Origin of the sequence: Natrinema salsiterrestre (assembly GCF_029502005.1) — an archaeon.
Classification (GTDB): Archaea; Halobacteriota; Halobacteria; order Halobacteriales; family Natrialbaceae; genus Natrinema; species Natrinema salsiterrestre.
On record NZ_JAMQOT010000017.1, the window covers coordinates 1 to 50502 of the forward strand.

Annotated in this window: 47 protein-coding genes and 1 pseudogene; 26 read left to right on the forward strand and 22 right to left on the reverse strand. The window is 59.5% G+C overall.

All coding sequences use genetic code 11. The features are described 5' to 3' along the window. The first annotated feature begins 195 nt into the window (after positions 1 to 195). The 3 genes from dpsA (NDI89_RS23325) to dpsA (NDI89_RS23335) are packed head-to-tail and all read left to right on the forward strand — an operon-like array spanning position 196 to position 1905. Positions 196 to 744 carry a DNA starvation/stationary phase protection protein DpsA gene (gene dpsA, locus NDI89_RS23325; protein ID WP_277525246.1) on the forward strand — a complete coding sequence of 183 codons (549 nt, stop codon included), beginning with the start codon at positions 196 to 198 and terminating at the stop codon, positions 742 to 744. Between the two features lie 13 nt (positions 745 to 757). Then, positions 758 to 1339 carry a DNA starvation/stationary phase protection protein DpsA gene (gene dpsA / locus NDI89_RS23330; RefSeq protein ID WP_277525248.1) on the forward strand — a complete coding sequence of 194 codons (582 nt, stop codon included), beginning with the start codon at positions 758 to 760 and terminating at the stop codon, positions 1337 to 1339. Further along, entirely contained in the window at positions 1336 to 1905 is a 570-nt protein-coding gene (gene dpsA / locus NDI89_RS23335) for a DNA starvation/stationary phase protection protein DpsA (RefSeq protein ID WP_277525250.1), read from the forward strand. Before dpsA (NDI89_RS23330) ends, dpsA (NDI89_RS23335) begins: the two co-directional genes overlap by 4 nt. A gap of 616 nt (positions 1906 to 2521) precedes the next feature. On the opposite strand, the gene NDI89_RS23340 is transcribed toward dpsA (NDI89_RS23335), so the two are convergent. Then, positions 2522 to 2875, reverse strand: coding sequence for a winged helix-turn-helix transcriptional regulator (locus NDI89_RS23340; protein ID WP_277525252.1), 354 nt, complete (start codon positions 2873 to 2875; stop codon positions 2522 to 2524). A 62-nt stretch (positions 2876 to 2937) separates the two neighbouring features. Here NDI89_RS23340 and NDI89_RS23345 point away from each other — a divergent pair, with 62 nt between their 5' ends. Continuing rightward, positions 2938 to 3195, forward strand: coding sequence for an SDR family NAD(P)-dependent oxidoreductase (locus tag NDI89_RS23345; RefSeq protein WP_277525254.1), 258 nt, complete (start codon positions 2938 to 2940; stop codon positions 3193 to 3195). Further along, positions 3192 to 4052: a VOC family protein gene (locus NDI89_RS23350; protein WP_277525257.1), complete on the forward strand. Its 861-nt coding sequence runs from the start codon at positions 3192 to 3194 to the stop codon at positions 4050 to 4052. The genes NDI89_RS23345 and NDI89_RS23350 overlap by 4 nt, the downstream gene beginning before the upstream one ends. A 156-nt stretch (positions 4053 to 4208) precedes the next feature. Here the strand turns inward: NDI89_RS23350 and NDI89_RS23355 are convergent, their stop codons facing one another. The 5 genes from NDI89_RS23355 to NDI89_RS23375 all read right to left on the reverse strand — a co-directional run bounded on the left by NDI89_RS23355 (position 4209) and on the right by NDI89_RS23375 (position 11850). Continuing rightward, positions 4209 to 4907, reverse strand: a complete 699-nt coding sequence (locus tag NDI89_RS23355; RefSeq protein ID WP_277525259.1) for a helix-turn-helix domain-containing protein — start codon at positions 4905 to 4907, stop codon at positions 4209 to 4211. Between the two features lie 545 nt (positions 4908 to 5452). Then, positions 5453 to 7408: an archaea-specific SMC-related protein gene (locus tag NDI89_RS23360; RefSeq protein WP_277525261.1), complete on the reverse strand. Its 1956-nt coding sequence runs from the start codon at positions 7406 to 7408 to the stop codon at positions 5453 to 5455. 103 nt (positions 7409 to 7511) lie between these two features. After that, a complete protein-coding gene (rdfA, locus tag NDI89_RS23365; RefSeq protein ID WP_277525263.1) occupies positions 7512 to 8135 on the reverse strand; it encodes a rod-determining factor RdfA in 624 nt (207 codons plus the stop codon). 898 nt (positions 8136 to 9033) lie between these two features. Then, on the reverse strand, positions 9034 to 10188 hold the full coding sequence (locus NDI89_RS23370) for an acyl-CoA dehydrogenase family protein (protein ID WP_277525264.1): 1155 nt from the start codon (positions 10186 to 10188) through the stop codon (positions 9034 to 9036). Between the two features lie 210 nt (positions 10189 to 10398). After that, the gene (locus NDI89_RS23375) at positions 10399 to 11850 is read right to left on the reverse strand and encodes an aldehyde dehydrogenase family protein (protein ID WP_277525265.1); all 1452 of its coding nucleotides are present in this window, start codon (positions 11848 to 11850) and stop codon (positions 10399 to 10401) included. Positions 11851 to 11963: 113 nt separating this feature from the next. Between NDI89_RS23375 and NDI89_RS23380 the strand changes: the two genes are divergently transcribed. From NDI89_RS23380 to NDI89_RS23415, 7 genes are all read left to right on the forward strand, one after another. Beyond that, a complete protein-coding gene (locus tag NDI89_RS23380) occupies positions 11964 to 13142 on the forward strand; it encodes a thiolase domain-containing protein (protein WP_277525268.1) in 1179 nt (392 codons plus the stop codon). Continuing rightward, a complete protein-coding gene (locus tag NDI89_RS23385; RefSeq protein ID WP_277525270.1) occupies positions 13139 to 14548 on the forward strand; it encodes a zinc ribbon domain-containing protein in 1410 nt (469 codons plus the stop codon). Before NDI89_RS23380 ends, NDI89_RS23385 begins: the two co-directional genes overlap by 4 nt. 864 nt (positions 14549 to 15412) lie before the next feature. Beyond that, on the forward strand, positions 15413 to 16012 hold the full coding sequence (locus NDI89_RS23395; RefSeq protein ID WP_307729513.1) for an HTH domain-containing protein: 600 nt from the start codon (positions 15413 to 15415) through the stop codon (positions 16010 to 16012). Then, the gene (locus NDI89_RS23400; RefSeq protein ID WP_277525274.1) at positions 16009 to 16815 is read left to right on the forward strand and encodes a 3-oxoacyl-ACP reductase family protein; all 807 of its coding nucleotides are present in this window, start codon (positions 16009 to 16011) and stop codon (positions 16813 to 16815) included. Before NDI89_RS23395 ends, NDI89_RS23400 begins: the two co-directional genes overlap by 4 nt. Positions 16816 to 16819: 4 nt before the next feature. Then, positions 16820 to 17200 (forward strand): DUF7344 domain-containing protein, encoded by a 381-nt coding sequence (locus tag NDI89_RS23405; protein ID WP_277525276.1) that lies wholly within the window; start codon positions 16820 to 16822, stop codon positions 17198 to 17200. 157 nt (positions 17201 to 17357) lie between these two features. After that, the gene (locus NDI89_RS23410) at positions 17358 to 18236 is read left to right on the forward strand and encodes a 3-hydroxyacyl-CoA dehydrogenase family protein (protein WP_277525278.1); all 879 of its coding nucleotides are present in this window, start codon (positions 17358 to 17360) and stop codon (positions 18234 to 18236) included. A gap of 220 nt (positions 18237 to 18456) precedes the next feature. Continuing rightward, positions 18457 to 19062 (forward strand): GNAT family N-acetyltransferase, encoded by a 606-nt coding sequence (locus NDI89_RS23415; protein ID WP_277525281.1) that lies wholly within the window; start codon positions 18457 to 18459, stop codon positions 19060 to 19062. Positions 19063 to 19067: 5 nt separating this feature from the next. Here the strand turns inward: NDI89_RS23415 and NDI89_RS23420 are convergent, their stop codons facing one another. From NDI89_RS23420 to NDI89_RS23455, 8 genes and pseudogenes are all read right to left on the reverse strand, one after another. Next, on the reverse strand, positions 19068 to 19475 hold the full coding sequence (locus tag NDI89_RS23420) for a universal stress protein (protein ID WP_277525283.1): 408 nt from the start codon (positions 19473 to 19475) through the stop codon (positions 19068 to 19070). 418 nt (positions 19476 to 19893) lie between these two features. Further along, complete coding sequence (locus NDI89_RS23425; RefSeq protein ID WP_277525285.1) at positions 19894 to 20670, reverse strand: enoyl-CoA hydratase/isomerase family protein; 777 nt, start codon at positions 20668 to 20670, stop codon at positions 19894 to 19896. 617 nt (positions 20671 to 21287) lie between these two features. Continuing rightward, positions 21288 to 22097 (reverse strand): enoyl-CoA hydratase/isomerase family protein, encoded by an 810-nt coding sequence (locus NDI89_RS23430; RefSeq protein WP_277525287.1) that lies wholly within the window; start codon positions 22095 to 22097, stop codon positions 21288 to 21290. A 142-nt stretch (positions 22098 to 22239) separates the two neighbouring features. Next, complete coding sequence (locus tag NDI89_RS23435) at positions 22240 to 22971, reverse strand: ABC transporter ATP-binding protein (RefSeq protein WP_277525289.1); 732 nt, start codon at positions 22969 to 22971, stop codon at positions 22240 to 22242. A gap of 213 nt (positions 22972 to 23184) precedes the next feature. After that, positions 23185 to 23785 (reverse strand): annotated as a pseudogene (locus NDI89_RS23440) (ABC transporter ATP-binding protein); the annotation flags it as partial. After that, positions 23782 to 24777: a branched-chain amino acid ABC transporter permease gene (locus NDI89_RS23445; RefSeq protein WP_277525293.1), complete on the reverse strand. Its 996-nt coding sequence runs from the start codon at positions 24775 to 24777 to the stop codon at positions 23782 to 23784. The gene NDI89_RS23445 and the pseudogene NDI89_RS23440, both read right to left, overlap by 4 nt. A gap of 90 nt (positions 24778 to 24867) precedes the next feature. Further along, entirely contained in the window at positions 24868 to 25737 is an 870-nt protein-coding gene (locus tag NDI89_RS23450; protein ID WP_277525295.1) for a branched-chain amino acid ABC transporter permease, read from the reverse strand. 89 nt (positions 25738 to 25826) lie between these two features. Beyond that, a complete protein-coding gene (locus NDI89_RS23455) occupies positions 25827 to 27074 on the reverse strand; it encodes an ABC transporter substrate-binding protein (RefSeq protein ID WP_277525297.1) in 1248 nt (415 codons plus the stop codon). A gap of 132 nt (positions 27075 to 27206) precedes the next feature. Between NDI89_RS23455 and NDI89_RS23460 the strand changes: the two genes are divergently transcribed. The 3 genes from NDI89_RS23460 to NDI89_RS23470 all read left to right on the forward strand — a co-directional run bounded on the left by NDI89_RS23460 (position 27207) and on the right by NDI89_RS23470 (position 30975). Then, positions 27207 to 28100 carry a CoA transferase subunit A gene (locus NDI89_RS23460; RefSeq protein ID WP_277525299.1) on the forward strand — a complete coding sequence of 298 codons (894 nt, stop codon included), beginning with the start codon at positions 27207 to 27209 and terminating at the stop codon, positions 28098 to 28100. After that, positions 28090 to 28863, forward strand: a complete 774-nt coding sequence (locus tag NDI89_RS23465; protein ID WP_277525301.1) for a CoA-transferase subunit beta — start codon at positions 28090 to 28092, stop codon at positions 28861 to 28863. Before NDI89_RS23460 ends, NDI89_RS23465 begins: the two co-directional genes overlap by 11 nt. Positions 28864 to 29340: 477 nt before the next feature. Next, positions 29341 to 30975, forward strand: coding sequence for an acetate--CoA ligase (locus tag NDI89_RS23470; protein ID WP_277525304.1), 1635 nt, complete (start codon positions 29341 to 29343; stop codon positions 30973 to 30975). Between the two features lie 582 nt (positions 30976 to 31557). Here NDI89_RS23470 and NDI89_RS23475 read toward each other — a convergent pair. Together NDI89_RS23475 and NDI89_RS23480 are read right to left on the reverse strand one after the other, a co-directional pair. Next, positions 31558 to 31842 carry a 2Fe-2S iron-sulfur cluster-binding protein gene (locus NDI89_RS23475; RefSeq protein WP_277525305.1) on the reverse strand — a complete coding sequence of 95 codons (285 nt, stop codon included), beginning with the start codon at positions 31840 to 31842 and terminating at the stop codon, positions 31558 to 31560. 3 nt (positions 31843 to 31845) lie between these two features. Beyond that, positions 31846 to 32343, reverse strand: coding sequence for a GNAT family N-acetyltransferase (locus NDI89_RS23480; RefSeq protein WP_277525307.1), 498 nt, complete (start codon positions 32341 to 32343; stop codon positions 31846 to 31848). Positions 32344 to 32733: 390 nt separating this feature from the next. Here NDI89_RS23480 and NDI89_RS23485 point away from each other — a divergent pair, with 390 nt between their 5' ends. The 6 genes from NDI89_RS23485 to NDI89_RS23505 all read left to right on the forward strand — a co-directional run bounded on the left by NDI89_RS23485 (position 32734) and on the right by NDI89_RS23505 (position 36133). Beyond that, the gene (locus NDI89_RS23485) at positions 32734 to 33609 is read left to right on the forward strand and encodes a Phenylacetic acid catabolic protein (RefSeq protein WP_277525309.1); all 876 of its coding nucleotides are present in this window, start codon (positions 32734 to 32736) and stop codon (positions 33607 to 33609) included. 1 nt (position 33610) lies between these two features. Beyond that, a complete protein-coding gene (locus NDI89_RS23490) occupies positions 33611 to 34006 on the forward strand; it encodes a metal-sulfur cluster assembly factor (protein ID WP_277525312.1) in 396 nt (131 codons plus the stop codon). A gap of 96 nt (positions 34007 to 34102) precedes the next feature. Then, positions 34103 to 34225, forward strand: coding sequence for a hypothetical protein (locus tag NDI89_RS24140; protein WP_307729515.1), 123 nt, complete (start codon positions 34103 to 34105; stop codon positions 34223 to 34225). Continuing rightward, positions 34218 to 34982 carry a Phenylacetic acid catabolic protein gene (locus NDI89_RS23500; protein WP_277525314.1) on the forward strand — a complete coding sequence of 255 codons (765 nt, stop codon included), beginning with the start codon at positions 34218 to 34220 and terminating at the stop codon, positions 34980 to 34982. The genes NDI89_RS24140 and NDI89_RS23500 overlap by 8 nt, the downstream gene beginning before the upstream one ends. A gap of 5 nt (positions 34983 to 34987) precedes the next feature. Continuing rightward, positions 34988 to 35164 carry a PaaD-like zinc ribbon domain-containing protein gene (locus tag NDI89_RS24145; protein ID WP_425607779.1) on the forward strand — a complete coding sequence of 59 codons (177 nt, stop codon included), beginning with the start codon at positions 34988 to 34990 and terminating at the stop codon, positions 35162 to 35164. A 126-nt stretch (positions 35165 to 35290) separates the two neighbouring features. Continuing rightward, the gene (locus tag NDI89_RS23505) at positions 35291 to 36133 is read left to right on the forward strand and encodes an enoyl-CoA hydratase/isomerase family protein (protein ID WP_277525316.1); all 843 of its coding nucleotides are present in this window, start codon (positions 35291 to 35293) and stop codon (positions 36131 to 36133) included. Positions 36134 to 36271: 138 nt separating this feature from the next. On the opposite strand, the gene NDI89_RS23510 is transcribed toward NDI89_RS23505, so the two are convergent. From NDI89_RS23510 to NDI89_RS23525, 4 genes are read right to left on the reverse strand one after another with little or no spacing between them, the layout of a single operon-like run. Then, positions 36272 to 37234 (reverse strand): MBL fold metallo-hydrolase, encoded by a 963-nt coding sequence (locus NDI89_RS23510; protein WP_277525318.1) that lies wholly within the window; start codon positions 37232 to 37234, stop codon positions 36272 to 36274. Continuing rightward, positions 37221 to 38648 (reverse strand): UbiD family decarboxylase, encoded by a 1428-nt coding sequence (locus tag NDI89_RS23515; protein WP_277525320.1) that lies wholly within the window; start codon positions 38646 to 38648, stop codon positions 37221 to 37223. The genes NDI89_RS23510 and NDI89_RS23515 overlap by 14 nt, the downstream gene beginning before the upstream one ends. Then, entirely contained in the window at positions 38648 to 40141 is a 1494-nt protein-coding gene (locus tag NDI89_RS23520) for a UbiD family decarboxylase (RefSeq protein ID WP_277525322.1), read from the reverse strand. The genes NDI89_RS23515 and NDI89_RS23520 overlap by 1 nt, the downstream gene beginning before the upstream one ends. After that, a complete protein-coding gene (locus tag NDI89_RS23525) occupies positions 40138 to 40635 on the reverse strand; it encodes a hypothetical protein (RefSeq protein ID WP_277525325.1) in 498 nt (165 codons plus the stop codon). Before NDI89_RS23525 ends, NDI89_RS23520 begins: the two co-directional genes overlap by 4 nt. A 209-nt stretch (positions 40636 to 40844) precedes the next feature. On the opposite strand from NDI89_RS23525, the gene NDI89_RS23530 reads away from it, so the two are divergent. Then, positions 40845 to 41315: a MaoC/PaaZ C-terminal domain-containing protein gene (locus tag NDI89_RS23530; RefSeq protein WP_277525327.1), complete on the forward strand. Its 471-nt coding sequence runs from the start codon at positions 40845 to 40847 to the stop codon at positions 41313 to 41315. A 54-nt stretch (positions 41316 to 41369) separates the two neighbouring features. Here the strand turns inward: NDI89_RS23530 and NDI89_RS23535 are convergent, their stop codons facing one another. Beyond that, positions 41370 to 42116 (reverse strand): enoyl-CoA hydratase/isomerase family protein, encoded by a 747-nt coding sequence (locus NDI89_RS23535; protein ID WP_277525329.1) that lies wholly within the window; start codon positions 42114 to 42116, stop codon positions 41370 to 41372. Positions 42117 to 42256: 140 nt separating this feature from the next. Here NDI89_RS23535 and NDI89_RS23540 point away from each other — a divergent pair, with 140 nt between their 5' ends. Next, complete coding sequence (locus NDI89_RS23540) at positions 42257 to 44068, forward strand: aldehyde ferredoxin oxidoreductase family protein (RefSeq protein WP_277525331.1); 1812 nt, start codon at positions 42257 to 42259, stop codon at positions 44066 to 44068. Between the two features lie 21 nt (positions 44069 to 44089). Here the strand turns inward: NDI89_RS23540 and NDI89_RS23545 are convergent, their stop codons facing one another. Next, on the reverse strand, positions 44090 to 44359 hold the full coding sequence (locus NDI89_RS23545) for a DUF8113 family protein (RefSeq protein WP_277525332.1): 270 nt from the start codon (positions 44357 to 44359) through the stop codon (positions 44090 to 44092). Positions 44360 to 44632: 273 nt separating this feature from the next. Between NDI89_RS23545 and NDI89_RS23550 the strand changes: the two genes are divergently transcribed. The 3 genes from NDI89_RS23550 (at position 44633) to yqeC (ending at position 50279) form a co-directional block, all read left to right on the forward strand. Beyond that, entirely contained in the window at positions 44633 to 46156 is a 1524-nt protein-coding gene (locus NDI89_RS23550) for an NADH-ubiquinone oxidoreductase-F iron-sulfur binding region domain-containing protein (protein ID WP_277525333.1), read from the forward strand. Further along, on the forward strand, positions 46153 to 49479 hold the full coding sequence (gene fdhF / locus NDI89_RS23555) for a formate dehydrogenase subunit alpha (protein ID WP_277525335.1): 3327 nt from the start codon (positions 46153 to 46155) through the stop codon (positions 49477 to 49479). The genes NDI89_RS23550 and fdhF overlap by 4 nt, the downstream gene beginning before the upstream one ends. A 65-nt stretch (positions 49480 to 49544) precedes the next feature. Continuing rightward, complete coding sequence (gene yqeC, locus NDI89_RS23560; RefSeq protein ID WP_277525336.1) at positions 49545 to 50279, forward strand: selenium cofactor biosynthesis protein YqeC; 735 nt, start codon at positions 49545 to 49547, stop codon at positions 50277 to 50279. The last annotated feature ends 223 nt before the right edge of the window (positions 50280 to 50502 follow it).

Below are 50502 nucleotides of genomic sequence, written 5' to 3' on the forward strand. Positions count from 1 at the left end.
TCCGCTCACGCTCCCAACATTCATCAAATTCCGCCGCGTAGCTCTCGCTGAGCAGGTCTGCGAGCATCATTCCAAACCAACTCTACGACCTGCTCACTTCTCAAACCGCGCTAACTAGACGGTGCCAATTTAGGCCTCCCTAAAATGTGATGATCCTGAAAGGTATAAGGTGATCGAGCGACTACCCCTCATGTGATGAGTTCCCAAGAGACAACCGTCCGCCAACAGGCCGGCACCGTCGACGAAAACGCGCTCCGGCTCGGTCAGGACAAAGCCGAGCAGATCGTCGAGGCACTAAACTCCGAACTGGCGAACTCGTATGTCCTCTACCATCAGCTCAAGAAGCACCATTGGGTCGTCGAAGGTGCAGAGTTCCTGCCGCTTCACGAGTTCCTCGAGGACGCCTACGAGCACGTCGAAGAGGGTGCCGACGAGATCGCCGAGCGTGCGCAGGCACTGGGTGGTGTCCCCGTTTCAGGCCCGTCGAACCTCGAGGAGCGTGCGACTGTCGAGTTCGAGGGCGAAGACGTCTACGATGTCCGCACGATGTTCGAGAACGACCTCGAGATGTACGGCGAGATCATCGAGTCAATGCGCGGTAGCATCGAACTCGCTGAGAACCTCGGTGACCCCGCGACCGGCGAGATGCTGCGCGAGATTCTTGTCGACCTCGAAGAAGACGGTCACCACTTCGAACACTACCTCGAAGACGACACGCTCGTTCTCGAGAGTGCCACTCATTGAACGGGTAACCTGAATGGCACTCAAACAAGGCCAGCTCGTTCGGGAACCCGATACGGGCGAGCGCCGTCAAGAATGGGGCACCATCGCAGAGAACGCACTCCGGATCGACCGCGCCGATGCTGAGGCAATCATTGACGCCCTGAGCGTCGATCACGCGGGATCGTTCAACCTGTTCTACCTGCTTCGCAAGCATTACTGGACCGCTGCAGGTGCCGAACACGAAGAAGTCACTAACTTCCTCGAGGATGCGTACAAACGAGTGCGCGAGGTTAACGACGACCTCGCAATTCGTATCGTCGAACTGGGTGGGATTCCCCCAAACACACCGCCGAGACTTCAGGAGCGGGCCGAAGTCCCCCTCGAGGCCGAAGATCTCTACGACCTTCGTGCCTCCTTGAAGGGAGATCTCGAGGGATATGCAATCCTGATCGTCAGTGTGCGTGAACATATCGCTCTTGCAGAAGAGAAGGGGGACCTGGGAACGGCTGAACTACTCCGTGAGCACCTCGAAAACCTCGAAGATGACGCCCACGCCATCGAGCAATTACTCGAAGATGATACGCTCGTTCGAGCGGAGGTGCGAAAGGAACGATGATGAGTACACCACATCTCCGGAGCCATGACCAATCTCATGTCCGTCAGGAATGGGACGCGGTAGCCGACAATGAGCTCCATCTCGAACAGGATGTAGCTAAAGAGTTGGTCACGGCCTTGAACAGCGAAGTGTCGGGACTGTATATCCTCTTCAATCAGGTGCGCAAGCATTACTGGCTCGTCGAGGGAGCCGAATTGAAGCCGATCAGTGACTTCCTCGAGGATACTGCCGACCGGCTCACGGAGATGACTGACGACATCGCCATTCGGATCAGCGCGCTCGGCGGTGTTCCGGCCTGTGGGCCGATGGGTATCCGCCAACACGCGCCCATATTCATCGAAGAAGCCCATCACTACGATATCCGCTCGTCGCTCGAGCGTGACCTCGACGGGTACGCGACGCTCGCGGTGCAGTGGCGTGAACACATTGAACTGGCAGACCAGCTCGGCGATAAAGCGACGAGCGAACTTCTACGCCGCCATCTCAAGACACTCGAAGAAGACGCTCACGTCCTCAGTCAGTATCTTGCCGACGATACGCTCGTTCTTCACGACGCGACTAGGTGAATCGTCTCGGGGACAACCCCATGGAATTCGGATTGCCAACATTATACTATTTACACCGATACTCAGGACTGAAGTCACCGACAGTTGATTCAGCCTGCGAAAGAACACGTCCCGATTGAGACGTGTTATTGGAAGTCCACGCTGAATCCCACGACTTCAGTCGTGGGTAGCTCAAGTGGCCGCGAGTTCGACTCGATGAGCGTCTTTTCGATTGGAAGTGGTTTGTTGGTCATCACCTCAGTGGCGTTCAGTATCGGGATTGCTGTATCACGATATCTTCAGATATATTCACCGTATAGTATATTAGCGGAGTATCTTTCACAGTAAATGTACGTATGGGTCTCTACCAGAGAAACGAGTGTCGGCCTATTCGGCGATCGCGACGCTGCTCACACAATCCTTAGTGTGTCACATAATTTGCCCTAAACATTACAATGGCTTCTGTGCTATTTGATACCACAGTATCAACTATGGATAGGAGCCATAATGGTAATGAGCTGTCCCTTGACGCGTGCCTCGACCGTCTGGCAAATCGACAGCGGCGTGTACTTCTGGGGTTTTTTTGTGACTCGAATCGAGAGGCTGCATCGATTGACTACCGTAGAGTGCATACTCCTTACAGCCAGTCCTCGCCCCAGGCGTCGAGCGACTCGAACACGGGACAGAGGGCATTCCCCTTCTCAGTCAGCGTGTAATAACTCGCGACCGGCGATTCGAACTCCTTCCGGTTCTCGATGAACCCCTCCTCCTCTAAATCATCAAGCACTCGCGAGAGTGTGTAGGAACTCGCACCCGTTGACCGCTTAAGTTCGTTAAACCGCTTTTCACCGTCACGGAGGTCGTTGAGTATGATGAGCTTCCACTTCGCCCCCATCTCCTCGACCGCCCCGACGACGTTGCAGACGTCCGCATTTCGTTGTTCGACTTCGGTGCCTTCGTCAGTATCTGCCGAGGGGGGTTGGGTCACCATTACTTGGTCATACTATTGATGCCTGATCTATATATAGGTTTGGAACCAAACTAGGTAATGTAATGAAACTACAAAACACGACGATGCTCGTGACCGGTACGACCGGCAACACAGGCCCGTACATGACGGACCAGTTTGTGGACAGCGGAGCCAACGTCATCGGTAGCCATATCACCGAAACGGCGAGAAATGCCGTTGAGAACCGCGCTGAGCACGTCGACGCGGTATCGTACTACCAAATCGATCTGACTGACCAGGCAGCAGTCGAAACGTTCACCGAGACGGTCGTTAACGATCACGGTCTAAGACATCAACCATGACCACGCCATCAAATACAGACACGCTCCCACAGGGGACACGCATCGGTCGAACTGCACTCCACGTCAATGATCTCAACGAGCTGACCGAGTTCTACCGAACCGTCGTTGGCCTCAGTGTATTAGAAGAATCCGACACCCATTCGGTCCTCGGTGTTGCGGACACCCCGCTGCTCGTCTTGGAGGGTGACGTAGACGCACCCACACGGCACCAATCGGCTGCCGGGCTCTACCACACAGCCTTCAGGGTGCCTTCCCGGGCGGCGCTCGGTGACACACTGGCTCGGATACGGGACCACTGGCAACTCGGCGGCGCATCCGACCACTGGGTTAGCGAAGCGTTGTACCTCACTGATCCGGAAGGGAATGGGATCGAGATCTATCGCGACTTCCCACGCGAGGACTGGCCTCGCAGTGACGACGGCCGTGTTCGGATCAGCACAGAGCCGCTTGATCTCGACAGCATCGAAGCCGCAGCCACAGGTGATACCCAGGCCCCTCCTGGAACGGATATCGGGCATATTCATCTCGAGGTCTCTTCGCTGGACGCGTTCAGGAACTTCTACGTGGACACCCTCGGGTTCGAGGTTCAAACGACCGTGCCCGACGCAGCCTTCGTGTCCGCAGGGGGGTATCACCATCACATCGGCGCGAACACCTGGCATCACCGAACGGCCCCTGTCAATGGACGTGGGCTGTCATGGTTCGAGGTACTTGTCCCGAATCAGGGCGCGCTCAACGCTGTGCAGTTGCGATTGGACGGCCGTGATATTCCAGTGACCGAGACGGATGATGGTCTCGTCATCCACGTTCCCGACGAGATCGAGGTGCGAATTCGGACCGACCCATCGGCTCTGTAGTCTAGACGGAGCGGCATATTGTCGTGAAGTGAGGTTCGCATTCTCGCGTTAGAGGACTTGCAGTAGTCACAGTTCTCGTATCACGATTCAAAAGTGAAGCCGAGGCACGTTTGCGTAGACAGTACGAATTTAAGGAGTAGCCGACTCCACTGACGATTACTTATCGACACCTTCAGGCCCTGAACGCAATGCCTGGTCGATGAGCGCGTCCAACGCTCGCCGCATTCGGCGTCCGAGCGCTGACGAGGAAACCTCGAACTCCTCGGCCAACTCTTCAAGTGTGATATTTCGTGGTTGGTGGAAGTAACCTCGTTCGTGTGCTCGAATAAGCACCTCGTGCTGCGCGGGGGTCAATTCAAACGGTCTGGTTGGGTCGTCAGATGAACTTCGATCTTCCCGATAGAGACGCTGAAGATCAAACGGAATTTCGTGCTCTTGGCAGATCTCACGAAAGTCCTGTAACGCCTCTACAGTTGGAGCTCGGACACGGAAGTAAGACCCCTCACGTGTTGTTGTGATATCGAGAAACACGATGTCAGCCTCAGTCGCCTGCGAATAGAGTAGTTCCGCTACGGATTTTTCATGGTGCGTTATTCGGTATAAGCGCCGGCCGTCTATTTCGGTGAGACAGGTATACTCTTTGATGGTAGCATTGGCTTCGAGCGCCGATTCGAAGGCCTCGAAATCGTCACCCGAAGCCCACAAGACGCGAATGCCTTCCCCATCTTGTGTAAGATGTAACTCCTCATTGCGATACACCATCTCCGGAACTGCTTTGAACTCTTTTTGAACCAACGGTGCGACGATGTGGAACTCAGCAATATAACTCATATCCCACTTCTGAACGAATCGCATGCCGTTTGTACGGTTGTTGTGCCATGTAGAGCGAGCAGTCCCGCCAGTCCACTTCTACCTGTTTCCGATACGCAACCCTATTCCATCGCCGCTCATGAGTATACGGTCTCGATTCGGTCATTTGAGAACCACTGGGTGGCTAAGGAATTTAAATTATTTGGGTTTCTGCTACCAGTGTTGCAAGTTATTACAACGATTATATAGTTCGTATGTCTGTTATGGTGTTGTTTTCCGATTCCTTGTCATCGTCATCGTTGGTAGAGAGCAGTTCTATAAGATTGCGCGCCACCATACTGATGACCAATAGTCTATTCCCATAGAATTAATTTTTTATGATGGTTCTTCATAGTGGCGTTTTCCCACAGATATACAGTGTATTTTCATATTATTAGAAATGTAAATACAACATATTTTGTGTTCATCTGACTGTCGAAATTGGTCTTCAAAGAAGAAATCGGATGGATAACTGGAAAAGTTGAATCTTTTCTCGATCGCCCCCCAACGAACCATCAAATGGTGAAAATACCGATAGGAGAGAACTTTAATCAGATATCCGCAATGACGTCGTGGTCCCCTTCGATAGCCTGCGCGTCCTCTTCCAGTAGCGCTACGACGAGATACGGAACGTGCGTTTTGAAGTACTCGACGAGCGCTGCGATCCGTTCGGAATCGATCGCCTCGAGGGAATCCAGCAGCATGAACGGGACCGTCTCGTAGACATCGTGAACGAGATAGCCTGCCAATGCGAACACGAGTCCGGTTACCTCCCGTTCACTTTCGCTCAGATGATCGATCGTATCCTCGTAGGCTGCGCCCTCGTCAGTACTGCGGACGATCTTGAGGTCGAACGACGACTTCGAGACTTTCCGACGTCCTTCGCGGACCTCGCGGGTCGTCCGATCGATCCAGATCCGGTCAAGGTTGTCGTAGCCGAGGGTCTCGCGGAGGTTTTCCATGTGCTCGTTGAACGCCTCGACTGCATTCGCTTCGATCTGATCGATCCGCGTGCGGAGATCCGTCAGTTCGTCCGTCACGTCCTCACGACGGGCTTCGAGTTCGTCCTGTTCGCCGAGGCGCTCTTCAATCGAGGCGATCTCGTCCTTGATCTCGTCGCGCTCGCGCTCCTTGCGTTCGAGCTTGAACTCGAGTTGGTTGACTTCCTTGTGCTGGTCGAGGATTCCGCTGTACTCTTCGGTCTCAAGTTCGTCGACTTCGGCTTCGAGCTCGTCGACTTCGTTGGTAAGGGCTTCACGCTTGTCCGTTAGATCCTCGATCCGATCGTTCCGGCGTTCGATCTCGTTAGTCGTCGATTCGAGCCGTTGTTTGGTCTGACGGTATTCAGTCCGGTTTTCGTCGATCGTGGAGAGTGACTCCCGAAGATCGTCGAGCTCGGACGTGATTTCGGATCTCTCTTCGAGTTTTTCCTGGCGTGCGGCACGGAGTTGTTCAACCGTTGTCTCAATCTGTTCTCGGGCGACCGTCGAGCCACAGGTCCAACACGTGATTTTCTCGGAGTCAGCGAGTAACTGATCCGTCACTGGACCGTCGTTGGTCTGCTCGTCTGTGAGAACGGAGTCGGACTCGTCGAGGAGTTGCTCATTGAACTGGATCGTGCTCTGGAGCTGGGAGATCTCTTTCGAGAGATCCGCTTTCTCCTCTTGGATCGTCTCGATTTCGGCTTCGATACGGCCGATATCGGTCTCGTCGCCGGTAGAGAGTGATTCGAGTCGGTCTCGAATCTCATCTTCTTCTTCTTCCAGTGCCTCGATACTCTCTCGCTCAGTCTCGATCTGATCGCGAACGCGCTCGAGCTCAGATCGCGTCTCTCGGAGCTCTTCGAGTTTCGTTTCGAGCTTGGACTGCTCTTCTCGTCGCTGTTCGACGTCGACGTTCGCTTCTTCGAGTTCCGCTCGAGCCGTTTCGAGCTCATCCTGCAGCGTCTCTATCTCGTCGGTTATCTGCGTCCGCTTGGCCTCGAGGTCGGGGAGCCGCTGTTTGAGCGTCTCCAACTCCTCCAGCCGTTCGTCAAGTTCTCTTTTTTGCTGCTCATACTGTTCGATCTCGGTCTTGATCGCAGCGGTATCGACCGGACGCATGATCAACTCACGGAGGTCATCGCCGCGAGCAACAGCCTGCCGTGCCTCGTTGGACTCGAGCAGAAATGCAAACAGATCTGCGTGCTCGGGGTCTTCCAAGTATGGATCGCCATCGGTGGCGATCGTTTCCGCCCGCCGCTCGAGTCGCCGTCGATAGATCTTGTCGCCGAACTCGAGTGTCGCACTTCCTTCGTCGGCATCCGCTTTGAGACTTACCTGATCGCTGCCGAGTGCTACCATGATCCCCTGCAGCAGTGATGTACGGTTGGTCGCGTTTCTCCCGGAGAGGATTGTCACCCCCTCTTGAAAAGAGACTTCCGTCTCGTCGATACCGCCGATGTTCTTGATAGAAATCGTCGCCTCCCCCGGTATGTCGTGTATCTTCTGGTTTACGGTACTTGCCATGATATGCTTAGTACGCCCCCCTCTCACATAGGTATTATTGTTTCAGGCGCGTGTACAGAGGTATCTACAGCGGACCGTCGTCAATTACGTTTCACCACTGTTTCTACTGACAATCACAAGATCGTTGCTGGAACAGTTCTCTAACGGTATATTCCTGAAAGCAGTCCTCGCAGGTCACCTTCACGGAGACGTTCACGTTGAACTCCCCGATTTCGAGTATGCCACTTTGATCCAGACGATCGACTCTATCCGAGGTGACTGCCGCAGTTCTGTTCTGGAGAGCGCTCAGTTCCTGTGTGCTCTTCTCGAGTCGTTCCTCATCGCTGGGAGTCTCGATTGACGTGTCGAGACACTTCGTCAGATGATTGTAGACGGTCTGGTGAGAGACGAAATCCGACTCGACCTGATCGACCGGGACGCCATCGCGCTGTAATTCGTTTCGCGTCTGGACGCGCGTTCCGCTGGTAACGTCGTCGCTCGTGAGTAATCTGTACGTGTTCTCGATCTCACCTTCTCTAGGTGGAATATCCGCGTTTGTAAGCGCCGTTTCTAATATTTTCTGGTTCACGTACGTTGCAAGTTCGCGCGTGCTGCGTTGTTCGTCGTCGTCGCCGGTCCAAGACTTGATTAGCGTCTCGTCGAGATTAGTGAACCCGTATTTTTCCGAAACCCGGCCGAGCTTACATTCACACGCCGCTTCGGTTTTTTTGGTGTCGTTATCGGTCATTACCTATATGTAGGAGCGTGAGTGTAAAATGAGTTTCTATATTTGGTGTCATTTTGACAATAGGTATACTAATAAGAAAATCGATAGTGGCACCTTTTTCGTATAGATGTTTTACAAAACTCCCTGTATTGATATGTATATTCACAGTGTTATAGAGAAATGGAATTTTCTCCGTCTAATGTTATACGGACTGAAGAGCCCGAATTGACTAGTAGATAGTACCAATTCTTTATATATGGTTGTGTATCTGTCCTATATCTTGTATGGGATGTTCCGGCTGGTTGATTTCATATCGGCCAATAGGGGGTTTTCACATAGAAGATACCGGAATCGTCATATGAGCAAGTGGTACCACTCACCGCTACTTCTTTTACATCTGTACCATTGTAATTGATGTCCCGTTCGACATGGGTCTCGCTAGAGAGATGTAACCACATGTATTCGTGCCATGTATACGAGTTATTATACTAGGAGAGCGGTGACCCGAGACACGTCCCGAGATATGATCCTGGATGTGCAGCTTCGGTTCTCGATCAGCAAATGACGAGATCGGTGCTGGTAGTATACGGTTTGAGTATACGGATAGGGGTAGCAGACGTATCACCGTCGTATACGTGGATATTCGATAGGAGAGGTATCGAGATGGATACGATTAAAAATTTATAGAAATAATATAGGTATCTGTTTCGAGAGCGGATAGTGCGAAACACTGATCAAAATTTGTGCTGTTGGAATTGAGCGGACTTATCCGGTTGTTCTCGGAGAACCGCTAGTACCCTCATTTCTCTTCGTTCGGGTTCAGAAGCTGACTGTCGTCCGCAATTCCCTAGTACGCGCTGGTCTCAATCATCACGGCATAGAGTTCACCGCATGAGAGGGTGAACTCGTTCCTGTGCGTCTACAGACCGAGCGCTTCGCTCGCAACCGTCGTTTTCTGAATCTCCGTCGTACCGCCGATGATACTCAGAATTTTCGCGTCTCGATAATATCGCTCGAGCGGCAGATCCGTTCGGTAACCTTTGCCGCCGTGAACCTGCATCGCGTTTCGAGTAGCGAACTCGGCAGCGTCGCTCGCGACGTACTTCGCCTTGCTGGATTGGCGTGTACTTCCGTTGCCGGATGCGATCGCAGTAGCTGAGTCGTAGACCAGATGCCGCGCGCCGTCGAGTCGTGCGTCCATATCCGCGATGAGAACCTGAACCGCCTGATACTCACCAACCGGTTGCCCGCCTTGCTCGCGATCCCCAGCGTAGTCGACGGCCTCCTCGAAAGCGGCCGTCGCGATACCGGTTCCGATCGCACCTAATCCGGTTCTCGCCATGTCGATCGTTCCCATTGCGATGCGGAACCCGTGACCGACCTCGCCGAGCAGTGCAGATTCGTCAACCGGGACACTCTCAAGCGTTGTATCTCCTGTCACGTGACCTCGCATTCCCATGAACTCCGTCCGATCGAAAGTGAACCCCTCTCGGTCGTCGACGCCAGGTGTAATGAACACGCTTACACCGTGTCCGTCCTCGGGAGCGGGCCGCTTTCGTGCGACGACCAGATGGACGTCCGCAACGCCGGCGTTCGTCCCGAACGCTTTCTCACCGCTGAGCAGGTACTCGTCCCCGTTCGCTTCGGCGACCGTCGAGAGCTCGGTCGGCGAACTCCCTGCGTCGGGTTCCGTCAACAGCATCGAACCGACGGCGTCGCCCCGAGCCATGGGTTCGAGGTATTCCTCCTTCTGGGCCTCCGTTCCGAAGTTCGCGATCGGAAGCGCCGCGAACGTCTGCCCCTGTACCGTCTCGGCGACGGCACCGCTCGCCTGTGCGATCTGTTCGACTGCCAGACAGTAGGAGACGAAGTCCGACCCCTCGCCGCCGTACTCCTCGGGAAGTAAAATTCCCAACAGCCCCCGTTCACCTGCCGCTTCGATCACTTCTCGCGGAAATTCGTCGGTTCGTTCGATTCGGTCGACCGCCGGTTCAACGACTTCGTCTGCGAACGTCGCCGCTCGGTCGCGGAACTCGCGGTGCTCGTCGGAAAGCGCGTTCTCGATGAGGCTCATTACAGTACTACTGGCGAGACACACCATCATAAAAGTTCTCGACCAGTCAACGATCGGCTGGATCGATCACTTCCTGCCGTCATTAGCCGCTTCTCGAAATGACCGGGGATGGCTTGATTCCGGCCGTCGATCCGGTCTTCCGGCCAGCTGGCTCATTTCCGGCAATATCGACTCGAGCACAGTGACGCGCTACGTCAGACTCGGCGGTCGCTACTCGAGATTGACGTTGACGTTTTTTGTCTGTGTGTATTCGTGAAGCGCCTCGGTACCTTGCTCACGCCCGTAGCCGCTCTGTTTGAAGCCGCCGAAGGGCGTCTGCGGCTGAGTTACGGGGTACTCGTTGATGCTGACCATCCCGTAGTCGAGATATTCGGCAGTCTCGTGAGCCGTCTTCAGGTCGGACGTCCAGATCCCCGCCATGAGACCGTACGGGGAGTCGTTGGCGATTTCGATGGCCTCTTCTTGGCCGGCGAATTCGATGACCGAGAGCACGGGACCGAAGATTTCCTCCTGTGCGATCGTCATGTCGTTCGTCACGTCGGTGAAGACGGTCGGCTCGACGAAGTACCCGACGTCCTTATCGGCGGGAACGCCTCCGCCGGTCGCAACGGTCGCCCCTTCAGCCTTGCCGGTCTCGATGTAGTCGAGGACCTCCTGTTGGTGGCTCTCGCTGACCGTCGGTCCCATCTGTCCGTCGTCGTCGATGCCGCTCCCGAGCGGGATCGATTCTGCCCGTTCAACGACTTTATCGACGACCTCGTCGTGGACCGACTCGTGGACGAGCAGTCGCGATCCCGCCCAGCACATCTGTCCCGCGTTCATGAAGATACCGTAGTGGCAGCCGGCAGCGGCGGCGTCGAGGTCGGCGTCCGGGAAGACGAGGTTCGGGCCCTTTCCGCCGAGTTCGAGCGTGACGCCCGTGACGTTCTGCGAGGCCCGTTCCATGACGCCCTTGCCGACGCCCGTACTCCCAGTGAACGCGATGTGGTCGACGTCGGGGTGTTCGGTGAGTCTGTTCCCCGCAGTGCTCCCGCCGCCGGGGACGACGTTCACTACGCCGTCGGGCAGTCCCGCTTCTTCCGCGGCGATCGCGTAATACAGCGCCGAGAGCGGCGTCGTGCTCGAGGGCTTGAGGATCGCCGTGTTCCCGCAGGCCAGCGCCGGTGCAAGGCTGCGTCCGGCGAGCTGGAACGGATAGTTCCAGGGAATGATGTGTCCGGTGACGCCGACCGGTTCTCGGACGGTGTAATTCAGTCTGTCCCCGGGGACCGGCACTTCGTCGCCCTCGATTTTGTCGGTCCAGCCCGCGTAGTAGCGGAACGTGTCGATGACCATGTCCACGTCGATAGTCGCCTCGAACGGTGTCTTCCCGTTGTCTCGCGATTCGACGCGGACGATCTCGTCCTTCCGTTCCTCGATCGCGTCCGCCATGGCGTCGAGACGCGATCCCCGTTCTCGCGGATCGAGCGATCGCCATTCGCTGTCCCGATCGACCGCATCGCTCGCCGCCGCGACAGCGCGGTCAACGTCTTCTTCGGTGGCTTCTGCGACCTCCGCGTAGACCCCCTCCGTCGCGGGATCCTCGGTCGTGAACGTCTCTCCGCGTTCAGCACCAGTCCAGTCGCCGTCGATATACAGGTCTGTCGGACCGTTATAGCTCATGCGAGAGGACGTATCACCTGAACTGCTAAAAGCGATGCGGTACTCGAGCGTCGGAGAGACCGTCCCCACGGTATGAGTTAACTTATAATATCCGGGAGCGGAATGGCCGACGTATGCGAGACGCGTACGTACTCGGAGCCGGACAGTCATCATTTGGCTCGTTTCCCGAAGAAACGTATCTAACGCTGTTCGACGACGCCTTCGACGCGGCGATGGACAGTGTGGGCGTATCGATTGATCCCGAACAGATAGACGAGGCCTTCCTCGGGACGCTCGGCGTCGGCGGCCGACAGATCGGTCTCTCGGGGCCTGCGGTGACAGAACACCTCGGCCTCCACGGCGTCCCGACGACGCGGGTCGAAAACGCGTGCGCCGCGAGCGGCTACGCATTTCGGCAGGCGGTGACCGCTGTTCGGTCGGGACTCGTCGACGTCGCGCTGGCCGGCGGCTACGAGGTGATGACAGACGCAAGTTCGGATCACACGCGCTGGTGGCTCGGCGTCAGCGGCGAGACCGAGTGGGAGCGAACGAGCGGGACGACGTTCGCGGGCGTCTACGCCCAGATGGCGAGCGCCTACATGGACGAATACGATGCCACGGTCGAGGATCTCAGTCGCGTCGCAGTGAAGAACCACGGCAACGGCGCGCGAAATCCGAAGGCACACCTCGGCTTCGAGTGTTCGCTCGAGGACGCAGTCTCCGCGCCATCAGTCGCTGATCCGCTTAACCTCTACCACTGTTGTCCGACGACCGACGGCGCGAGCGCGGTTCTCGTCGCGAGCGAAGACGTCGCTCGCGAACACGCCGACGAGTTAATCCGGGTCGCGGGCAGCGGGGCCTCGAGCGGCCGCGTCGGACTGTTCCAGCGGGAATCGTTGACGTCCGTTCCGGCAACTGTCCGGGCGGGTGAAGACGCATACGAGGGCGCCGGTATCGACCCGTCGGATCTCGACTTCGCTGAGGTTCACGACTGTTTCGCGATCGCCGAACTCCTGGCCTACGAGGATCTCGGCTTCTGTGATCGCGGGGAGGCCGGCCGACTGCTCCGCGAGGGCGTGACTGATCCCGACGGCGACCTCCCGACGAACACCAGCGGCGGACTGAAGTCCAAGGGGCATCCCATCGGCGCGACCGGCACCGGACAGATCGTCGAAGCCTTCGACCAGTTGCGCGGCGAGGCCCACGTCCAGGTCGACGATCCCCAGTACGGACTCACGCACAACGTCGGTGGGAGCGGGGGCGGCGTCACCGTCCACATCTTCGAGCGGGAGGACGGGGGTGGTGTCGCATGAGAGGGATCGTCGCTGCCGGCGTCTACGTCCCGCGATTCCGCCTCGAGGCCGACGAGATCGAAACGGCGTGGGGGACGAGTCACGCGGCGGGCGTCGACCGGAAGGCCGTTCCGGCCGCCGACGAGGATTCACTGACGATCGCCGTCGAGGCGGTTCGTCGCGCGCTCGCAGACGCCGCCCTCGATCGATCGACGATCGGGACCGTGGCGGTCGCGACGACTACGCCGCCGCTCGAGGAGGGGGATTTCGTCCCGCGGCTCGTCCGAGCGCTCGATCTGCCGGCGGACGTGGCGACGACGACGGCGACTCAGCACACCGCGGCCGGTGCGGAAGTACTCGCACGCGCACTCGACGCCAACGGGCCCGCGATCGTCGTCACCGCCGACTGTCCTGAAGGGGAGCCGGCCGATGCGGACCATCCGTTCGGCGCCGCCGGTGCAGCGGTCGTCATCGACGACGACGCACCCGTCCCGATCGCCGACGTCGCGTGGTACAGCGACGAGACGCCGGGGATCCGGTTCCGCGAGCGCGGCGACCGAAACGTCGACTCGCTGGGGATCACGACGTACGAACGGGACGCCGTACGCGAAGCGGTGACGTCGGCGGTGTCGTCTCTTGCAGTCGACACGGTCGACGCCGCCGGTGTCGCGGTCCACCAGCGCGACGGCGGGTTCCCCTATCGGATCACGAGCGAGCTTCCGTTCTCGTCTGACGCCGTGGCGGCGGGCACCGTCGCCGACCGGATCGGTGACGCCGGCGCGGCGACCGTCCCTGTCGGACTGCTCTCGGCGCTTGACGGGGCCGGCAGCAACGACCTAACTGTCGCCGGCTTCTTCGGCGGCGGGAGCGCGGCCGCGATCGCCTGCGAGGGATCGCTCACCGCCCGCGGCATCGACGACCTCGAGTCGGCCGCGCCAATCGACTACGCGGCGTACCTCCGTGAGCGCGGCTACATCGTCGACGGCGAGGTCGCCGGCGGTGGCGCGAACGTGAGCGTGCCGAACTGGCAGCGGTCACTCGAGTACCGGTACCGTCTCGTCGCCGGCGCGTGTCCGAATTGCGGCGGCGTTACGTTCCCGCCCGAAGGAGCCTGTCAAGAGTGTCACGCTCGAGTCGAGTACGACGAGTTCGAAGCGCCGCGAACCGGGATGATCCGAGCGGTGACCGTCATCGGTCAGGGCGGCGCTCCGCCCGAATTTGCAAGCCTCCAGCAGCGAGATGGGGGCTACGCCGTGGCGATCGTCGCGCTCGAGACCGGGTGCGGAACAGTCACGATCCCTGCCCAACTCACGGACGTCGACCCAGAGTCGGTGTCTGTTGGCGACACCGTCGAGGCGACGGTTCGCCGAATATACGAACAGGAGGGCGTTCCACGGTACGGTGTCAAGTTCAGGCCGAGTGAGTGAGGTTAGATCTCGTCCGGTTCAAGCTCTTCGAGAAGTCGCCGTGTCTCGAACGGTTCGGTGTCCGGGACGGGGACGGCGCCCGAGCACAGTCGACAGTGGTCCATTCCGTCCGAAAGCTCCGACCGGGACCGTTCGAGAACGGTATACGCCTGTTGTAGACCTCGGCAGTTTCGATTCGTATGGTAGCACTTCCTGCGTGGAACGACGTATACCGGATCGGTCTGTGTCCTATGCATTCGGATCACCTCGTTCGAGTACGGTATTGGAATCGAGACGATCTGATCCGTCGACGACGGTACAGGGTACACGATGATATCTCATTCCGGTGTTCGTATAGAACGCTGATTTTCCAAATAAAGATACGGGACGTGAGTAATAATTGCGGTTTCACGGGTCATGATGAGCCGATGGTTCTGCGGAGACACTTGCCGGACGACCATCCCGGATCGTCGACTATCGATATCGCGAAGCGCGGAAATCGTCCTGAACCTCGCTGGACGGACTCTGTATCGGCAATTATCTTGGAGTGCGTCAGACTACAGAATTAACACTAGTACTGGCGGTACTACGATTTATTGTCATGCACCGACCGAGATCATGGTATGTGCATACATGGCTGAGTTATCTTTATACATCATCTCGTTGTCGCCAACAATGCGATGATGTCTACAAGTGCACACCAGCTAACGATACCGGATGATGTCGGATCGTCACAGGCCAAGCTCGTCTACCTGGCCCTTTTCGTTACGGAAGAGCCGACACTCTCCCAGCTCCAGCGCCAGTTGGGATTGTCCAAACTCACACTGCTCCCGATACTGCGATCACTGATCGCGAACGAATACGTTCAGCGAACGGAAGACGGGTATGTCTGTCAGTAAACCGAAACCAGCGACCGATTTGTCAGTCGACGTTGATCGGCTGGCGAATATTCGTGTCGACTGCTACGTCCGATCGACCGCTCCGGCAGCTGTCACGGAAACGATTACCGATATCGCCGATCGGCTACGACAACTCTGCGAGAACGGAGTCGTGGCCGACGTACAGGTTCTCAACTGGCCGCCGGCGTCTCGGTCGTTCGACGATCCGGTTGACAAACACCGACCGACGCGCGACGAACTCGTTACCGAATTCGAGCGCTGGGCCGATCAACATGATCACTCGCTCGAGCCGGCCTTTCACCGACGAGAGGTAGCGGTGTCGTCGTTCGAAGTCGGGGCCAACGACTCGATCGAACGCGTGCGGGTTCCGCTCGTCGCACTGGCGTTCTACGAGGCCGAGGATAGTTCAGCGGCAGAACCGAGATCGCTCCGCGGAGTCGTTCCGTATACCGAACGGTCCCAGACGGGCAACGAGCGAACACACACGGTCCACGAATGGCTCTCGGCGGTCGAGACGAGCGCCGATGACGGACGCGAACGGACGACTCGTCACGGGCGGCCGACGGGCCGGGAGGAAGTCAAATGAGTGCGGAATCCACCGACCGATCGATCGAACTGGACCGACCGTCCTGCCAACCGCTCGATGGCCGGACCTGTCTCGTCACCGGCGGCTCGCGCGGTATCGGCCGGGGTATCGCCCGCGAACTGGGCCAGTACGGTGCGACGGTCGTCGTCAACTACCGATCGTCGGAGAGCGCCGCATACGAGGTCGCCGACGCGATCACCGACGCAGACACGGCGGGGACGGGGCACGTGATTCACGCTGACGTCACCGATCGCGCCGAGGTCGACGCCATGCGCGACGGAGTCCGCGACACGCTCGGACCGATCGACGTTCTCGTCAATAACGCGGGAATCACGTGCGACCGCACGTTCGATGATATGACGGCCGACGACTGGCACCGAGCGATCGACGTCTCGTTGCACGGAACGTTCAACTGTACGCGAGCGTTCTACGACGATTTCACGGGTGCCGAATACGGCCGAATCATCAATATCTCGAGCGTGATCGGCAAGCAAGGCAACGTCGGGCAAGCGAATTACGCCGCGGCGAAGAGCGGACTCTTCGGCTTCACTCGCTCGCTCGCCCTCGAGTTGGCGTCCGCGAGTTCGGGGGTGACGGTCAACTGCGTCGCTCCGGGATTCACGGCGACGGAGATGGTCGAGGCGATTCCGGACGACGTTCAGAACGAGTTACGCGGGGAGATTCCGCTCGATCGATTCGCCAACGTGGACGAGGTCGCCGGACTCGTTCGGTACCTCGCCAGCGATGCGGCCGGCTATATCACCGGTGAGGTGATCGATATCAATGGAGGGTTCGATCTGTGAACGAATGACTACCGATTCCGACGACAGTGACCGATACGAACGGCGTTCTACGTACGGTCCAGACGGATCTCTCTCGGTTGACGCAGTGCTCGATCTACTTGCGCATCCGTTTCGGCGGGAGTTGCTACAGTACGTCGCAGACTCCACTACTGCGACGGCGACGCTCGACGATGTGACGACCCATCTCCACAACCAGGACGGCTGGCAGACCGACGACCGTCCGGACCGCGATCAAATCGAAGTCGCCCTCGAGCATACGCATCTGCCGAAGTTAACCGAGACGGGTATCCTCGAGTACGATCCCTGCTCTCGAGAGCTCCGCTACCGGGGAGATGAACGCCTCGAAGCGATGCTCGAGTGTCTTCGGTCGATGGAGCGCGTGTGAGTCGAGGCCGCACGGTTCTGGAGGACATCGGTACGATGCGACCGTGCTATGGGTCGGGACACCATCGAGCGGTAGTTCGATTGATCGGATCAGTCGCTTCGTGGTCGTTCAGTCGTCGATGGGAATCTTTTTGACTGGCACTCGAGTCATCCAGTCTATGCGAGTTACGGTTCTCGGAGCCGGGAGTATGGGTCACGGAATCGCACAGGTCTCCGCGACGGCGGGTCACGACGTCGTCCTGCGGGACATCGAGGCGGAGTTCGTCGAGGACGGCCTCGAGGGGATCCGCGAGAATCTCCAGGGCGGCGTCGATCGGGGCAAAATCAGCGAGTCGGAGATGGAGGAGACCCTCGAGCGCATCGAGGGACTGACGGATCTCGAGACGGCGGTCGAAGAGGCAGATCTCGTCGTCGAGGCGGTGCCCGAGGACATGGACCTCAAACAGGAAGTGTTCGCGGACATCGAGGACGCGGCGAGCGAGGACACGGTCATCGCGTCGAACACCTCCTCGCTGTCGGTGACCGAGATGGCGAGCGCTCTGGAACACCCCGAGCGGGCCGTCGGACTGCACTTCTTCAATCCGCCCCACATCATGGACCTCGTCGAGATCGTCATCGCCGAGCAGACCGACGACCGCACGGAGCAGTTTGCGGTCGACTACGTGCAGGGTCTCGAGAAAGAGGACGTCGTCGTCCGCGACACGGCCGGCTTCGCCACCTCGCGGCTCGGCCTCGCGCTGGGGCTCGAGGCGATCCGAATGGTCGAGCAGGGCGTCGCCAGCCCGGCCGACATCGACGAGGGGATGGAGATCGGCTACGGGCATCCGATGGGGCCGCTCGAGCTGACCGATCACGTCGGGCTGGACGTGCGCCTGCACATCGCCGAGCACCTCCGCGAGGAGCTGGGCGAGCGGTTCAAGCCGCCCCAGTCCCTGCGCCGGAAGGTCCGCGCCGGCAACCTCGGCAAGAAGACCGGCGAGGGCTACTACGTCTGGGAGGACGGCGAGCGCGTCGGCATGAGCGGCGAGTGGGACTAACCGCGAGGGATGGTGCGAACGGCGTCAAATGGGAGAAGTAAGCGGTAGCTGCGGAAAACGTAGCTGACCGACCGCTCGAGACCGACGGCTTCCGGATAACAGACTGTTTGTTGTCGATCATTTCTTGCATCCCACTGCTTTCTCGAGCCGAATTTCGATCGCGAGAGCGCGGAACATGTTCGCGCCGAAGGTTATGAGTCTGTCGAGAGAATCCATCGCTATGGGCACGAAAACCGATATGACGGGGACTTCCTGTAACATTTGGGACAACTCGGAGTGTCAGGGCACGCCTTATTGTCCGCCGCGCTGTCCGCGCTTTGAGGGGAAAGACGGCACGCCGCTGCTGGTCCGGCCATACGAGTCCGACGATCGTGATGCGCTCGTCTCGATGTACGCCGACCTCGACCTGTACAGCCGAGCGATGGGACTCCCACCGGCGACGGTACCGAAAATCGACGATTGGCTCGGTCGATTACTTTCGAACGGGTGGAGTCTAGTCGCGCTGGACGGATCTCGTGTAATCGGACACGTGGCGGTCGTTCCTGCCGACTCGAGCGCCCCCGAATTTCTGATATTCGTTCATCAGGACTACCAGAACAACGCTCTCGGGACCGAGCTGATCAAGCAACTCGTCGCCTACGCCGGCGATAAGGACCATAGCGGACTTACGCTGGAGGTATCGAAAGGCAACAAGCGCGCCATCACTGTGTACGAAAACATCGGCTTCGACGTGACAGAGCGGAAGTTATCCGAACTCGAGATGGAACTCGACCTCGAAACGTCGTTCGTCAAGCGCCTCCAGCGACCGCCCGCGGACCGTCACTGACGATATTACGCACCGTCCGTTTTGGCGCCGCCGGCGATGAGAACTGACCGATCGGTGCTCAAAAGCACGTCCTGGGTAACGCTGCCGAACAGCGCTTTCCCCGTCGGTGACCGCTTTCGGCCGGCGAGGCAGAGCACGTCTGCGTCGATTTCGTCCGCATACGCGAGGATCTCCGGTGCCGGGTCGCCGCTTCGTTCGTCCAGGTTGATATCTATCCCCGCGGCCTCGAGTCGCTCTTCGACGGAGCGCGCCGTCTGAAGTTGCGAAACCGATGCGCCGGTTGGGTTGTCCGAAAAAACGTGCAACACCGTCACGGAGACGGTTTCGGTCCTGATCGGCAGGTCCAGAATCGTTCGAATCTGCCGTTCGACGCGTGTCTCGTCGTCGTCGATGGCAAGCAGTATCTCGGTCACAAATCGTAGTTTGTGATCAACCGAAATAAATATTCGTGATTATCTCTCCGTGAATCCATATCCCGAATCAGCTGTGTGAACGAGAGACCGGTCACGCCGGGACAAAGCGAACGCTATGATACCCTCTGGCTGTCACCGCTCGTACGGATCCTGGCAGGCCATCAACGCCGACTGGCAATTCGGACCACCCTCCGTTGGCGACACTGGCGGTGAAAGACTTCGACGACTTGATAGATAGTACCCATCGGATACAGCGAAACCAAACGTGTGTCTCTCTCATACGTCAGCGGCACGTTCCCTGAGGGTTCCCCTCGAGAGTAGTTCGACGAACTGGGGTAACTGTGAGTACTGCTGCGAGAAGACCAATCGGACCGATTAACGCCCGTCGAAGAGTCGTACGAGATCCGGTCCCTTGGCGCTATTCTCCGGTGAACTCCGGATCGCGATCCTCGCGGAATGCACGGATCCCCTCCCGGTGATCGTCGGTTTCGAGGAGCGTGCTCTGGGCGAGCGACTCGAGGACGCCGGCGGTCTGCGTGTCAGTATCGCGGGCCGCGTTGACGACGCGTTTCGCCAGTCCGAGCGCTTGTGGCGGCTGACCGAGCAGCGACTCCGCATACTCACGAGCGGCGGTTTCTGGATCCGGTTCGACACGCTCGACGAGACCGATTTCGCGAGCGCGATCGCCGTCGATGAGCTCGCCGCTGAATATGAGATCCTTCGCCGTTCCGGGGCCGACGAGGTGGACGAAGCGAGAACAGCCCCCCAGCCCGGGAATCAATCCGATATTGTGTTCGGGGAAGCCGAGCGTCGCGTCGGGGCTCGCGATCCGAACGTCACAGGCTAACGCGAGTTCCAGACCACCGCCGACACAGGTCCCGTCGATGGCGGCGAGGACCGGCTTCTCCATCGTCTCGAGCGCGTCGAACGCTCCGCCCAGTATTCGCGAGTTCGATCGGAATTCGTCGGTCGTCCACTCCTGGGCTTCCTCGAAGAGACCGACGTCTGCACCGACCGAAAACACGTCGGACGAACCGGTGAAGAGTCCGACGCGGACTCGGTCTTCGCGAAGGATTTCGACTGCGTCGGCGAGCTCGTGGCGCATCTGCTGATCGATCGCGTTTACCGGCTCGTTCGCGAGGCGAACGGTTGCGATACCGTCGTCGACGGAAATTTCGAGCGTTTCGAACGTCATATGCGTACGACTACCGTGGAGGGTCTTGATACTATGGGCTTTCCATCGTCTCGCACGGTCGTGGCTGAACCGTAGCGAGCCGCTGCGATCGATAGAAGCGGAACGAATTAATGGATTTAATAACACTTATTTAGTCGAAGACCGACGTTGCAATTGGCAGGAAATCAGAATCTCCCACCCTCGAGAGTAGACCCAGATCACCAGATGTCCTGCCAGTGACAAGATAGCTGGAGCCGATCCGCCCAGAACGCAGCGACGAGGGAACACTGGGTATCGGCCTTCTCCATTTTCGGTCAGGGCGATGTGGTTCCGTGTCATTATACCGCTACACGAAGAGGCCGGAATGTCTGCCGATAATGGACGTGATCCGGGATCGGATTCGCGATAGATCCGCTGTCCACGGGAAATAGACATTCCGTTTAGAAATGTTTATAACAGCGAGAAACGACGATACGCGTGCAGGGGTACCAAATACGGTCTCTGCCTTTGACTGTCACGAGGTCACCCTGCTGGCATACATAGCCGGATGACAGCCTCATCCGGTTTCGTAGCGACGCTACCTCCTGCCTGGTCGCAATCTTTCATACTGACTCCAACAGGCCCGGATGGCACAATCGCTACTCCCACTCCGGTTCGCGTTTCTCGAAAAAGGCCGAGAGGCCCTCGTCGAAGGTATCGGAGTCGCTCATTCGCTTGATCGCCGATCGCTCCTCCTCGAGATGTCGGTCGAGTCGTTCGTCGAAGACCGTATCGACGAGCTTCTTCGTCTGTGCGTACGTTTCGGTCGGCCCGTTCGCGTACCGTATCGCGTCTTCGGTCACCGTCTCGACAAATTCCGATTCGGGCACATCGTATCGGTCATTCGCGATTCCGAGCTCGATCGCGTCTGCCGCAGAGATCGGTTCGGGGTCGAACAGAAGCTCTCTGGCTCGGTACGGGCCGACCGTTTTCACGAGGAAGAACGGCGTCGCGTTGTCCGGTGTAAGTCCGATCCGTGCGTAAGCCGTGTCGAATACCGCCTCTGCGTGCATACTGATCAGATCCGATGCAAGCGCGAACCCGAGTCCACCCCCCGCAGCGACGCCATTGACGGCCGAAATGACTGGTGCGGGGAACTCCCTGAGGGACCGGATGAATCGATTCGACGCGGCCGCGATGGTATCGATTTTCGCGGAGCGCATCTCCTGTGGCATCTGCCTGACCGACTCGAGGTCTGCGCCAGCGGAGAACACCGGATCACCGTATAGGACGAGACAGTCGACCTCGCCGATGAGCGATTCGACTGCCGTCGCCATGGCCTCGACCATCGACGGTCGGAACACGTTCATCGACGCCTCTCCCTGCTCCATGACGAGTCGGGTAACGGACTCGTCTTCCAGATGCTCGAGGCGTACCGAATCGTGGAGCCGTTCGGTGTCGACGTTCACTCCGACTCACCTCCTCCGGTTCGGCCAAATATTCTCCCCGAGATAACCGTGGACGGCAGCGTGCTTGACTGCCGAAGCCGTCTCGAAACGGTCATTGTGTCCCTCTCTTCTGCTATCGCAGTCGGTGAGACGAATGATCTGTTCATTTTACACCGAGGTATCCTTCCATCATTTCGCGGTCAGCGAGCAACTGGTCCGCGGTCGATTCGTGGACGATCTCCCCGGTCTCGAGAACGTACGCGCGATCCGCTAGCTCGAGTGCCATCTCGGCGTTCTGCTCGACGAGGAGAACAGTGACGTCGCGTTCGTTCAACTCCCGAATGATGTCGGCGACGTCGTCGACGATCTGCGGGGCGAGCCCTTCGCTCGGTTCGTCGAGCAAGAGCAGATCCGTTTCGGGCCCCAATAGCGCGCGGGCGATCGCCAGCATCTGCTGTTCACCGCCGCTCATCGTCCCCGCCTTCTGATCTCGTCGCTCGTCGAGGCGCGGGAACTGCGCGTATATCTCGTCGAATCGCTCCGTCTGGTCGTCCTCGCCGCTGTGGGCCGCTAACCGCAGGTTCTCTTCGACGGTCAGGCTCCCGAACACGCGCCGCTCTTCCGGGATCCACGAGATGCCCCGCTTCCGGATCTCGTGTGGCTCTAACCGATGGAGCTCGTCGCCGTCTTTCCGGATCGTTCCGTTCGTGACCGGTGTCAGTCCCATGATGCTCCGGAGGGTCGTCGTTTTCCCGGCACCGTTTCGCCCGACGAGCGCCACGATATCACCGCGACCGACGGTGAGCGAGAGATCGAACAGGACGTGACTCTCCCCGTAATGGGTGTCGATCGAATCGACTGTGAGCAGCGGATCGGTTGCGCGTCGGTCAGTCATAGCCACCACCTCGCAGGTACGCCTGTTGGACGCGTTCATCCGTCCGAATCTCCGCGGGACCTCCGACTGAGAGGAGCGTCCCTTCGTTCAGGACCGCGATCCGATCGGAGATGTCCATGACGATGTCCATGTCGTGTTCGATGAGAACGAGCGTAACGTCTGCTGCGATATCTTCGATCAGTCCGACCGTTTCTCTCGTCTCTTCGGGACTCATACCCGCCGTTGGCTCGTCCATCAACAGCAAGTCCGGATCCGAAGCGAGTGCAATCGCGATCTCGAGGTGGCGCCGTTGGCCGTACGAGAGGTTAGCGGCGGGCGTCTGCGCGACGTCGGCCAGCTGGACCCGCTCGAGGACGCGCTCGGCGTCGGCGATCGGTTCCTCGAGCGAATCGTGGTGCCTGAGGAAGTCCGTCGGTTTGAATCCGGTGTACCGGGCCTGAGACGCAAGCCGGACGTTTTCGATCGTCGTCAGTTCATCGAAGAAATTCGTTATCTGGAACGACCGAACGATTCCGTCTCGCACGATTTCGTGCGGCGGTTTTCCGTCGATTCGTTCACCCCGGAAACGGATCTGTCCGTCAGTCGGGTCGTACTTTCCGGTGAGGAGGTTGAACAACGTCGTCTTTCCGGCACCGTTCGGGCCGATGATCGAGGTGATCCCATCGGCGTGGATCTCGAGCGAGACGTCGTCGATCGCAGTCAGCGGCCCGAACTGCTTCGTGAGTGCGTCGGTCCGAAGCGCCACGTCGTCTGTCGATCGCTCCCCGGTCGCGTTTCGATCGGCGAGCTCGTCCGCGTTGCCTCGTATCGTCATCCTCTCACCTCTTGAAGGTAATTCCTGAGGGCTCGTTTCGCGTTGTCGAGCGCGGCACGGGGATCGTTACGCACGGCGATGATCATTCCGGCGAGTCCGCGCGGTGCGAAGATGACCACCGCGACGAATATGCTTCCGAGAATGATCTCCCAGCTCTCGACGCCGCCGAGTCGATCCTCGAGGAAGACGATGAGCCCGGCTCCGAGCATGGGTCCCCAGAGCGTTCCCATACCCCCGAGAAGCACCATGACGACGAGTTCACCGCTGACCGTCCAGTGGAGCAGTCCGGGTTCGGCGACGCTCTGAAACGGGACGTACAGCCCGCCGGCGAGGCCGGCGAATCCACCGCTGATCGAGAAGGCGATGATCTTGTACCGTCGGACGTTGTATCCGAGGAACTCGATGCGCTCCTCGTTCTCACGGATACCCTGGAGAACGCGCCCGAACGGCGAGTTGGCGAGCCGAACGAGGCCGGCGAGCGAGAGGGCCACGATGCCGAGGGTCAGGTAGTAATAATTCAGCCGGTTGCGGAAATCGATTCCGAAGAGTTCGTACAACTGAATTCCGATGAGACCGTTATCGCCGCCAGTGATCATCGCCGTATCGAGGATCATCGCCGGAAGGTCCGTGAACGTCGCTACGTATATCATCTGTGCGAACGCCAGCGTCAACATTGCGAAGTATATCCCGCGCGCTCTCACACTGAGCCATCCGATGAGCGCCGCGGTGAGTACGCCGACTAGCATCGCCGTCGGCAACACGACGAGCGCGCTCGCCGTCACCTCCCTAATCAATAACGCCGCGGCGTAGCCGCCGGCCCCGAACATCGCCGCGTGGCCGAACGAGAGCAGCCCCGCGTATCCGAAGATGAAGTCGAGGCTTAGTGCCAGGAGGGCGAACACCAGCATCTGAACCAGTAGGTACACCCAGAAGGGTTGGATCGAGTAGGCGATCGGCCCGGCCACGGCGAGGGTCCCGATTCCAAGTGCCACCGCGAGGCGTCCTCGTTTGGAGAGAATCTGATTTCCTGTCTGTGAAGTCGTGCGCTGACCGATAACGTCGAGTATTGTTTTTGCTTTCATTTAGGTCGCCTCCGTTGCACCGAAGAGTCCGTTCGGTCTGACCATCAGTACGCCTGCCATCAGCACGAAGAGGAATATCTCCGTCAGCGTCGACGCGACCAGTGCGCCGAACGAACTGACCAGCCCGATCAACAGTGCCGTGTAGATCGCGCCGCGGAAACTTCCCAGACCGCCGATGACGACGATCACGAACGCCTCGATGATGATACCGAACCCCATTCCCGGATTGACCGAGCGGGAGACACCGAGGAGTACACCCGCGAACCCGGCGAGGACGGCGCCGAACACGAAGACCCCGGTGAACACCTTCGAAACGTCGATCCCGAGCGCATCGACCATCTCCGAGTCGTGGGCACTGGCCCGCATGAGGATACCGAGATCGCTCCGCTCGACTGCGAGCCAGATGACGCCGATTAGAAGCGTACTGACGACGAGGACGAACAACCGGTACATCGGGTAATCGAACGAACCGATAGTCAGTGTTCCCGCCAACGATGCCGGTTCCGCGATCTGTTTGGTCTGGCCGCCCCAGAGCTCTACCACGGCACCCTGGATCATAATCGCGAACCCGAAGGTGAGCAGGATGTGATAGAGCGGATTTCGGTCGTAGAGCGGCCGCAGCGACAGGACTTCGATCGCGACGCCGACGACACCGACGAACAACGGGGCGAGCAGGAGGGCGAGCCAAAAGCTTCCCAATGTGCTCGCGACCACCCATCCGAAATACGCTCCGAGCATGTATAACGCGCCGTGTGCGAAGTTGATCACGTCCAGCATCCCGAAGATGAGCGTCAATCCGGTCGCGATCAGGGCGAGCGTCATACCGTACTGGATCCCCAGCAACGCCGTCCGGACGATCGTCTCAACCATGGTATTTTCGTTTCGCTTTCGGTGAGTTCTCGGTTCCACGTTCCAGCCGGACTGGATCGCGAACCCTCTGGTAGTTTCGAGGGATCATATTAGTTGAGGCTACATCCCCACGACGGGCTCTCGACCTGTTCGATCGTGTTGACGACCTTGTTTTCGACGGGGACTTCCCCATCGCTTTCGACGACCTCTCGGACGTGGAGATCCTGAATCGGTTCGTGGGTCTCGGGATCGAACCGGAATTTCCCGCGCGGACTCTCGAGTTCCATCCCGCTGAGCGCGTTCGCCATCTCGTCCGGGTCCGAGCCGCCGGCTTCCTCGACGGCGGCAGCGAACGCCTGTGCGGAGTCGTACCCCTGGCAGGCGTAGACGTTGGCCGAGCTATCGTACGCGTCGGTGTAGGCCGAGACGAACTGCTGGTTTCGTTCGGCTTCCCGAGTCGGGGTGTAATGAAGGAGTGAATACATCCCCATCGCCGCTTCACCCTGTGCGGGAAGCGTATCCTCCGACAGCAGGAATCCGCTTCCGGTCTGGGTCATTTCTTCGTTGAGGCCGTAGTCGGTGAAAGCCGTGACGTAATTGACGGCATCGCTCCCCGCGAAGAACGAAAACACCGCATCCGCACCGCTGTTTTCGATCTCCGTGAGATACGACGAGTAATCGTCGGTTCCCAACGGTGCGCCGACTTCCCCGACGACCTCGCCGCCCGCCTCCTCGAACGCCTCCGAGAAGAAATTCTTCGAATTCTGCCCGAACGCGTAATCCGCGTACGCCAGACAGACGTTGTCTGCGACGTTGTTGTAAACCCACTCCGCCAGCGGCGCGCTCGTCTGCCAGTCGTTGAACGACGTTCTGAAGTGATAGTTCAGGCAGCCCTGCTCCGTCACGCGATAGTCGCCGGCGTTCGCGTTCAGCCAGATCGCGCTCGATTCGTTCTTGATGGTATCCATCATCGCCATCGCGACGGCGCTCGAGACCGGCCCGACGATCGCGTCCGCCTGCTCTTCGACCAGCAACTCGCGCGTTACGGAGACGCCGCGATTGGTGTCCGCCTCCGTGTCGCGCTCGACGGTCTCGACTTCCTCGCCGTTTATTTCGCCGTCGTTTTGCTCGAGGTACATATCGAACCCGTTGACGATGCTCTCGCCGAGCATGGCGTACGTGCCGCTAAACGGAAGTGCGAATCCGACTGTCAATCCGCTGCCACCGCCGCTGCCACCGACACAGCCGCCCAGTGCAGTCGCCGCACCCACCGCTGCACCGCTTGCCAGATATTGTCGTCTCGATACCGTCTCTATCGCGGAGCGGTCGCTTTCGCTCCGATTGCTACGCTTACCCATGGCTCTGAGAACCATACACTTCCGTGTGATCGTATCATATATATAAATTCCGGTCATATGAACGGGAGACGTATCGGGTTCTCCACTACCGCAACCACTATTTATATATTAGCTGTCAGTATTCGGTAACACATGGCAGCGAGCAGAGAACCACTAGACGTTGCAGTCTCCCGTATCGACGCTGGAAGTACGGTCGCCGCCGGACTCGCGCTGGAGCACTCAATCCCGTTTGCCGTGGGGCACGAATTGCTTCGCCAAGGCGTCAACGATCTGTCCGTGATCGGCCCGATCAGCGATTTGCTCTTCGATCAACTGATCGGCGATGGGGCGGTGTCCGAAGTCCGTGCGGCATGGGTCGGAAACGTCAGCGCCGGAACCGGGTATCGGTTCAGAGACGCGGTCGAATCCGGGGAGGTAACAGTCGAAAATCACTCCAATTTCAGTATCGCGCTCGCACTCGAGGCCGGCGCGATGGGCGTCCCGTACCTACCCACGCGCTCTCTCCTCGGGAGCGATATCTTCGAGCAGAGCGACCAGTTCGTCGAGACCGCCGATCCGTTCGAAGGGGAACAAATTGCACTCGTCCCCGCCATCGAACCGGATTGGGCGATCGTACACGCCCAGCGGGCTAGCCCGCACGGCGACGTCCACCTGTGGGGCAATACCGGGATCGTCGAGCCGGCGGTCGGTGCGGCCGAGAACGTCCTAGTCACCGCCGAGGAGATCGTCGATCCGGATGTGATCAAGAGCGACCCGAGCAGAGTCGCGATCACTCGCGAGCAGGTCACGAGCGTCGTCGAATGCCCGTTCGGTGCACATCCGTCACCGGTTGCCGGCCACTACAATCGAGACAACGAATATTATCTCCGGTACAACCGACAAACGGAGACCGAGAGCGGGTTCGAGGACTGGGCCAGCAAGTGGGTGTACGGCGTCGCCGACCGCGACGAGTACGCGACGCTCGTCGACGCGGACCTCGAGATAACCAGCCCGACCGTCGCTGCGGAGGTCCAGTATGGCCAGTGATCGATACACGGACCGCGAGCTGATGGTCACCACCGCCGCACGGGAGATCGAAGACGGTGATACCGCGTTCGTCGGAATGCGGCTCCCGCTGATCGCGTTTCAGGTCGCGGTCAGTACGCATGCCCCAGATGCGATGGCGGTCTACGAGAGCGGTGTCGTTCGGGACTCCCCCGCCGACGGATTCATTCACACGATGTGTGACCTCCCGAACCTGGATCGAGCGGTCGCGACGACCGACATGATAGACATCATGTCCAGACTCCAGCGCGGCGACATCGATGTCGGCTTCCTCGGCGGCGCCGAGGTCGATCGCTACGGAAACCTGAACACAACTCGGGTGAACGGCGAAGGCGAAGACATCCGCCTACCCGGTAGCGGCGGTGCCTGCGATATCGCGTGTATGGCCGAACGGACCGTCTTGCTTATGCCACACGAACCGCGCCGGTTCGCCGAGGAAGTCACGTACGTGACGAGCCCCGGATACGCCGACGACGGCAACGGCCGCAACAACCATCCCGCGCCCGGCGGCGGACCGAGCGCGCTCGTCACCTCGAAGGCGACGTTCGGGTTCGACGAGCGCGGCGAACTCTACCTGCGTAGCGTACACCCCGGTGCGGACGTCACGGACGTACTCGCGGCCTTCCCGTGGGAGGTGCGGACGGCCGAGGACGTCGGCGAGGGGGTTGTAGAGACGACTCCTGAGCCGACCGACGAGGAACTCGAGTTGGTCCGAACGTTCGATCCGGACGGGTTCTGGACGTAACGTAGCAGCGTCACCCGTCCAATTACACTCGAAATTGCCGTTGTACGGAACATAGCCGATCGAAACGAGCCGACTGCATCCGAATCGTTTGCGACGAACGTTCTCCTGACGGATGTCTTCGGAACGCATCCGAAGACGCTACTCGTCAGCGCACTACTCGCCAAGCCAGCGGATCCGACGATCCATTTCACAGTAAACGAACTCACGTGTCACCGGACTCGAGGAATCGACCGTCGAAACTCACGTCACGGACCTCGAATCGATTGGCGTCGTCACTGAGAGAGGCGAACTCGAGGGCGTGACGCCGGTATCGACGCCATTCGACGTCCAGCCGACGTACGCTTTGAGGATGAGTCGAAACGAGACGACGGCGACTAGTCGCCGAAACGTCCCACCTCGAAACGGCATGATTTTTATAATACCGTCAAACGAAGGAACCGATAAGTATATGATTTAAAGCTATGATGGAGTACCCGTATGCAGGATACTATCACGGAAGAGTATCTGCCGAACGAAGAGATCGCTCCGGAGTACGTCCATTCGCTTCCGGAGCTCCATTACCCGAACCAGATCAACGTGGTCGATGAACTGGTCGACCGCCACATCCGCGAGGGCCGCGGCGACAACGTCGCAATCTACTTCGAGGATCGGGAGATCACGTACGAAGAGTTACAGGAGAAAGTAAACCGGATGGGGAACGCGCTTCGCGACCTCGGCGTCGAGGCCGGCGATCGAGTCGTCGTCCGGTTCCCGAACCGTCCCGAGGCGATCGTCTCGTGTCTGGCCGTCCAGAAGATCGGCGGGGTCGCCCTCCCGTCGATGAAACTCCTTCGGGCGAAGGAACTCGAGTACATTATCAACAACGCCGAAGCGTCGGCCGTCGTCGTCTACGACGACCTCCTCGACGAAGTCGAGAACGCGCTGCCCGAACTGGAGACCGTCGACGATGTCGTCGTCGCCGAACGGAACGGAGTCGATCACAGCTATCACAGTTACGACGAGCTGCTCGACGACGCCGACGATGAGCTCGAGGCTTACGAGACCGAATGCGACGATCTCGCGTTGATGCTGTATACGAGCGGAACGACCGGGCGACCCAAGGGTGCGATTCACACCCACCGGAACGTGTTGGCTACTGCGGACTCGTACGCGCGGTACTGTCTCGACCCGACCGAAGACGACGTCTTCGGCGGCAATCCGCCGCTTCCGTTCGCGTACGGATACGGCGACCTCGTGACGTTCCCGCTTCGGTTCGGTGCGAGTACGAGTCTCGTCGAAGACGCCGATCCCGGCGATCTCCTGGAAGCAGTCGAAAATCACGGGACTTCGATCCTCTGTTCGATCCCGACTGGATTCAACCAGATCCTTTCCCAGCATCCCGACGGATCCGACGAGTACGACGTCTCGTCGCTTCGGCTCGGACTCAGTGCGGGTGAGCCGTTGACGCCCACGACCTTTGAAAACTTCAAATCCGAATACGGAATCGACCTCCTCGACGGTATCGGGACGACGGAGATGCTGCACATCTTCATCAGTCACCGCCACGACGAGGAGATCGATCCGAGCGCTACCGGTTATCCGGTTCCCGGATACGAGTGTAAGATCATCGATCCCGATACCGGTGAGGACCTCGAGCGCGGCGAACCGGGGCTCCTCGCGGTCCGCGGTCCGACCGGGATCGCATACTGGGACCGGCCGGAAAAGCAACTCGAGGTGAACGAGGACGGCTGGTCGGTTCCGGGCGACATCTTCGTCCAGCGCGAGGATGGTCGACTGGAGTACAAGTCACGGAGCGACGATCTCATCATCTCGAGCGGCTACAACATTCCCGGCCCCGAGGTCGAGGCAGTCCTCGAAGAACACGATTCCGTTTCCGAGGTCGCAGTCGTCGGAAGTCCGGACCATCAGCGCGGTGAAATCGTGAAAGCGTTCGTCGTGCTGAACGGTGGCGCATCCGATAACGACGAGCTCGTTACGGAGCTCCAAAATCACGTGAAGAATACTCTCGCACCGTACAAGTATCCGCGCGAAGTTGAGTTCACGGAGTCCCTCCCCCGGACTGAGACTGGCAAGATCCGTCGAACAGAACTGCGTGAACGGGAGCGACAGTAAGAACGCCTATCGAGCAGTAGATTCACGACGCATCACCTTCGATTCCACTGGCGGTTGCTGTGGTTTACGGACGCGCGTTCTATGTCCGGACCGCATTCTGTTGGTTTTGGACGGGATTCGCGTATCTCGATGCTGGGCACCTTATCAGGGTTGTAACGGACTAGATACGACGCCATTCTCGGCGGTCCTTATTTAATGTCGACGGAACGCGTATGCGAATAACGTATACATTATACGTATTCGGGGTTGCATCAGTATATCCTCGCAGACGACGATCGTGCTTGAAACCGATTGAGGATTACAGAAGTACGAGTGTAAATAGAATGGATCGCTACTCGCTCTATGAGAATGCCAATGGCGGAATCACTCCCAGGAATTTTACATAGGTACTTATGTAAATACACGGCCGATTCTTGTTCTCTGGACGTATACGCTGAGCGTATACACAAGAGGGTGCAGCAACGATCGAATGGCTCGCGGACTCTAGTTCCAAGCGGATATTCTTCCGCTATCCGTGACCAAACGGTCACGAATTGTCAACACTGGCAGAAAAAGACGTCCGAACCGAGCGATCGCACTAATTCACGGACTTTCGTCCGTTCGGATACGGAGGTCCGATCGAGGCTTAGCGATGCAGGTCAACGCGTACCCTTCCTCTTTTTCGCTATCGGAGAGGAACATCCCCTCCGTCTGCTCGACGACGCCTTCCTCGACGATCATGCTACAGCATACTCCACAGACCCCCATCCGACATTGGTAGGGCGGTGTGAGTCCAGCCTCTTCCGCTGCCTCGAGGATCGGCTTATTGGCCGGCACTTCGATCGTCTGTTCCTCGTCGACGAATTCGACAGTGTAGCTCTCGACCATTGCTCACTGCTCCCGACCGACCGACCGTTCGAAGACGTGTTCGACCGGTTCGAAGTCGTTCGATTCGTAGAATGCTTCTGAGGACTCGTCGCCGTGGATAACATCGACTCGGTAGAAGTCGATGTCCTTCGGCGACGAGGTGAACCATTCGTGGACTTCGTCCAGCAACGCAGCACCGACACCGTTGCCCCGGTGCTCTTCGGCGACGAAGTGGCCGTTAATATAGCCGTGATCCTGAAGACGGAAAATGGGATGATTGCCCATGATACGCGCCTCGAGAACGCCGACGAGTTCGCCGGACTCCTCGTGCTCCGCGACGATGACGGTCCCGTATTTCGAATCGAGCAGCTGATTCTCGAAGTACTGAAGCCACCGATCGTCGGCGCTTTCCTTGTGTTCGTACCGATCGTCGTGTTTCGAGAGGTGACTCGTGAATCCGTGCCACAGCTCCAGCAATTCCGTACCATCGTCTAGGGTCGCCTGTCGTATCTCGTACGCCATGCACTACAGTCAGAGTTGGACTACCAAAAAATGCGGTGGTAAGTCGAGTAGATTTGTCAATAACACCCACGCGATCGGCTCGACGATTCGGTCGTAATCGCAGAATGGGCTCGCCACGCGCGATACGGATCGGATAGCCGGCGCGATCAATTGACGGTCTCGACACGCCTTCGTCCGTCTGCGTTTCGCTATCGGTCCCGATTGTCAGCGGAATCGCACTCACCGTACCATAGTCGTTCGATGCGGTCACGAAATAATTGATCAATCGAGGAGTAGATACACGAAGCGTATACAGAAAACAATTATAACCTTGGAGTAGGAAGGTACTATTGGAAGATCAGAGCTATGCCAACAGAGAAGCAATTCAAGAAAGAGCTGCAGAACGGTCGAATGATCGAATCAACCGAAGAGATGACTGATGGATACAAGAAGGCGCTCAAACAGATCCTGATAGTCTCAGGCGACACCGAGCTGATGAGCGCACCCGCGTACTACGACCAGTCGCTCAACGCCCCGTCGCTCGACGCACGTGCATCGTGTATCAGCGTCATTCAGGACGAACTCGGTCACGGTCACATCGCTTACCGACTGCTCGAGGACCTCGGTGAAGATCGCGAGGAACTCATTTACGAGCGCGAACCACACGAGTTCCGCAATACCTACGGCTTCGACCAGCACATCGATAACTTCGCGGAGCTCGTGACGGCTCACGGTATGTTCGATCGGGCGGGGATCGTTCTGCTCAGCGACATTCATGAGAACACCTCCTACGCGCCGTGGAAGCGCGCGCTCACGAAAGTGAGCAAGGAGGAACAGTTCCACCTCCGTCACGGCGAGACGTGGATGCGCCGACTCGCGAACAACAGCGAGAAGACCAAACGGCAGCTCCAGGAAGCGGTCGACTGGATGTTCCCGATGGGCGTCGAGTGGTTCGGGATGCCCGACGACAAAAAGAAACACGACGACCAGCTCGAGTATCGCATCAAGGGCAAGTCCAACGACGAACTCCGACAGGACTGGCTCTCCCGTGCGCTACCGCTCATGAACGAGCTCGATCTCGATGTCCCCGCTCACTATGACGAGGACAGCGACGAGTACGTCCTCGACTACGACATGCCTGTCGCGTTCGACGAGGACAACAAGGAATGGCGATTCGACGAATCGATCTCGTGGTCGGATGTCATGGACCGATGGCGGTCTCGCGGCCCGGCCAACGAGAAATACGTCAATCTGATCCAGTCCGGCAAAGTCGACGTCGAGGTCTAAGATGTCGAGTGCACGCTCGGAGCGCAACGGACCGGCGGACACCTCGCTGAGCAGTGAGTTCGTCGAGGAACGTCGAGCCGACGCATCGCCGTTCGAACAACGACTGTGGGACGTCCTCGACGAGATTCCGGACCCACACATCCCGGTTAGCCTCGTTGAAATGGCGATGGTCTACGACGTCACCGAAGACGACGGTCACGTCTCCGTCGAGATGACGTTCCCCTGTATGGGCTGTCCGGCTTACGACATGATCCACAACGACATCGAGAGCTGCCTGGCAGTGATCGACGGCGTCGATGACGTCGACGTCGACGTCGTCTGGGATCCCGTCTGGTCGAAGGAGTTGCTCACCCAGGAAGTCCGTGACAAGATGAACGAGTCCGGCATCAGCCTCTAACCACTCATGAAATACGAAGTATTCGCACGAATCAACCAAGGTGACGATACGATACATATCGGTAACGTCACCGCGAAATCGGATCGGCTAGCAAAGATGTACGCACACAACACGTTCGACGAAGAGGATTGGGATCGGCTCGTCGTCGTCCGGGAAGACGACGTCCTGGAAGTGACCGACGGGTCGAAACCAGAACTCGAGGTGGCGACCAATGAGTGAGTGGCCCGACCCTGCGATCGACTACGTGCAGGCGATCACTGATACGAAACTCATCCTCGGCCATCGGTACGCCCAGTGGAGTCTTTCGGGACCCACACTCGAGGACGACATCGGCGGTGCGAGCGCCGCCCAAGAGGAGATCGGCCACGTGCGCCAGCTCATGCGCGAACTGGAAGCCCAGGGACGCGATGTCGACTGGCTCAGCGGCTCACGCGAACCGAAGGAGTTCGCCAACGCCGCATGTCTCGATCAGATCGACGGTACGTGGTCTTCGTACATGGCCTCGATCGCACCTGCCGATCGCGCCGCGTGGTATCTGCTCGACGCAATCGATCAGGACGATCTCGAGGGACTGATCACCAAGATGGGCGAAGACGAGTACTTCCACCTCGAATATCACGACGCTCGCCTCGAGACCCTCGCCGACGATGATCCCGAAACGGTCCAACGGACCCTCGAGGAGACGCTGCCCCAGGCACTCGCGCTCATCGGTCCGGCAGCGTACGACGAGGACGAGGATCCGCTGTACGATGCCGGCTTCACGGATCGGCCGATCGCCGAGATCCGGGAGTCGTTCGCCGACCACTACCGGGACCTGTTCGCGGACACGGACGTCTCGCTCACGGACGTCGACTGGGAAGCGCCCGCGCTCGATGACTGGGACGAAACTCGCCGTCGGATTGGTACCGGCGCGGTCGCTGAGACGGACGTGAAACAGATCCGCGGCGAAGAGAACCAGCTGTTCGCAATGAATTGATTCCGATGAACGACCAACGCTCAGAACGGGCCGTGATGTGTCCGTTCTGTGATTCAGAGGACACGGAACAGGAGTCTGCCTTCGGAAGCGAAATTTCGAAGACGCAGTACTACTGTAACGACTGCAATACGGTATTCGAACGAATCAAATACGACGGAGCGAATCCGGACACTGGTCGATAGACGACCCCAGCTGACGTATAGTTCGCCCTCCCTCCCCATAGCATTCGCTATATTCAGGCCTTCTACTTGCCGATTTCAGTATGATTGGGAAAGATTAATATAGTGGGGTGCCAATTGGTGTCCTGTATGCAACTCCGATCGTTCGATGAACTCGACCTAGAGTTCTTCACGACAGAAGTGAACAATCACGTCGGTATCCTCCGGCTCGACCGACCACCGGCGAACGCACACGATATCGACGTCCTCCTCGAACTCCAGCGGGCCGTCGAGTCCATCCGATTCGACGAGAACGTCCGAGCCGTGCTCTTCGGCAGTGAGAATGACACGTTCTTCTCGACCGGGTTCGATATCCAGGAGCTCGCCGATGAATCCGGGCGTCAGGTCGGCTATGCGAGCCAGACGAGCAAGGAGGTCATGATGAAGATCCGTTCGACCGACACGATCTTCATCGCGATGGTGAACGGTCACTGCATGGGCGGCGGTCTCGAACTCGCACTCGCCTGTGACTTCCGATACATTGGTAACGACGAGAGCTACAACATCGGGATGCCAGAGATCAGCCTCGGTCTCATCGCCGGCGAAGCGGGAACCCAGCTGCTCCCCCGCTACATCGACCGTTCCGAGGCGCTCGAGATGATGCTTACCGGCGACACGTTCACACCGGAAGAAGCGACCGAGAAGGGCATCTTCGACAAGATCTTCCCGCCGGAGGAAATCGAGAACGCCGCCTTCGAATTCGCCGAAGAACTCGTCCAGAAGCCGAGCGTTGCGGTCGGCAACAACAAGTTGGCTGTCAACGAAGGGCTCGAGATGCCTCTTCAGGATGCGCTGACCCACGAGCGCGAACTCCAGAATCGACTGCTCGGGTCCGATGTTGCGGAGGAAGGCGTCAGTGCGTTCCTGAACGATCGTGAACCCGACTTCCTGGGCGTCGAGCTCGGTGACAAAGAACCAGGCGCGGAAGAGTAGCGATCACGCGGGCGATACCGGGCCATACCTCTGACAACAATTTTCAGTTTCATTTTTAGCCGTCGTAGCAATAGGTGCACGCGACAGCTACGTGCGATCTGTCGATAAGATCGTCTGCCGTGTCTCTCTGTCTCTGAACTACGGCGTCAATGACAAGCCGACCGGGTACGAGTCGACCGCCGGACGGTATCGGACCGTCTCTCCCTCGAGCCGCTCGACGATCTCGAGTGCGGCGAGTCGTTGCAGGTGCGCGGCCGCCTCGCCTGCACCGAATTTCGCGTGAATCCCCTCCATCTCACCGAACAACTGTCTCGCTACCTCCCACGGGGTCGTTTCCGCCGCCTCGACAGTCGAGATCGCTTGAAAGGCTGCTTCGGCGCGTTCCCGATGGTGACGTCGCACGTCAGCGATCGCTTCCGCGATAGCGATTTGCGTTCCGTGACCGGGATTCCCGTACTGCCGTGTTGATTCGAGCCGGCTCACCGACGAGAGATACTTGCCGAGCGGATCCTCGAGCCGAGTATCGCTTCCGCCGACGTTCGGCGTATACGTCGGCAAAAGGAGGTCACCGAGGAAGACCGCTTCACCCGTTCGCAGCGAAACGTGACCGCCCGTATGGCCCGGTGTATGAACGAATTCGATACCGGCGACGGTGTCGCCGTCCTCGTGTCGGACCACGGGAAACGAGTCCGGGAGCGGCGACGGCGTATCACCACGAAGAACGTCGTCTCGGATCGATTCCGGGAGTCCCCACCGCTCGAGTACCCGTCGGTCGCGACGGAGTCGCCGTTCCCGGGCCGTCGCGTATTCACCGATCAGTGGCGCATCATCGTGATGGGCGTGTACCGATGCGTTAGCGCGATCCGCGAGACGGGCCGTCAGACCGGCGTGGTCGATGTGCCAATGAGTCACGAAGACGTGAGCGACGTCCTCGAGGGCCAGGTCGGCATCTGCAATTCCATCTCGGAGTGCAGTCCAAGCCGCGTCTGACGGCGGACCGGGATCGATGACGACCCCGCGTTCCGGAAGGACGTATGCGCTGTTCGTTCCCTCCGGTGATCCCTCGCCGACCGAAATACGAACCGCGTCACTCACGGACATCGTTCACTCCCTGTTCGCCGAGCAGTTCCTCGAGTCCCAGCTCTTCCCACCGCTCGACGAGCGATTCAAGCACGTTCTCGGAAAACGTCGTCTCGAAGGTCACTCGAGGGGCGATGTATTCTTCGTCCCACCGCGGATCCCACGTGGCGTTGATGTAGAGTCTGGAGCCGTTCTCATCGGCGGAACGATAAACGGGTGCCGCAGCACTCGACGCGTTCGGCTCGCTGAAGACCCAATCGTTGGCGGGATGGGCTTTGACCCACATATCGTCGATCGCTCGAGCGAGGTTCGTCGGATCGGCTTGTTCGTCAAGGACGAGTACTTTGTCGAACAGTTTGGAAAACGAAAACATCGTGTTCGCCAGCTGCCATTCGAACCCCGCGTACAGGATTTCGCTCGAAACGATACACAGACCGAGCCGTCCTTCGACCGGGATCTGGATCCACTTGACTGGCGAAACGCCCCAGTAGTTGTTGACTCGACGGAGAAGTTTCGCCGTCTCGACGAGACACGTGAGGTGCAGATCATCAGTAAGCGGCTCGCCGAGCGGGGTGAATGGGACAATCGCTTGTTCGCGGAGCGCAATCGACTCGGTTTCGACGTCGACGGTCGCCGTATCGCACGTCAGTTCCCACGCTGCCTTCGGACCGTTTTCGTTGTCCGCCATTGGCTTTTCGACGATGCTCATCCGCCCGTCGATGCGGGCTTCGGCGTCCGCCGGGACGATCCTTGATCCAACCGCTGCCATCGATACGTCGGTCAATCCGGCGGCCAGTTCCGGAACGGTCGGTGACGGCTGAACCTGGGTCCATCCCTGGAGGGCAGCGACGAGGGACGCTGCCGAGACGCCGAAGACGACGCTCGCATCGGACTCCTGAGTACACCACTCGGCGAACGATGCGGGGACAGAGAGCCGGAGTTTCTTGCTCCGCTGCGTCACTCCCCTGATCGGGGCCCAGGTCGTGACGCCGTCTTTCTCGACGACGAGGAGGCCGAGAGAGACGAGCGGCGATCCGTCGTCGGTCGTTGGCAACCCGAGATCGTAAATGTCCATATCGTCACGGACGGTCGTTGCCACCTCGTCGGTCAGGTAGTCGTCGACGTCGACGGACTCCTGCCGTACCAATCGTTCGACCAATTTACTATACGAACAGTCCGCTCCGAGGTCAAGCGCCTGCGTGATTCTCTGCCACGGTTGTTGATCGATTCCAGCGAACTGATCAGCGCCCCCGTAGACGCCACTCGCGAGCCGTATCTCACCGGACGTGTTCTCGAACAGCGTTACGGGACAGTTGTGCCGTATCGCCTCGCTCGCGACCTCGGCGGCCGCTCCGTCCCAGTGGACGCGTTCCGTCACCGAGACCAGATCGTTCGTTTCGCGGAGTCGTTCGAGGTGCTGTCTTACCGATGACATTACGATCCCTCCCCCGGGTCGACGAACGGGAGACTATTCGGGTCGACGCCCGCTCGTTCGAGTGTTTTTTGGGCTCGATACCTCCGTTCGACGTCGGTCGTCTCTCGCACCGCTTTCCCTTCTCCCCCGCTGGTCGCATCGATGTACGCCTTTGCCGTCTTCGCCTTCGACGTTCCGGTCTGAACGTCGCCTTTCTCGGTCGGCGTCTGATAGATGTTCAGTGGTACCTTCGGCATGGTTTCGACGCCGAACTGGTGAAAGTCCGTATCCGGGTCCGCGTGCAGGGTGAGCGCCTCGAGCACTTCCCGCTGATTTAGCGGATTGACGTCCGCGTCGACGAATATGAAAAAGTCGACGTGTAACATTCCCCACGTCGTGAAGATGAAATTCGCCATATCGTGCAGGTAACTCGGATTGTTCTTCTCGGTCGAGATCGCATACACTGTTCTCGGTGTCGACTTCCACGGGGCACAGCACTCGACGTCGAATCCGGCCGTTCGAAGTCCGAGCGTCGCATCCGGACCGACACAGCCGATCTCCATCGAGCTGGTTGCGTTCTCCGAATGCCCGACGCCGGTCCCCTCGACACAGAACGGGAGTATCGGGTTCTCTTGATGGGTGATAGCCGACACTCGGAACAGTGGCATCGATCGTCTGGGGCCGTGCATGTACCCGAAGTAATCGCCGAACGGACCTTCGTCCCGCCGTTCGTTCGGGAGGATTTCGCCCTCGATAACGAGCTCCGCCGTCGCCGGAACTCGGAGGTCGTTGGTTTGGCAGGGGACGAGTTCGACCGGTTCCTGTTTCAGACCGCCCGCGTACTCCGCCTCGTTTCGGCCCGTCGGAATCCACATCACGGACGTGTACTGAACGGCGGGCTCTACACCGACCGCGATCGCGACCGGCATCGGCTCGTTCCGCCGTTCGTACTTGTAGTAATACAGATTCGGCGTCTGTTCTCCGGCTAATAGGAGAACGCTGCTTGTCTCGCTATCGTGGATCATCGATCGGTGGTACGACCAATCGACCCACTCGGAATCGGGGTCCGGCGCGATGAGCGTGTGAAGATTCGAGTAGCGACCGCCGTCGCCCGCGTGAATGTACGGCCACGGGAAATCCAGCAGGTCGACATCGTCGTCCGTCCGAACGACGTCCTTACAGGGCGCATCATCCGCGGAGACGGTTTCCGGTTCTATCGGATTCTTCAATCGCTCGATCACCGACTCGTAGTATTCCCTGTAGGAGAGATCCGGAGGGAGTCCCAGTCCGAGCGCGATCCGATCCCAAGGTCTGCGCTGAGATCCCCGGTATGGATCACCGACGAGTCGTGCCGTTTCGACGTTTTCAAACAGCGGCACCCGGCTGTCTTCTTCGTTCAATAGCATCGTAACGGCACTGGCTTCCAGATTCCACGAAACCGGTTCAGAGATACGATGGAGATCGTCGCGCATTTCGAGCGTCTGGAGATACTGACGAAGGCTGCTGACCGTCATCGGTGATCGTGCAACTCCTCGGCCAGTTCACTCCGTTCCGACTGTATTTTGAGATCGATGTACTCGCTGACGAGTTCGGGATACGTATCGGAAAGGTACTCAAGCATGATCGTTCGACTCGCCTCGGAGACGGACTCGTACTCTCCTTTTTCGGTGAGATACTGGAGTAGTGTCTTTACTTCCTCCGATCGAGTATTGATGACCGTCGATTGGTTCTGAATGTCCGTCAGCGTCGATTCCAGTAACTCGGCGTCGATCAGGTCGCCGCTGTCCGTCTCGAGGATATCGATGTACCACTCCTCTTCAGTGTTTTCGTGGGGCCCCTTTACGACGGTTAGCGTGTCCGGATCGGCGAGGGTATCCGGATCCCTGTCGATTTTAGCGCGAATGTCGAAGATCTCTTTCGTTTCCTCGTCGCTCACCTGCAACTGGATCTCCTCCCCTTTCGGGTCATCCGGTAGGTTGCTTTCGGACGTGATGTACTTTCCTGCCATGCGCGTTGCCAACTATTGGTATCCCCTCCAAATAAAAACCCTACTTAGTATTTCGAACACATTTCGCGAGGTCGAAGAGCGTACTGTGAATGGGACATCATTTAGGGACCGACTCACCGAATGAACTCCTCGACAGATTGTCTGTGGGTCGTACACGACGTATCCCGTAAACAGTAAAAGGGATTTGGTGGGAGCGAATACCGAGATATATGGCAGATACCGACCACAGAACAGTCTATCTCGAGGATATCGAAGCGCAAACGACGATCGACTGTGGTGAAATAACCGTTTCCGCGGACGATATCATCGAGTTCGCAGAACAGTTCGATCCGCTCGAGATCCATACCGATCCGGAGACAGCATCGGAGAGCCGATACGACGGCCTCATCGCGAGCGGCTACCACACGCTTTCGCTGTCGGTTCGCCTGCTCGTCGAAGAGGTCCGAAGCGAGCGGGCCGTCGTCGCCGGACTCGGTATCGACGACGTCCGATGGCACGAGCCGGTTCGGCCGGGAGACACCCTGGCAGTCGAGACGACGGTCACCGAAACGCGACCGTCCGAGAGCGATCCGAACACTGGTATCGTCCGCGAACGAATCTCGGTGACGAATCAGTCGGGGGCCGAAGTACTCTCGCTCGAGAACCACGAATTGGTCGAACGGCGCAGTTCAGTGACGTGAACCAGTCGGACCGGATCCGTTTCTTCGAGAAAGTAGTCGGCGGCCGCCTCGAGATTACCGCTCCAGGAACGCGTTCACACCGTCCTCGTGCTCCGGCGTGCCGTACGCGAGTGATTGCGTGCGGAGTTCGTGGTCCAGCGCCTCCCGCCAGTACCGGCCCATGTTTTCGTGAATCGCACGTTTCGTCAATCCCAGCGTCGTCGTCGGACGCTCCCCAAGCGTTTCGAGGAGTTCGTCGACGGTCGCCTCGAGGTCGCCGTCCGGGACGGCTTCGTTTATCAGTCCGATATCAGCGGCTTCGGCAGCGGAAATGAACTCGGCGGTCAAGGCCAGCTGTTTCGCGGTGCGGAGACCGACGAGTTGCGGAAGCAGGAATGTCCCACCGGTATCAGGAACGAGTCCGACTCGAGCAAATGCACAGCTAAACGACGCGGAGTCGGCGGCGTACGCAAAGTCGCTGACGGCGGTTACCGCGAGGCCGGCACCGACTGCATCGCCGTTGACCTTCGCGACGATCGGAACCTCGGACGTCAGTGCCGCTTCGACGACTCGGCCGAGCGTCTCGGTCGTTCGATCGAACGATTCTTTTGGGGTCTCATCACGTTCGGCCATCGCCTCGAGGTCGCCACCGGCGCTGAACGCGTCGCCCTCGCCGGTGAGCACGATGGCGTCGTACCCGTCGGTATCGGCGCCGTCGATGGCGTCGGCTAACGATTCGGCCGCCTCGGCTGTAAATGCGTTCAGCGATTCGGGTCGGTCGAACGTGACCGTTCGCACGCCGCTCTCGTCTTCGACGATCATACGTAACCAATTCCACCTCGGCTGTTAAATTTTGCTAGACGTGTGACCATCGTCCCACGGTCTATAGCAGCCATCTCCGGTCGAGCCGGCTCGATCTCGAGTCAGAAGGAGTTAATTCGGCGGCGACCCATCGGTGTACTGTGACACAGACGCGCGATCACGTTATCCGGATTGATCTCTCGGCGCGGACGGTTCATCGCCAGCCCGTTCCGGAGCGGTGGCGTCGGCAGTTCCTCGGCGGTAAAGGGCTCGGCGCTCGATACCTGTACGAAGAACTGGGGGCGGCTACCGATCCCCTGGGACCGGACAACCTGCTTGGGTTCATGCTCGGTCCACTGTCAGGCTACCTCCCTGGGGATACACGATACGCCGCGGTCACGAAATCGCCGCTCACCGGTGGATTTCTCGACTCCTACGCCGGCGGGCAGTTCCCCGCTCGTCTCGCGGGGGCCTGTCCGGACTGTCTCGGCGTTCTCGTGACGGGACAGGCGGACTCGCCGGTCGCGATCCTGATCGACGAGAGTGAAATCGAGATCACCAGTGCAGACGATCTCGTCGGGGCTGACGTCGAGGCCGTCACAGATACCTTTCCCGACGCCGCCGTAGCGTGTATCGGCCCGGCGGGGGAATCGCTGGTCAGGTATGCATCTATCGCGTCCGACGGTGGGGACCACCACGCCGGTCGAGGCGGTGCGGGTGCGGTTATGGGCTCGAAGAACCTCCAGGCGGTCGTCGTCCGCGGTGATCCGATTCGACCGACCGGCGATCTCGAGAAACTACACCGACGGTACGCCGAGGCGTATCGAGATCACGACACCGGCCGCTGGTTGCGTGCGGGAGCGACGATCGAGAGCCTCGATTTCGCCGACGAAACTAGAATGCTCGCTACTCGAGGATGGCAGGAGACGGCGTTCGACGGGAGCGATGCGATCGGCGTCGAGGCCGCCAGCGCGGCCGCCCACGAGCGGGAGTATCCCGACGAAGACCATCCCGGAGGATTCCGTATCGAAACCGACGACGGTGAAACCGTCCCGCGCGGCGGGGCCGCGATGACATTAGGTGCAGGGCTCGGAATCGACGACTTCGAGGACATCGCGGCGCTCGGAGCGCGCTGCGATCGCCTCGGGCTTGACGTGATCAGTGTCGGGAACGCCATCGCGTGGGCGATACGAGCGACCGATGCGGGACACGTCGACTGCGATGTCTCGTTCGGGAACGCCGACGCCATCGCGGCGCTGTTAGACCGGATCGCGACGCGCGAGGGGCCGGTCGCGGACGCGCTGGCCGACGGCGTCGCCGTCGCGGCCGACCGCTACGGCGGCGAGGCGTTCATTCCGACCGTGAAGTCGATGGCGGTCCCGTCGTATGATCCGCGCCGCGCCGGTAGCATGGCGATCGCGTACGCGACGAGCGATCGAGGGGCCTGCCACCGTCGTGCGCGCCCGTTCGAGCGAGAGGCTTTCGACGGGGAGTGGTCGCTCGAAAAGCAGGTTCGGGCGGTCGTCACTGCACAGAACGCGCGCTCAGCCCTCTGGAGTCTCCCGACGGATGACTTCCTCGGCGAGGTATTCGACGATCTGGGCGCGGAGTGGCTCGCCGCGCTCGGACGGACGGACGACGCCAGTGATCTCTACCGGCTGGGCGAACGAGTGTGGACGCTCGTTCGGTTGTTCAACGTCCGTGAGGGATTCGATCGGGCAGATGATAGCCTCCCGCCGGTCTTTCGTGAGCCGACTGTCGACGGACGGAAGAGCTATATCGACCCGGACGAGTTCGAGCGAGCACTTGATCGCTACTATGGCGCTAGGGGATGGGGACCGAACGGTCGGCCACTCGCCGACACACTCGCCCGACTGAAACTCGACGACGTCGTCGACGACGAGACGCCGCTCGGCACTCCGTCAACGGACGGTTCAGACGGCTTATCCGCGAGCGACCGCCACGATGCGTGACTCGAACCGGCCGCCGGTAGGTTACCGAAGCTCCATCTTTTCCGCGCGTTCAACTGCGAGCTCGGTGATCTCGCTGACGGAACTATCGGAACGGTCCGCGAGCACGCGGAGCAACATGCCGAGCTGAATCGCGGCCGTCTCTCGGAGTTCCGCCGCTTCCTCCGTATCGTTACCGAAGTAGTACTCGTGGCGACCATCGTCGTGGATGAGCCCGGTGTATACGGATCGGAGATCGTCTTCAGTAACTGCCTCGGCCGCTTGTTCCTGAACGTCGTCGAATTGCGGATGCATTATCGTCCCATCGATCCGTTCGATGTACCCTCAAAGCTTCGATACCGATTCAACCGATGATTCAGACGACAGACTTCGGTCGTCGGCATCATATCGGGACTCGTGTTCTCCTGTCGATGGCTATCTCGAGTTCGGTCACTGTAGAAGTCAGTGAAATACTTCGAAGAACCTCGAGGCACGCTCCGTTCTTCCGTGCCTCCGTTCTGGTCGCGGACACGCTACGATGTGACATTCGGGTATTTTTTAATACCTGCCTGCAAACCGTGGGTATCGATGACGGATCATACAGGAGTCATTGGCGGCCCGCCGATCGTCCGTGTCTCGGCGGCGGTTGCGGCGGATCGGGGCGACCGCATCTCCACCGCCGCTCGTGATGCCGCGGACTCCGTGCGAGTCGTCCGAACCGGGCCAACAGGTATCGCGGAACTGGAGCCGCTCGTTCTCGCGACCGACGGTGGACTGACCGGTTTCTTTCACTCGCCGTCCCCGTCGACGGTTCGAGACCTCGTCACGGAGCTGGAATCGGGCGAGGTTCCGACCGCCCGTGCAGATGCCATCGTCGAACACGACGCGGACACTCGATCGCTTCCGATTCCAGACAACGGTCCCCTCTCGACGGGGCACCGACTCGTCCTCGGTCCCTGCGGCTGGGTCGATCCACTCGACCCAGCCGACTACGCACTTTCCCCGACAGAACGCGACGCCGGTGGGTCCGCGGACGCGGGAATAATAGCCCGTGGACGGGGCGATGCCGTCGCCGACGAACCGGCCGCCGACGCCTGGGAACGCGCCCGCGAGACCGACGGGGATCCGGTCGTCGTCGTCAACGTGAACGAGTCCGACGGCCGACAGCAGGCCGACCGAACGCTGCTCGCCGGTGCCCCGATTGCAGTCCTCGACGGCGTCGCGGCGGTCGCAGAGTACGTCGGTGCCGAGGACGCGGTCATCTACCTGAACGAACGCGAGACCGAACTCCAGCACCACGTTCGACAGGCGGTGGATGCGGTCGAAGACGAGCTGTCGGTAGCCCCGGATGTCGTCGCCGGCCCGGACGAGTACCGCGCCGGCGCGCCGACGGCGGCCCTCGAGGTAATGGAGGGGGCAGACCGGATCGAGCCGCGTCGACAGCCACCAACACCGGCCGAGTACGGCCTCTACGGGCGGCCGACGGTCGTTCACACACCGCGAACGTTCGCGCAGATCCAACGGGCACTTCGAACGCCGAAGTCGCTCGATGCAGAGGCGCCGGATCCGGGGACGCGACTCGTCACTGTAACCGGCGACGTCGAGACGCCGGCAACCGTCGAGCTGGATTCCGGAACGACACTCGAGGCGACTCGCGACGCCGTTTCGATGAACGGTTCGTTCAAAATGGCCTGCGTCGGCGGTGTCTTTGGCGGGATAACTACCGATTTGGACGTCCGTCCCACTGCATCGTCACTCACCGCTGCAGGTCTCGGGACTGACGGGGTCGTCGAACTGTTGAGCGACGACCGCTGTGCGGTCGCGACCGCCGGCAAGCGGGCGCGGTTCGCGTCCGAGGAGAACAGCGGCCGGTGCGTTCCAGGGCGAGAGGGAACGAAACAGCTCACGGAGCTGCTCCGCGAGATCTATCGGGGTTCGTTCGAGAGCGACGAGATCCGCGAACTGGGGCGCGTGATGGCCCGCTCGAGCAACTGCCAGATCGGGACCCGCGCCCCGCGGCCGGTCGTAACGGCAATGGACGAGTTCGAACCGGAGTTCCGGGTTCACGCCGACGGACGATGTCCGAACGGGACGTGTAGTGAACAACTATGAGTACGCACGAGCCACTTCCACGAGTACCGACGATCGACGATCGACAAGACAAGACGCCAGTGACGGCGACGTTCGAGACCGGCACTGCGAACGATCCGCCTGCCGGCACGGCCGGCGAGGGGTCGACAACTCTCTCGGTCAACGGACAGTCGGTGACCGTTTCGGCCGGGTCGACCGTCATCGACGCGATGCAGGCAGTCGACGACGAAACGGTCTCGGTCGATGTGGGAGCCGACAGCCTTGGAGACGACGTCGACGTTCCTGCACTGTGTCACTACGATCGGGAGGGCGACGTGAGCGACGAAATCGGGCCACGAAGCGAATGCCGGACCTGCATGGTCGAGACGGCCGAACACGGTCTCGTCCCTTCCTGTTCGTTCCCCGCCGAGGACGGGTTGACAGTCAGGACCGACACGGCCGACGCCGAGGAAAGCCGGAGCGTCAATCTCGACCTCGTCCTATCGAATCACAACCTCCGCTGTACGACCTGTAACGGAAACGGTCAGTGCGAACTTCAGGACGCCGCGATCAGCGAGGGCGTCGACCATCCGCGTTACGACGTATTCGCAGACAGAGACGAGTACGAGCCGATCGACGACACATCGTCGTTCATCCAGATCGACCGCAACAAGTGCATCCTCTGTAATCGGTGCGTCGAGGGGTGCAACGACGTACAGGTCGAGGGCGTGCTCCGCATTGAGGGACACGGTGAGGACACCCGGATCGGATTTCAGTCGGATGCGGAGACGATGGCCGAGTCGGACTGCGTCTCCTGTGGTCACTGTGCGACGGTCTGTCCGACTGGTGCGCTCACCGAGAAGGGGATCGGCGGTGCCGCAACTCTCCCGTTGCCCGGCTTCACGCAGCGCAACTCCATCGGGAAGACCATCGAAACCGACGAGGTCGAGACGCTGGACGATACGACCGCACCGAATCGGCCTCCCGAACCCAGTGGAGCCCCTACTTCCGTCGGAGCGGCCGGCTCCGACGACGCGACGGGTATCGCTCGCTTCATAGAGAGGGCCAGAAGCCGCGCGACTGAACTGACCAGCGAGTACGGTCATAAGGCGGTTCTGGTCGGCGAACACACCGCCGAGGGCATTGCGATGAACACGCTTCCCGAAGGGCGACTCTTCAATATCGCCGATTTCGTCAGCGACGTTCGTCTCGACCGCATCGATACCGAAGAGACGACGTGTGGCTTCTGTGCGGTCGGCTGTCGGTTCGAGATGTGGGGCAAAGACGGCGAAACGATCGGCGTCAAACCGGTCGACGATCCGACTGCAGCGCCCGCTAATAACTTTTCGACCTGCGTGAAAGGGAAGTTCGGCCACGAGTTCGCAAACAGCGATGAACGACTCACGGAACCGCTCGTCCGGACCGGATCCGGGGATTTCAAACCCGTCTCGTGGGATGAGGCCCTCGAGTACGTCGCAGAGAACCTCCGGGAGATTCAGGACGAGCACGGTGTCGACACCGTCAGCTGTCTCGCGTCGTCGAAGGGAACGAACGAGGAGGCGTACCTCGTCCAGAAGTTCGCCCGGCAGGTTCTCGGAACCAAGAACGTCGACAATTGCGCCCGCCTCTGTCACTCCTCGACGGTTGCGGCCCTCCAGCAGACGCTGGGCTACGGTGCGATGACTAACCGGATCAACGAGGATATCGGCGAGGCCGACGCCTATCTCATCACCGGGTCGAACACGACCGAGAGTCACCCCGTTCTGGCGACGCGTATCAAACAGAACGTCCGCGACGGTGCCGATCTGGTCGTGTTCGACCCGCGAAAAATCGGTATTGCCGAACACGCCGACCAGTATACCCGGACCGAGCCGGGCTACGACGTGGCCTGGATTAATGGACTGATCCGGTATATCATCGAGCATGATCTCCACGACGAGGACTTCATCGAACGCAATACCAGGAACTTCGACGAACTCCGCGAGAAGGTTCGGCCGTATACGCCACAGCGGGTAGAGGAGGTCGCGGGAGTCCCAGCCGACGAACTCGAGTCGGCCGCAGAGACCCTCGCTGAGGCCGATACCGTCGTCTTCGGCTGGGCGATGGGGATGACTCAGTCCAGCCACGGCACCCAGAACGTCCTCGCGCTCGCGAATCTCGCGCTCACGCTCGGCCAACTCGGGAAACCCGGCGCCGGTCTCTCGCCGTTCCGGGGCCAGAACAACGTGCAGGGCGGTGGCGGGGACATGGGGACCCTTCCCGGTAGTCTGCCAGGGTACCAGGATCCGTCCGATGACGAGGTTCGAGCGAAATTCGCCGACGCTTGGGGTGAGCAGCCGCCGGCCGAACCCGGTCTCAAGGTGCCCGAGATGTTCAGTGAGGCTCACAATGAGAATCTTCGAGGGATGTACATCGTGGGAGAGAACCCAGCGCTCTCCGAACCCGACGTTCAGCATGCCGAGAAAGCCCTCGAAGCGCTGGACTTTCTCGTCGTTCAGGACATCTTCATGACCGAAACCGCCGAACATGCCGACGTGGTCCTCCCTGCGGCCACGTCACCGGAGAAACACGGGACGTTCACCAACACGGAGCGGAGGATTCAGCGCGTTCGTCCGACAGCTGAACCGCCCGGCAATGCACGGCAAGACTGGGAGATCACCCAAGAGTTAGCGAACCGCTTAGGCTACGATTGGGACTACGGACATCCTCGGGAGATCATGGATGAGATCAGCGATATCGCACCGATTTACGGCGGCGTCAACTACGAGCGCCTCGAGAACGGACACCACCACGGGCTGCAGTGGCCAGTTCCGGACGACGATCATCCCGGAACGCCGTACTTGTACGATTACGACGACGGAGACTTCAACTTCGAGGACGGACGCGCTCGCTTCGTACCGGCTGATAGCGGGCAGCCCGGCGAAATTCCCGACGAGAACTATCCCCTGACGCTCACGTCAGGCCGCGTCCTCTATCACTGGCATACCGGTCAGCTCACTCGCCGCGTCGAGGGACTCATGAGCCACATCGGCGAGAGCTTCGTCGAGATCAACCCCGAGTTAGCCGAGCGAGTCGGTATCGCCGACGGGGACTACGTCCGCGTCGAATCCCGCCGCGGCGAAATTGTCGTCAAAGCACAGATAACCGATCGCGTCGACGCAGGGACGCTGTTCATACCGATGCACTTTGCCGCCGGTGCGGTCAATAAACTCACTCAAGAGACGTACGACCCGAAGTCGGGCATTCCCGAGTACAAGGTCTCGAGCGTCCGCATCGAACCGCTCGGACCGGAGACCGACGCCGACGTGCTTCGAACGCCGGATGTCGGAGCGGGCGGCGATGGAACCGCTACCGGCGACGACTGAGCCGTTCGGTCTCGAATCTAATGGAGAAACGACGGGAAGAAGTAGCTGAATTGTAATCGACTACCATGGAGCTCGTCGAGGCACTCGACGCCGGCGACGGTCTCGTCTGCGTCGTTGGAGCGGGCGGGAAGAAGACGACGCTATACGCGCTAGCCGATCGTATCGAGCGCTCGATCGTCACCGCTACGGTTCGAATTCCGATTTTTGACGATCACGTCGACTCAGTCACCGTTACTGACGATCCGCGGGCGGCCGTACGAACTGCATCGTCTTGGCCGTTCGGTGTCGTTCGAGAACGTGAGAGAGCGGACCGATACCGAGGGTTCGATCCGGACATCGTCACGTCCTTCGTAGATGAGATTTCGGATCGAGTTGACGTCGTACTCGTCAAGGCTGACGGAGCGCGGACTCGTCTCTTGAAAGCACCGAACCGTTCCGAACCACGGATTCCCGAGGTGACTGATACAGTCGTCCCGATTGCGAGCGCGGCCGTCGTCGGGAAGCGACTGACGTCGGAACACGTCCACCGGCCGAAACTGGTCTCCGAACTGACCGGCCTTGACACAGGTGACCGAATCCGGCCCGTCGATGTTGCGACCGTTCTGGCGGACGATGATGGCGGTCACAAGCGCGTTCCTGACGGGTCGACCGTCATTCCCGTCGTGAACATGGTGGACAACGATCGGCGTGAACGTATCGGTCGCGAGATCGCAACGGCGATACTGGAACGAACTGATGTCCCGCGGGTCGTCCTCACCCGGATGATCGCAACCCGGCCGGTCGTTACCGTCTGCCAGTAACCCCACGAGTTCGTCTGGCACATGATCAGATAGCTGAGGACTCTTGCCTGCGACGCGTCTTCGGCTTCTATCGAAAACGGGTCAGATTCCGACACGGGGCAGTGTCTAGTTAGGCCAGCTTGAGAAGTGAGCAGGTCGTAGAGTTTGTTTGGGACAATGCTCGCAGACCTGCTCAGCGAGTGCTACGCGACGGAATTTGATGAATCTTGGGAGCGTGAGCGGA

Coding starts and splice junctions, on each gene's coding strand:
- NDI89_RS23475 (WP_277525305.1), bottom strand. CDS start 31,842: ATGGTCGAGAGCTACACTGTCGAATTCGTCGACGAGGAACAGACGATC.
- NDI89_RS23485 (WP_277525309.1), top strand. CDS start 32,734: ATGATCGAATCAACCGAAGAGATGACTGATGGATACAAGAAGGCGCTC.
- NDI89_RS23415 (WP_277525281.1), top strand. CDS start 18,457: ATGGGCACGAAAACCGATATGACGGGGACTTCCTGTAACATTTGGGAC.
- NDI89_RS23525 (WP_277525325.1), bottom strand. CDS start 40,635: ATGGCAGGAAAGTACATCACGTCCGAAAGCAACCTACCGGATGACCCG.
- NDI89_RS23400 (WP_277525274.1), top strand. CDS start 16,009: ATGAGTGCGGAATCCACCGACCGATCGATCGAACTGGACCGACCGTCC.
- NDI89_RS23480 (WP_277525307.1), bottom strand. CDS start 32,343: ATGGCGTACGAGATACGACAGGCGACCCTAGACGATGGTACGGAATTG.
- NDI89_RS24140 (WP_307729515.1), top strand. CDS start 34,103: ATGTACGCACACAACACGTTCGACGAAGAGGATTGGGATCGGCTCGTC.
- NDI89_RS23545 (WP_277525332.1), bottom strand. CDS start 44,359: ATGCATCCGCAATTCGACGACGTTCAGGAACAAGCGGCCGAGGCAGTT.
- NDI89_RS23435 (WP_277525289.1), bottom strand. CDS start 22,971: ATGACTGACCGACGCGCAACCGATCCGCTGCTCACAGTCGATTCGATC.
- NDI89_RS23450 (WP_277525295.1), bottom strand. CDS start 25,737: ATGGTTGAGACGATCGTCCGGACGGCGTTGCTGGGGATCCAGTACGGT.
- NDI89_RS23350 (WP_277525257.1), top strand. CDS start 3,192: ATGACCACGCCATCAAATACAGACACGCTCCCACAGGGGACACGCATC.
- NDI89_RS23360 (WP_277525261.1), bottom strand. CDS start 7,408: ATGGCAAGTACCGTAAACCAGAAGATACACGACATACCGGGGGAGGCG.
- NDI89_RS23455 (WP_277525297.1), bottom strand. CDS start 27,074: ATGGGTAAGCGTAGCAATCGGAGCGAAAGCGACCGCTCCGCGATAGAG.
- NDI89_RS23380 (WP_277525268.1), top strand. CDS start 11,964: ATGCGAGACGCGTACGTACTCGGAGCCGGACAGTCATCATTTGGCTCG.
- NDI89_RS23470 (WP_277525304.1), top strand. CDS start 29,341: ATGCAGGATACTATCACGGAAGAGTATCTGCCGAACGAAGAGATCGCT.
- NDI89_RS23530 (WP_277525327.1), top strand. CDS start 40,845: ATGGCAGATACCGACCACAGAACAGTCTATCTCGAGGATATCGAAGCG.
- rdfA (WP_277525263.1), bottom strand. CDS start 8,135: ATGACCGATAACGACACCAAAAAAACCGAAGCGGCGTGTGAATGTAAG.
- NDI89_RS23505 (WP_277525316.1), top strand. CDS start 35,291: ATGCAACTCCGATCGTTCGATGAACTCGACCTAGAGTTCTTCACGACA.
- NDI89_RS23405 (WP_277525276.1), top strand. CDS start 16,820: ATGACTACCGATTCCGACGACAGTGACCGATACGAACGGCGTTCTACG.
- NDI89_RS23395 (WP_307729513.1), top strand. CDS start 15,413: ATGTCTGTCAGTAAACCGAAACCAGCGACCGATTTGTCAGTCGACGTT.
- fdhF (WP_277525335.1), top strand. CDS start 46,153: ATGAGTACGCACGAGCCACTTCCACGAGTACCGACGATCGACGATCGA.
- NDI89_RS23385 (WP_277525270.1), top strand. CDS start 13,139: ATGAGAGGGATCGTCGCTGCCGGCGTCTACGTCCCGCGATTCCGCCTC.
- NDI89_RS23460 (WP_277525299.1), top strand. CDS start 27,207: ATGGCAGCGAGCAGAGAACCACTAGACGTTGCAGTCTCCCGTATCGAC.
- NDI89_RS23410 (WP_277525278.1), top strand. CDS start 17,358: ATGCGAGTTACGGTTCTCGGAGCCGGGAGTATGGGTCACGGAATCGCA.
- NDI89_RS23355 (WP_277525259.1), bottom strand. CDS start 4,907: ATGCGATTCGTTCAGAAGTGGGATATGAGTTATATTGCTGAGTTCCAC.
- NDI89_RS23510 (WP_277525318.1), bottom strand. CDS start 37,234: ATGTCCGTGAGTGACGCGGTTCGTATTTCGGTCGGCGAGGGATCACCG.
- NDI89_RS23425 (WP_277525285.1), bottom strand. CDS start 20,670: ATGACGTTCGAAACGCTCGAAATTTCCGTCGACGACGGTATCGCAACC.
- NDI89_RS23340 (WP_277525252.1), bottom strand. CDS start 2,875: ATGGTGACCCAACCCCCCTCGGCAGATACTGACGAAGGCACCGAAGTC.
- NDI89_RS23535 (WP_277525329.1), bottom strand. CDS start 42,116: ATGATCGTCGAAGACGAGAGCGGCGTGCGAACGGTCACGTTCGACCGA.
- yqeC (WP_277525336.1), top strand. CDS start 49,545: ATGGAGCTCGTCGAGGCACTCGACGCCGGCGACGGTCTCGTCTGCGTC.
- dpsA (WP_277525246.1), top strand. CDS start 196: ATGAGTTCCCAAGAGACAACCGTCCGCCAACAGGCCGGCACCGTCGAC.
- NDI89_RS23465 (WP_277525301.1), top strand. CDS start 28,090: ATGGCCAGTGATCGATACACGGACCGCGAGCTGATGGTCACCACCGCC.
- NDI89_RS23515 (WP_277525320.1), bottom strand. CDS start 38,648: ATGTCATCGGTAAGACAGCACCTCGAACGACTCCGCGAAACGAACGAT.
- NDI89_RS23370 (WP_277525264.1), bottom strand. CDS start 10,188: ATGAGCCTCATCGAGAACGCGCTTTCCGACGAGCACCGCGAGTTCCGC.
- NDI89_RS23550 (WP_277525333.1), top strand. CDS start 44,633: ATGACGGATCATACAGGAGTCATTGGCGGCCCGCCGATCGTCCGTGTC.
- NDI89_RS24145 (WP_425607779.1), top strand. CDS start 34,988: ATGAACGACCAACGCTCAGAACGGGCCGTGATGTGTCCGTTCTGTGAT.
- NDI89_RS23520 (WP_277525322.1), bottom strand. CDS start 40,141: ATGACGGTCAGCAGCCTTCGTCAGTATCTCCAGACGCTCGAAATGCGC.
- NDI89_RS23490 (WP_277525312.1), top strand. CDS start 33,611: ATGTCGAGTGCACGCTCGGAGCGCAACGGACCGGCGGACACCTCGCTG.
- dpsA (WP_277525248.1), top strand. CDS start 758: ATGGCACTCAAACAAGGCCAGCTCGTTCGGGAACCCGATACGGGCGAG.
- dpsA (WP_277525250.1), top strand. CDS start 1,336: ATGATGAGTACACCACATCTCCGGAGCCATGACCAATCTCATGTCCGT.
- NDI89_RS23500 (WP_277525314.1), top strand. CDS start 34,218: ATGAGTGAGTGGCCCGACCCTGCGATCGACTACGTGCAGGCGATCACT.
- NDI89_RS23345 (WP_277525254.1), top strand. CDS start 2,938: ATGAAACTACAAAACACGACGATGCTCGTGACCGGTACGACCGGCAAC.
- NDI89_RS23375 (WP_277525265.1), bottom strand. CDS start 11,850: ATGAGCTATAACGGTCCGACAGACCTGTATATCGACGGCGACTGGACT.